This window comes from Kitasatospora papulosa (assembly GCF_000717245.1).
Taxonomy (GTDB): Bacteria; Actinomycetota; Actinomycetes; order Streptomycetales; family Streptomycetaceae; genus Streptomyces; species Streptomyces papulosus.
Genome location: NZ_JNYQ01000007.1, coordinates 1 through 57,671 on the forward strand (window position 1 = coordinate 1; position 57,671 = coordinate 57,671).

Annotated in this window: 51 protein-coding genes and 1 pseudogene (1 of these 52 running past the window's edge); 36 read left to right on the top strand and 16 right to left on the bottom strand. The window is 72.7% G+C overall.

What is annotated here, in order from left to right:
* The 18 genes from IA22_RS0120095 to hydA all read left to right on the top strand — a co-directional run.
* Positions 1–2,647 (top strand): alpha/beta fold hydrolase (locus IA22_RS0120095; protein ID WP_030124354.1); only part of this gene is annotated, 2,647 nt, incomplete at its 5' end.
* A gap of 914 nt (positions 2,648–3,561) precedes the next feature.
* Positions 3,562–4,365, top strand: a complete 804-nt coding sequence (locus IA22_RS0120100; protein ID WP_014153107.1) for an ABC transporter ATP-binding protein — start codon at positions 3,562–3,564, stop codon at positions 4,363–4,365.
* Positions 4,365–6,875 carry an FtsX-like permease family protein gene (locus IA22_RS0120105; RefSeq protein ID WP_030124355.1) on the top strand — a complete coding sequence of 837 codons (2,511 nt, stop codon included), beginning with the start codon at positions 4,365–4,367 and terminating at the stop codon, positions 6,873–6,875. The genes IA22_RS0120100 and IA22_RS0120105 overlap by 1 nt, the downstream gene beginning before the upstream one ends.
* 86 nt (positions 6,876–6,961) lie before the next feature.
* Positions 6,962–8,236, top strand: a complete 1,275-nt coding sequence (locus IA22_RS0120110) for a sensor histidine kinase (RefSeq protein ID WP_030124356.1) — start codon at positions 6,962–6,964, stop codon at positions 8,234–8,236.
* Positions 8,200–8,844 carry a response regulator transcription factor gene (locus tag IA22_RS0120115; protein ID WP_015579429.1) on the top strand — a complete coding sequence of 215 codons (645 nt, stop codon included), beginning with the start codon at positions 8,200–8,202 and terminating at the stop codon, positions 8,842–8,844. Before IA22_RS0120110 ends, IA22_RS0120115 begins: the two co-directional genes overlap by 37 nt.
* 126 nt (positions 8,845–8,970) lie before the next feature.
* Entirely contained in the window at positions 8,971–9,738 is a 768-nt protein-coding gene (locus tag IA22_RS0120120; protein WP_030124357.1) for a thioesterase II family protein, read from the top strand.
* Positions 9,739–9,828: 90 nt separating this feature from the next.
* Complete coding sequence (gene ggt, locus IA22_RS0120125) at positions 9,829–11,634, top strand: gamma-glutamyltransferase (RefSeq protein ID WP_030124358.1); 1,806 nt, start codon at positions 9,829–9,831, stop codon at positions 11,632–11,634.
* Positions 11,635–11,807: 173 nt separating this feature from the next.
* Complete coding sequence (locus IA22_RS0120130) at positions 11,808–12,470, top strand: glycoside hydrolase family 75 protein (protein WP_014153101.1); 663 nt, start codon at positions 11,808–11,810, stop codon at positions 12,468–12,470.
* Positions 12,471–12,627: 157 nt separating this feature from the next.
* Positions 12,628–12,927: a helix-turn-helix domain-containing protein gene (locus IA22_RS0120135; protein ID WP_014153100.1), complete on the top strand. Its 300-nt coding sequence runs from the start codon at positions 12,628–12,630 to the stop codon at positions 12,925–12,927.
* A gap of 19 nt (positions 12,928–12,946) precedes the next feature.
* Complete coding sequence (locus tag IA22_RS0120140) at positions 12,947–13,327, top strand: PPOX class F420-dependent oxidoreductase (RefSeq protein ID WP_014153099.1); 381 nt, start codon at positions 12,947–12,949, stop codon at positions 13,325–13,327.
* Between the two features lie 135 nt (positions 13,328–13,462).
* Complete coding sequence (locus IA22_RS0120145; RefSeq protein WP_030124359.1) at positions 13,463–14,728, top strand: hypothetical protein; 1,266 nt, start codon at positions 13,463–13,465, stop codon at positions 14,726–14,728.
* A 180-nt stretch (positions 14,729–14,908) separates the two neighbouring features.
* On the top strand, positions 14,909–15,091 hold the full coding sequence (locus tag IA22_RS0120150; protein WP_014153097.1) for a hypothetical protein: 183 nt from the start codon (positions 14,909–14,911) through the stop codon (positions 15,089–15,091).
* Complete coding sequence (locus IA22_RS0120155) at positions 15,088–15,819, top strand: hypothetical protein (RefSeq protein WP_030124360.1); 732 nt, start codon at positions 15,088–15,090, stop codon at positions 15,817–15,819. The genes IA22_RS0120150 and IA22_RS0120155 overlap by 4 nt, the downstream gene beginning before the upstream one ends.
* On the top strand, positions 15,816–16,733 hold the full coding sequence (locus IA22_RS0120160) for a DUF6895 family protein (protein WP_030124361.1): 918 nt from the start codon (positions 15,816–15,818) through the stop codon (positions 16,731–16,733). Before IA22_RS0120155 ends, IA22_RS0120160 begins: the two co-directional genes overlap by 4 nt.
* Positions 16,734–16,737: 4 nt before the next feature.
* Entirely contained in the window at positions 16,738–17,727 is a 990-nt protein-coding gene (locus tag IA22_RS0120165) for a serine hydrolase domain-containing protein (protein ID WP_030124362.1), read from the top strand.
* A gap of 176 nt (positions 17,728–17,903) precedes the next feature.
* Positions 17,904–18,746 (top strand): nitrilase-related carbon-nitrogen hydrolase, encoded by an 843-nt coding sequence (locus IA22_RS0120170; RefSeq protein WP_014153093.1) that lies wholly within the window; start codon positions 17,904–17,906, stop codon positions 18,744–18,746.
* Positions 18,743–20,026 (top strand): aspartate aminotransferase family protein, encoded by a 1,284-nt coding sequence (locus IA22_RS0120175; protein ID WP_030124363.1) that lies wholly within the window; start codon positions 18,743–18,745, stop codon positions 20,024–20,026. The genes IA22_RS0120170 and IA22_RS0120175 overlap by 4 nt, the downstream gene beginning before the upstream one ends.
* A gap of 114 nt (positions 20,027–20,140) precedes the next feature.
* The gene (gene hydA, locus IA22_RS0120180; RefSeq protein ID WP_015579437.1) at positions 20,141–21,538 is read left to right on the top strand and encodes a dihydropyrimidinase; all 1,398 of its coding nucleotides are present in this window, start codon (positions 20,141–20,143) and stop codon (positions 21,536–21,538) included.
* Between the two features lie 67 nt (positions 21,539–21,605).
* Here the strand turns inward: hydA and IA22_RS0120185 are convergent, their stop codons facing one another.
* Positions 21,606–22,436 carry an alpha/beta fold hydrolase gene (locus IA22_RS0120185; RefSeq protein WP_014153090.1) on the bottom strand — a complete coding sequence of 277 codons (831 nt, stop codon included), beginning with the start codon at positions 22,434–22,436 and terminating at the stop codon, positions 21,606–21,608.
* Between the two features lie 368 nt (positions 22,437–22,804).
* Between IA22_RS0120185 and IA22_RS0120190 the strand changes: the two genes are divergently transcribed.
* From IA22_RS0120190 to IA22_RS0120200, 3 genes are all read left to right on the top strand, one after another.
* Positions 22,805–23,806 (top strand): TIGR03842 family LLM class F420-dependent oxidoreductase, encoded by a 1,002-nt coding sequence (locus IA22_RS0120190; RefSeq protein WP_015579438.1) that lies wholly within the window; start codon positions 22,805–22,807, stop codon positions 23,804–23,806.
* A 209-nt stretch (positions 23,807–24,015) separates the two neighbouring features.
* A complete protein-coding gene (locus IA22_RS0120195) occupies positions 24,016–24,243 on the top strand; it encodes a hypervirulence associated TUDOR domain-containing protein (protein ID WP_014153088.1) in 228 nt (75 codons plus the stop codon).
* A 257-nt stretch (positions 24,244–24,500) separates the two neighbouring features.
* Complete coding sequence (locus IA22_RS0120200) at positions 24,501–24,713, top strand: cold-shock protein (protein ID WP_014153087.1); 213 nt, start codon at positions 24,501–24,503, stop codon at positions 24,711–24,713.
* Between the two features lie 74 nt (positions 24,714–24,787).
* On the opposite strand, the gene IA22_RS0120205 is transcribed toward IA22_RS0120200, so the two are convergent.
* Entirely contained in the window at positions 24,788–26,407 is a 1,620-nt protein-coding gene (locus IA22_RS0120205) for a phytoene desaturase family protein (protein ID WP_014153086.1), read from the bottom strand.
* Between the two features lie 62 nt (positions 26,408–26,469).
* Complete coding sequence (locus IA22_RS0120210; RefSeq protein ID WP_014153085.1) at positions 26,470–26,943, bottom strand: SRPBCC family protein; 474 nt, start codon at positions 26,941–26,943, stop codon at positions 26,470–26,472.
* 347 nt (positions 26,944–27,290) lie between these two features.
* On the opposite strand from IA22_RS0120210, the gene IA22_RS34175 reads away from it, so the two are divergent.
* A complete protein-coding gene (locus tag IA22_RS34175) occupies positions 27,291–28,481 on the top strand; it encodes an FUSC family protein (RefSeq protein WP_245229590.1) in 1,191 nt (396 codons plus the stop codon).
* A gap of 52 nt (positions 28,482–28,533) precedes the next feature.
* On the opposite strand, the gene IA22_RS0120220 is transcribed toward IA22_RS34175, so the two are convergent.
* The 3 genes from IA22_RS0120220 to IA22_RS0120230 form a co-directional block, all read right to left on the bottom strand.
* Entirely contained in the window at positions 28,534–30,366 is a 1,833-nt protein-coding gene (locus IA22_RS0120220; RefSeq protein ID WP_030124365.1) for an ABC transporter ATP-binding protein, read from the bottom strand.
* The gene (locus IA22_RS0120225) at positions 30,363–32,294 is read right to left on the bottom strand and encodes an ABC transporter ATP-binding protein (RefSeq protein WP_030124366.1); all 1,932 of its coding nucleotides are present in this window, start codon (positions 32,292–32,294) and stop codon (positions 30,363–30,365) included. Before IA22_RS0120225 ends, IA22_RS0120220 begins: the two co-directional genes overlap by 4 nt.
* Positions 32,295–32,357: 63 nt before the next feature.
* Positions 32,358–33,128 carry a hypothetical protein gene (locus IA22_RS0120230; RefSeq protein WP_014153081.1) on the bottom strand — a complete coding sequence of 257 codons (771 nt, stop codon included), beginning with the start codon at positions 33,126–33,128 and terminating at the stop codon, positions 32,358–32,360.
* A 197-nt stretch (positions 33,129–33,325) separates the two neighbouring features.
* On the opposite strand from IA22_RS0120230, the gene IA22_RS0120235 reads away from it, so the two are divergent.
* Entirely contained in the window at positions 33,326–33,685 is a 360-nt protein-coding gene (locus IA22_RS0120235; protein ID WP_014153080.1) for a hypothetical protein, read from the top strand.
* Positions 33,686–33,920: 235 nt separating this feature from the next.
* Complete coding sequence (locus IA22_RS0120240; protein ID WP_015579444.1) at positions 33,921–35,402, top strand: amidase; 1,482 nt, start codon at positions 33,921–33,923, stop codon at positions 35,400–35,402.
* On the opposite strand, the gene IA22_RS0120245 is transcribed toward IA22_RS0120240, so the two are convergent.
* Together IA22_RS0120245 and IA22_RS0120250 are read right to left on the bottom strand one after the other, a co-directional pair.
* The gene (locus tag IA22_RS0120245) at positions 35,380–36,189 is read right to left on the bottom strand and encodes a class I SAM-dependent methyltransferase (protein ID WP_030124367.1); all 810 of its coding nucleotides are present in this window, start codon (positions 36,187–36,189) and stop codon (positions 35,380–35,382) included. The two genes, IA22_RS0120240 and IA22_RS0120245, sit on opposite strands and share 23 nt — an antisense overlap.
* Positions 36,186–37,166, bottom strand: coding sequence for a carboxymuconolactone decarboxylase family protein (locus tag IA22_RS0120250; RefSeq protein ID WP_030124368.1), 981 nt, complete (start codon positions 37,164–37,166; stop codon positions 36,186–36,188). The genes IA22_RS0120245 and IA22_RS0120250 overlap by 4 nt, the downstream gene beginning before the upstream one ends.
* 168 nt (positions 37,167–37,334) lie before the next feature.
* Between IA22_RS0120250 and IA22_RS0120255 the strand changes: the two genes are divergently transcribed.
* From IA22_RS0120255 to IA22_RS0120265, 3 genes are all read left to right on the top strand, one after another.
* A complete protein-coding gene (locus IA22_RS0120255) occupies positions 37,335–38,474 on the top strand; it encodes a sensor histidine kinase (protein ID WP_030124369.1) in 1,140 nt (379 codons plus the stop codon).
* Positions 38,471–39,163, top strand: coding sequence for a response regulator (locus IA22_RS0120260; RefSeq protein ID WP_015579448.1), 693 nt, complete (start codon positions 38,471–38,473; stop codon positions 39,161–39,163). The genes IA22_RS0120255 and IA22_RS0120260 overlap by 4 nt, the downstream gene beginning before the upstream one ends.
* Positions 39,164–39,262: 99 nt before the next feature.
* Positions 39,263–41,482, top strand: a complete 2,220-nt coding sequence (locus tag IA22_RS0120265) for an NADP-dependent isocitrate dehydrogenase (RefSeq protein WP_015579449.1) — start codon at positions 39,263–39,265, stop codon at positions 41,480–41,482.
* Positions 41,483–41,617: 135 nt separating this feature from the next.
* Here the strand turns inward: IA22_RS0120265 and IA22_RS0120270 are convergent, their stop codons facing one another.
* Positions 41,618–42,682: a lipoate-protein ligase LplAB gene (locus IA22_RS0120270; RefSeq protein ID WP_030124371.1), complete on the bottom strand. Its 1,065-nt coding sequence runs from the start codon at positions 42,680–42,682 to the stop codon at positions 41,618–41,620.
* A gap of 278 nt (positions 42,683–42,960) precedes the next feature.
* Between IA22_RS0120270 and IA22_RS0120275 the strand changes: the two genes are divergently transcribed.
* The 5 genes from IA22_RS0120275 to IA22_RS0120295 all read left to right on the top strand — a co-directional run bounded on the left by IA22_RS0120275 (position 42,961) and on the right by IA22_RS0120295 (position 48,787).
* Positions 42,961–43,800: a maleylpyruvate isomerase family mycothiol-dependent enzyme gene (locus IA22_RS0120275; RefSeq protein ID WP_014153072.1), complete on the top strand. Its 840-nt coding sequence runs from the start codon at positions 42,961–42,963 to the stop codon at positions 43,798–43,800.
* Between the two features lie 80 nt (positions 43,801–43,880).
* The gene (locus tag IA22_RS0120280; RefSeq protein ID WP_030124372.1) at positions 43,881–45,686 is read left to right on the top strand and encodes a gamma-glutamyltransferase family protein; all 1,806 of its coding nucleotides are present in this window, start codon (positions 43,881–43,883) and stop codon (positions 45,684–45,686) included.
* Between the two features lie 45 nt (positions 45,687–45,731).
* A complete protein-coding gene (locus IA22_RS0120285; protein ID WP_015579453.1) occupies positions 45,732–46,583 on the top strand; it encodes an inositol monophosphatase family protein in 852 nt (283 codons plus the stop codon).
* Positions 46,584–46,636: 53 nt separating this feature from the next.
* Positions 46,637–47,293 (top strand): trimeric intracellular cation channel family protein, encoded by a 657-nt coding sequence (locus IA22_RS0120290; protein ID WP_030124373.1) that lies wholly within the window; start codon positions 46,637–46,639, stop codon positions 47,291–47,293.
* 237 nt (positions 47,294–47,530) lie between these two features.
* The gene (locus IA22_RS0120295; RefSeq protein WP_015579455.1) at positions 47,531–48,787 is read left to right on the top strand and encodes a M20 family metallopeptidase; all 1,257 of its coding nucleotides are present in this window, start codon (positions 47,531–47,533) and stop codon (positions 48,785–48,787) included.
* A gap of 49 nt (positions 48,788–48,836) precedes the next feature.
* On the opposite strand, the gene IA22_RS0120300 is transcribed toward IA22_RS0120295, so the two are convergent.
* Positions 48,837–49,682: a nitroreductase family protein gene (locus IA22_RS0120300; RefSeq protein WP_030124374.1), complete on the bottom strand. Its 846-nt coding sequence runs from the start codon at positions 49,680–49,682 to the stop codon at positions 48,837–48,839.
* Between the two features lie 165 nt (positions 49,683–49,847).
* On the opposite strand from IA22_RS0120300, the gene IA22_RS34765 reads away from it, so the two are divergent.
* On the top strand, positions 49,848–50,441 hold the full coding sequence (locus IA22_RS34765; protein WP_051694820.1) for a TetR/AcrR family transcriptional regulator: 594 nt from the start codon (positions 49,848–49,850) through the stop codon (positions 50,439–50,441).
* Positions 50,442–50,504: 63 nt separating this feature from the next.
* Here IA22_RS34765 and IA22_RS0120310 read toward each other — a convergent pair whose 3' ends face one another.
* Entirely contained in the window at positions 50,505–51,326 is an 822-nt protein-coding gene (locus IA22_RS0120310; RefSeq protein WP_015579458.1) for a nucleotidyltransferase domain-containing protein, read from the bottom strand.
* Positions 51,327–51,412: 86 nt separating this feature from the next.
* Between IA22_RS0120310 and IA22_RS0120315 the strand changes: the two genes are divergently transcribed.
* On the top strand, positions 51,413–52,828 hold the full coding sequence (locus tag IA22_RS0120315) for a phytoene desaturase family protein (RefSeq protein ID WP_030124376.1): 1,416 nt from the start codon (positions 51,413–51,415) through the stop codon (positions 52,826–52,828).
* A gap of 4 nt (positions 52,829–52,832) precedes the next feature.
* Here the strand turns inward: IA22_RS0120315 and ssuE are convergent, their stop codons facing one another.
* Entirely contained in the window at positions 52,833–53,390 is a 558-nt protein-coding gene (gene ssuE / locus IA22_RS0120320; protein WP_030124377.1) for an NADPH-dependent FMN reductase, read from the bottom strand.
* 175 nt (positions 53,391–53,565) lie between these two features.
* On the opposite strand from ssuE, the pseudogene IA22_RS38280 reads away from it, so the two are divergent.
* Both IA22_RS38280 and IA22_RS0120330 read left to right on the top strand, forming a co-directional pair.
* A pseudogene (locus tag IA22_RS38280) lies at positions 53,566–53,781 on the top strand (cupin domain-containing protein); the annotation flags it as partial.
* Between the two features lie 246 nt (positions 53,782–54,027).
* Entirely contained in the window at positions 54,028–54,396 is a 369-nt protein-coding gene (locus IA22_RS0120330; RefSeq protein WP_014153066.1) for a nuclear transport factor 2 family protein, read from the top strand.
* Positions 54,397–54,405: 9 nt separating this feature from the next.
* Here the strand turns inward: IA22_RS0120330 and IA22_RS0120335 are convergent, their stop codons facing one another.
* From IA22_RS0120335 to IA22_RS0120350, 4 genes are all read right to left on the bottom strand, one after another.
* On the bottom strand, positions 54,406–55,236 hold the full coding sequence (locus IA22_RS0120335) for a helix-turn-helix domain-containing protein (RefSeq protein WP_030124379.1): 831 nt from the start codon (positions 55,234–55,236) through the stop codon (positions 54,406–54,408).
* A 205-nt stretch (positions 55,237–55,441) separates the two neighbouring features.
* Positions 55,442–56,065: an SUKH-4 family immunity protein gene (locus IA22_RS0120340; protein ID WP_030124380.1), complete on the bottom strand. Its 624-nt coding sequence runs from the start codon at positions 56,063–56,065 to the stop codon at positions 55,442–55,444.
* Positions 56,066–56,192: 127 nt separating this feature from the next.
* Positions 56,193–56,531: a P-II family nitrogen regulator gene (locus tag IA22_RS0120345; protein ID WP_014153063.1), complete on the bottom strand. Its 339-nt coding sequence runs from the start codon at positions 56,529–56,531 to the stop codon at positions 56,193–56,195.
* A protein-coding gene (locus IA22_RS0120350) for an ammonium transporter (RefSeq protein WP_015579465.1) crosses the window boundary here: on the bottom strand, positions 56,528–57,671 show its 3' portion. 179 nt of this gene lie beyond the right edge of the window; 1,144 of the gene's 1,323 nt are visible here — the last part of the coding sequence; its start codon lies off the right edge, out of view — the gene reads right to left on this strand; its stop codon occupies positions 56,528–56,530. Before IA22_RS0120350 ends, IA22_RS0120345 begins: the two co-directional genes overlap by 4 nt.

Sequence of the window (57,671 nt, forward strand, 5' to 3'; positions counted from 1 at the left end):
CCGGTTGCTGGATGTGGAGCGGGAGTGGGTGCGGGGTGAGCGGGTGCGTCGTGCGGGGGTGTCGTCGTTCGGGATCAGCGGGACCAACGCGCACGTGATTCTCGAGGAGGCACCCGACGACGACACCTCCCCGCGCCCGGAGCCCGAACCACACGCACCGGCCGTCATGCTCCCCCTTTCCGCCCGCTCCGCTCACGCCCTCCCCGCACAGGCGGAGCGGCTGCGCGACTTCCTCGACGTCCGTCCCGGACTGCCGCTGTCCGCCGTCGCGCGGGGCCTGGGCACCCGGCGTGCCGCCTTCGCCCACCGGGCCGTCGTCGTCGGCGGGGACCGTGAGCAGATCCGGGCCGGTCTGGACGCCCTCGCCACCGGAAGCCCGTCGGCCACCGCCGTCACCGGCCGGGCCCGCACCGGCGGACGCACGGCGTTCCTGTTCACCGGCCAGGGCGCCCAGCGCCCCGGCATGGGGCTCGAACTGCGCGCACACTACCCGGTGTTCGCCGAGACGTTCGACGCGATCGACGCCCACCTAGGCCTGGACCTGGTGGGCGTGCTGAGCGGCGAGGACACCGAGGCGGTCCACCGCACGCAGTACGCACAGACGGCCTTGTTCGCCTACGAGGTGGCCCTGTTCCGGCTGCTGGAGTCCTGGGGAGTGCGGCCGGACGTGCTGTCGGGGCACTCCGTCGGCGAGATCGCCGCCGCGCACGTCGCCGGAGTGCTGGACCTCGCCGATGCCTGCACCCTGGTCGCCGCACGCGGACGGCTCATGCAGGCCCTGCCCGAGGGCGGCGCGATGGTCGCCGTGCGCGCCGCTGAGGACGAGGTCCGTCCTCTGCTGGACGAACGGGTGGGCCTGGCCGCCGTCAACGGGCCGTCGGCAGTCGTCCTGTCCGGCGAGCGGGAGGCGGTCCTCTCCGCCGCCGCGGGGTTCGCGAAGACCAAGCGGCTCAGCGTCTCGCACGCCTTCCACTCGCCTCTGATGGACGCCATGCTCGACGCATTCCACGCGGTCGTCGAGCAGCTCACCTTCCACGAACCCCGCGTCGACGTGGTCTCGGCGCTCACCGGACTCCCGGCCACCGGGCAGCAGCTGCGCGACCCGCGGTACTGGGTACGGCACGTGCGCGGCACCGTCCGCTTCTCCGACGCCGTCGCCGCCCTCGCCGGGTCGGGCGTCACCCGCTACGTCGAGGTCGGTCCCGACGCCGTCCTGACCGGACTCGTCCGGGAGTGCGTCGGCGAGGACGCCGCCGCCTTCGTGGCCCTCGGCCGGCGTCACGGCGCCGAAACCGCGGCCCTGCTGTCCGGGCTCGCCCGGCTGCACGTCGACGGCGCGCCCCTGGACTGGGCGGCGGTCTTCCCCGGGACGGCCCGCGCCGAACTGCCCACGTACGCCTTCCGGCACGAACGGTACTGGCTGGACGCCGACGTCCCCCTGACCATGGACCGGCCCGCCGCGCAGCCGGCCGCCGGCCCGGCCGTCTCCGTCGCCCCCGCCGCGGTCCCGCAGGCACACGGGTTGCGGGAGCGGCTGGCGACGGCGCCGGAGGCCGAGCAGGAGGCTCTGCTCGCCGGTCTGGTGCGGGCACAGACGGCCGCGATCCTCGGACACGCGGGACCGGAGGCCGTCGAACCCGACGACGCCTTCCTGGAGATCGGTATGGACTCGGTCTCCGCCGCGGAACTGCGCGCAGCCCTCGCCGACGCGCTCGGCGTCACCGTCGCGGCCGGGGTCGTCTTCGACCACCGCACTCCCGCCGCGCTCGCCGCGCACCTGCGCGGACACCTCGCCGGGGGTGGCCCCGGACCGGCCGACGACGACATCGAGTCGGTCAGCGGGCTGGTGCGGCGCGCGGCGGGCGACGGCAACTGGGAACGGGCCCTGACGCTGCTGCACAGCGCCGCGGACATCCTGCCGGCCTTCTCCTCGGCGGCCGAGTTCGGCGAAGTACGCGACCCCGTGCGCCTGGCGACGGGGGACGAGGGGCCCCGTCTGCTCTGCCTGCCCTCACCGATGGCGCTGGGCGGCGCGCACCAGTACGCCCGCTTCGCCCGGCACTTCCACGGCCGCCGCGACGTACTCGTCCCGGACGTCCCCGGTTTCGCCCCCGGGGAGCCGCTGCCGCGCTCCGCCGAGGCGGTCGTGGAGGTGGTGGTCGAAGGCATCCGGCGTGCCTGTGCCGACGGACGCCCCTACGTGCTCCTCGGCTACTCCTCCGGCGGGCAGTTCGCCCACGCGGCCGCCGAGGCGATGGAGAAGGCAGGCCGCCCGGCATCCGGTGTGGTCCTGCTGGACACCTACCTGCTGGCCGACGACGGCACCGAACAGCTCCGGCGCGAGATGTTCAACGGCATGCTGGACCGCGAGTCGTCCGTGGGCGGTTTCGGCACCGCCCGCCTCGCGGCGATGAGCCGCTACAGCGAACTGATCGCGCACTGCCTTCCGGGCCCGCTGACCGCTCCGGTGCTGTTCGTCCGGCCCGAGGACCCCTTCGCGCCCGGAATCGACGGCTGGCAGGCGGTCTGGGAGGGCGCGCACGAACTCGCCGAGGTGCCCGGCACGCATTTCACGGTCATGGAGGACAAGGCCGAATCCACCGCGGGAGCGGTGGAGAAGTGGCTGTCCGACATCGCGCCGGCCTGAGGCCGGAAGGGCACCGGCGGCCGTGCGTCACGCACCGGCCGCCGGACCCGCAACGGGACGCGGCGGTCGCGAGACCGCCGCTCCCCGTTTCGTCACCGACTCGCCTCACGGAAATGCGACATCCATGCCTGGATATCACATCGAATACTGTCCGGATGTACACCCAGTCGCACAGCGACATCTTCCGCGGCGAGTTCCGTCTGCCAGTCACAGCGCTGCAGCGCGAGCCACATCGCCGTACCACGAGGACCGCAGCTGTGGCGTTTCCCGGTGAGCGGCACGAACAGATCCAGGTGCCCGTCGGGCCGCACGCTGGCGATGAGCCCATGGTCACGCCCCATGCCGCACCGGCCTCGCGTGCGCGGTGCCCTCTTGCCTCTCGGCCGTGGAGAGGCCGGCTGTCCTGGACACAGGGAATCCCATCTCTTGACGGTTCTTCGGATACTGCGACGTTACCCGTTGATTCACAGTGTGGCACTGGCAGTGACCGCACTTTTACGGTGGGGTAAACGATTCGGACAGAAGGGTGGGAGGTGCACTGTCCTACGGGTATTTCTGCCCCCTTGACAAGAAATCGGTATTTCTTTCGGGGAAATGGTGCCCCGGTCCCGGCCCGACCGAGAGGCGTCGCGCACCGGTTCGAAGGCCCGGCGCCTTCGCGTAAAGCCTCCGGAGGCGCCACCAGGGTCACCCGGAATCGCGAGACCCGGCGCCCGTCTTCACGACGTCTCGGCGTGAACTCGCGAATAGCTCCGAGGTGTGGAACTGATGCACGACTCCACATACATGCCTATGGAGGTAGAGAAACCTCTACCTCGAATCGGCGGTATAAGGCCAATGTGCGACGGCCCAGCCGCTCCTAATCTGATCCACAGACACCGCGTGGGAAGCGCGTCATTTCATTGGGGAGCACGATGCACACATCACACGACCTCCGTCGGACGGAGGCGGTACGACTGGACACCGTGTCGAAGATCTATGGACGGGCGGACAGCCAGGTGGCCGCGCTCCGGGAACTCTCCATGAGCTTCGCCGACGCCACCTTCACCGCGGTGATGGGACCGTCCGGTTCCGGCAAGAGCACCTTCCTGCACTGCGCCGCGGGACTGGTCAGGCCCACGTCCGGAAGCGTGACCGTCGGTGGCACCGACCTCGCCGGCCTGGACGACACCCAGCTGACCATGCTCCGCCGCGACCGGATCGGCTTCATCTTCCAGTCGTTCAACCTGCTGCCCGCCCTGACGGTGATGCAGAACATCACCCTGCCGCTGCAACTCGCCGGAAAGCGTCCCGACAAGAACCTCATCCGCTCCGTCGTCCAGCGCGTGGGCCTCGCCGACCGCCTCGGCCACCTCCCGTCCGAGCTGTCCGGAGGCCAGCAGCAGCGCGTCGCCATCGCGCGCGCCCTGGTCACCCAGCCCGCCGTCGTCTTCGCCGACGAGCCCACCGGAGCGCTGGACACCCGAACCGCGTCGGCGGTGCTCTCCCTGCTGCGCGAGTCCGTCGACAACGCCCGCCAGACCCTGGTCATGGTCACCCACGACCCGGTGGCCGCCTCGTACGCCGACCGGGTCGTCTTCCTCGCGGACGGCGCCCTCGCCGGTGAGCTGCACCGGCCGACGGCCGACGCGGTCGCGGCGCGGATGACACGACTCGGCGCCTGGGAGGACGAGAACCGCCAGCAGGCCGCACCGATGACGTCCGGAGGGCTGTACTGATGTGGCGGCTCGCCCTGCGCACCCTGAAGTTCCGGCGGACCAGCTTCGTCGCGACCTTCCTCGCCATGTTCCTCGGCGCCGCGATCGTCATCGGCTGCGGCGGCCTGATGGAGACCGGCGTACGGATGGCCGCCGACCCGCTGCGCCTGGACGGCGCCCCGGTCGTGGTCACCGGCGAACAGACCTACGACGGCGCCGCCCTGACCGAGCGGCACCGTATCGACCCACAGCTGGTCGGTGAGGTGGCCCGTGCGGACGGCGTCCGCGACGCCGTCGGCGACGTGTCCTTCCCCGCCACCGTCCTCAAGGACGGCAAGGCGCTGACCGGCGAGGACACCTCGTACGGTCACGGCTGGGCCGGCGCCCGTCTCACCCCCTATACCCTCGCCGCCGGCGCCTCCCCCGTCGCCGGCGGCGAGGTCGTACTCGACTCCGGGCTCGCCGAGCGCGCCGGTGCCGCACCGGGCTCCGTCGTCGAGATCGCCGTCAACGGCGAGACCCGGCGGTTCACGGTCAGCGGTGTCGCCGGCCAGCGGGGCGACAGCAACCCGGACGCCGCACTGTTCTTCAGCGACGAGCAGGCCCGCACCCTCGCCGGCGGCCGGATCGACTCGATCGGCGTGCTGCCGGAGAACGGCGCCGACACGGCGGCGGTCGCCGCCACGGTGCGGTCCGTCGTCGGCGACCGGGCCGAGGTGCTCACCGGCGAACGGCGCGGCCTCGCGGAACTGCCCGGCACCCTCTCCAGCCAGCGCACCGTCGTGATCCTGGCGGCCATCTTCGGCTCGTCCGTGGTGCTGATCGTGATGTTCGGCGTCGCCTCCACCCTCGGGCTGTCGCTCCAGCAGCGCACCCGGGAGATGGCCCTGCTGCGTGCCGTGGGCTCCACCCCGCAGCAACTGCGCCGGATGATCCTCATCGAGACCGCGGTGCTCTCGGTCGCCTCGGTACTGCTCGCGCTCTACCCGGGGTATCTGCTCGGCCGGCTCCTCTTCGGCGTGCTCACCTCCAGCGGCGTCGTGTCGTCGGCGATCGTCTACCACGCCGGCTGGATGCCGATGGCCGTCGGTGCCGTCGTCACGGTTCTCGCCGCGGCCGGGGCCACCCGCTTCGCGGGCCGTCGAGCCGCCCGCACCGAACCCGTCGCCGCCCTGGCCGAATCCGCCGCCGGCACCCGCTGGTTCAGCGTGCCGAGGCTGCTGATCGCGCTGTTCTTCCTCGCCAACGGCATCGGCCTCGCCGTCGCCACCGCCACGGTGATGGAGGACGGCCCCACCCTCGCCAGCACCGCCGGACCCGCCTCCGTACTGTTCTGCATCGGCCTGGCGCTGCTCGCCCCCGGTATCACCAAGGCCATGGTCGCCCTGCTCCGCCTGCCGGTGCGCGCCTTCTCCGGCATCCCCGGGATGCTCGCCCTGCGCAACGCCACCACGGCGAACGTCCGGATGGCGGGCGCCGTCGCGCCCATCGTCCTGCTCATCGGCATCGCCACCGGCACCCTCTACATGCAGGCCACCGAGGACCACGTCTCCCAGAGCTCCTACGACCAGAACGTCCTGGCCGACTACGTACTCGACTCCACCACGGGCGGATTCGCGCCCGCCGTCGTCGACAAGGTCCGGGCGACCCCGGGCGTGGCCGCCGCCTCGGAGTTCGTCACCAGCCGCGGATTCGTCGATGCCCCCGACGGACGGGCCGACACCGAACTGCGCGGCGTGTCGGCCGAGGGCGTGCGGCAGAGCCTCGACCTGCGGCCCGTCGCCGGATCCCTGTCCGGCCTCCGCGGCGACACGGTCGCCCTCTCCGACAAGAAGGCCGAGGAGTACGGCGTGGGGGTCGGGGACCGGCTTCCGCTGCGCCTCGGCGACGGCACCGCCGTACGCCCCACCGTGGTCGCCCTCTACGCCGACAACCCCAAGCAGCAGTACGTGACCCTGCCCGCGGCGACCCTGGCACCGCACACCAGTGACGGACTTCCGCACCAGATCCTGGTCCGCTCCGGGGAGGACGGCCCCGCCGAGCTCCGTGAGGCGCTGGCCGGCCTGGCCGCGAGCGTGCCCGGCACCGAACTGGACGACGGGGACTCGCTGGCCGGCCGGAACAACCAGATCCAGCAGATCCTGGTCGCCGCGAACTATACGATCGTCGCCATGATCGTCGGATACGCGGCCATCACCGTCGTCAACACCCTCGTGGCGGTGACCCGCAAGCGCCGTGCCGAGTTCGGCCTCCAGCAGCTGACCGGGGCGACGCGCCGTCAGGTGCTCGGCATGCTGACCGTCGAGGGCGTCCTCATCGGCGTCATCGCCACCGTCCTCGGCACGATCGCCGCGGCGACCACCATCGTCCCGTACAGCATGGTGAAGTCCGACTCCTACCTGCCCTCCGGATCCATCGGGATCTACCTCGCCATCGTCGGAGGGTCCCTGGTGCTGGTCTTCGGCGCCACGCTCCTGCCCTCGTGGCGCGGCATGCGCACGCCCGCCGTCGACTCGGTGAAGGCCGCGTGAGCCGTCTCCGGACCGGACCGTCCCCGGCACCCCCGTCCGGGGACGGTCCTTTTCCCGTCCGTCCCCGCGAATGGGAGGATGGGCGCATGCGACTGAGCCGTGCCGTCCGGGACACCCTGGTCGGCGCACTGATCGCCGCCGGAGCCCTGGCCTCCGTCGTCCTCTTCGTCACCACCACGTACTTCACCGTCCTGTGCCTCATCGGGATCGGCTTCCTGGCGCTGCCCCACCTGACCACCGCGGTGCGCTGGGTCTGCGACCTGAACCGGCGCGCCGCCGCCCGCTCCGGGGTCCCGGTGGAACGGCCCTACCGGCCCGAACCGGAGGAGATCGAACGGGACATCGTCGGCTGGGTGCGCCGCTGCAAGTGGATCCTGGCGGACCCGGCGAGCTGGCGGGACCTGCTGTGGCTGCTCCTGAACAGCGTCGTCGGCCTGCTGCTCGGCAGCGCCCCCGCCGCGCTCCTCTACTACGCGGGGGAGGGACTGGTGCTGGCCGCGGGCCTGTGGCGGCCCGTCGCCGCCGACGGTACGGGCCGCTGGTACGCGTTCATCACCGTCGACAGCTGGCCCGCCGCCCTCGCCGCGGCCCTGGCGGCCCTCGCCGTGTTCGCCGGCTGGCTCCACCTCAGCTCCTGGATCCTGAAGGGCCACGCCTACTTCGTCCTGTTCCTGCTGGGCCCGACCCAGGGCGCCCGTCTGGCCTCCCGGGTCCGGCACCTCGCGGAGACACGCTCCGGCGCTCTGGACATCCAGGCCGCCGAAGTGCGCCGCATCGAACGCGATCTGCACGACGGCGCCCAGGCCAGGCTGGTCAGCCTCGGCCTCACCCTCGGCGCCGTCGACCGGCAGCTGGACCGGAACACCGAGGAGGCACGCCGACTGCTGAACGACGCCCGCAGCTCCTCCGTGCAGGCTCTGCGCGAGCTGCGCGGTCTGGTCCGGGGCATCCACCCCCCGGTGCTCGCCGAACGCGGACTCGCCGACGCCGTACGGGCCTTGGGCATCGCCAGTCCGCTGCCCGTCACCGTCGTCGCGGACCTGCCCGGAAAACTGCCCGACCCGGTGGAGTCGGCCATCTACTTCTCGGTGTCGGAACTGCTCACCAACGCCCTCAAGCACGCCGACGCCGGACAGGTCGAGGTGTCTCTCCACTACGCGGACGGCGTCCTGCACGGGCAGGTCACCGACGACGGCCGGGGCGGCGCCGCGATGTCGGCCGGGAGCGGCCTGGAGGGGATCCGGCGGCGGCTGGCATCCTTTGACGGCGTCCTGGAGATCGACAGTCCCCGGGGCGGACCGACCGTCATGAAAATGGAGTTGCCGTGCGCGTTGTCCTCGCCGAAGACCTCTTCCTCCTGAGGCAGGGGATCATCCAACTGCTCGAGGCCTACGACTGCGAGGTGGTCGCCGCCGTCGACAACGGTGCGGACCTGGGACGGGCGATCGCCGAGCACCGTCCCGACGTGGCCGTGGTGGACGTCCGCTTACCCCCGACGTTCACCACCGAGGGCCTGCAGGCCGCCCTGCTCGCCCGCCGCGAACGACCCGGCCTGCCGATCCTCGTCCTGTCCCAGCACGTCGAGCAGATGTACGCCCGGGAACTGCTGGCCGACGGCACCGGCGGTATCGGCTACCTGCTCAAGGACAGCGTCCTCGACGACCGGCAGTTCATCGACGCGGTCCGCCGGGTCGCCGCCGGCGGCATGGCCATGGACCCCACCGTCGTGGCCCAGCTGATGACGTCCCACTCCCGCGACGAGCCGCTGGCCGCGCTCACCGCGCGGGAGCGCACCGTGCTGGAACTCATGGCGGAGGGATGCTCCAACACCGCCATCGCCCAACGGCTGACCGTCACCGAGGGCGCGGCGGCCAAGCACATCTCGAACATCTTCGCCAAGCTGATGCTTCCGCCGTCGAGCGACAACAACCGGCGCGTCCTGGCGGTGCTGGCCTACCTGAACGCGTGAGCTCCGCCCGCCGGTCCCTGACCTGGGGGTGATAGGGGTGTGGTTCCCGCGTACGGGCGGTGAGACTTCTCGGGCACGCCCGGTGCGGCCCTTCCGCGCCGCCGCCACGAAGGGAACCCGCACCCCATGACCACGCCGGCCGAGTACAACCGCCTGTGGATACGCCGCTACCACCCCCGTCCGGACGCGGCGGTCAGGGTGGTGTGTCTGCCGCACGCGGGCGGCTCGGCGAGTTTCTACCAGCCGGTGTCGGCCGGCCTGCCCGCCCACGTCGACGTACTCGCCGTGCAGTACCCGGGGCGCCAGGACCGGCGGGCCGAGCCCTGCGTCCCCACGATCGCCGAACTCGCCGACCAGGTGACCGCCGTGCTCCTGGAGTGGACGGACCGCCCGCTGGTCCTGTTCGGCCACAGCATGGGCGCGACCCTCGGCTTCGAGGTCGCGCGCCGTCTCGAGCGCGACCACGGCGTCGTGCCGCACGCCCTGTTCGCCTCCGCGCGCCGGGCGCCGTCCGCACCCCGTACGGAGGTCGTCCACCTGCGGGACGACGACGGCATCGTCGAGGAGATGAAGCTGCTCAGCGGTACGGACTCGGCCATCCTCGACGATCCGGAACTGATCCGCATGGCCCTGCCGGCGATCCGCGCCGACTACCGCGCCGCCGAGACCTACGTCTACGAGCCGGGGCCCGCGCTGCACTGCCCCGTGTGGAGCCTCGTGGGGGACGACGACCCCAAGGTGAGCGTCGAGGAGGCGCGGGCCTGGTCGAGGCACACGGAACGGGCCTTTGAGTTCCGCGTCTTCAAGGGCGGCCACTTCTACCTGGCCGCACACCAGCAGGAGATCCTCCGGCTGATCGCCGACCGGGCGGCCGTACCCGCGGGCACGGCCTGACGGACCGTCCGTACAGATGGCCGAGGCGGTCCTGACGGTACGGGTGGTGCGGCGTTACCCTGCGCGGACGATCCTTCACAGGAGGTACGGATGCGTCGTTCCGTCGGCCGGAATGTGTCGTTGTCAGTCGTGATCGCCGTCATCGGCTCGCTCGGTGCCGCCGCCCCCGCGGCCTCTGCGCCACCGGTCCCGCCTCCCAAGTCCCCTGTGGCGGTGGGATACGGAGGAGCGGTGTCGAGTGTCGACGCGGACGCGTCGGCGGCCGGCATCGAGGTTCTCCGCAAGGGGGGCAACGCCGTCGACGCGGCCGTCGCCACCGCCGCCGCGCTGGGTGTCACCGAGCCCTACTCGGCGGGCATCGGCGGCGGCGGGTACTTCGTCCACTACGACGCCAGGACCGGCAGCGTGGGGACCATCGACGGCCGTGAGACCGCGCCGCGCAGCGCGGACCCCTCGCTCTTCCTGGAGGACGGGAAGCCGATCCCCTTCAACGACGCCGTCACCAGCGGGCTCGGGGTCGGCACCCCCGGCACACCCGCCACCTGGGAGAAGGCGCTCGACGCGTGGGGCAGCAAGCCGCTCGGGCGGCTGCTCGAACCGGCGGAGCGGCTGGCCCGCGACGGATTCGTCGTGGACGACACCTTCCGCTCGCAGACCGCGGCGAACCAGGCGCGGTTCGCCGACTTCCCCGCGTCCGCCGAACTCTTCCTGCCCGGCGGCCGGCTGCCGGTGACCGGATCGGTGTTCAGGAACCCCGACCTCGCCCGTACCTACCGCACGATCGGCCGTGAGGGCGTCGAGGAGCTGTACCGGGGCGACCTGGCCCGTGACATCGTGTCGACCGTGCGGAAGCCTCCCGTGGACCCGGCGGCGACGCGGGTGGTGCGGCCGGGGGACCTGACCACCGGGGACCTGAAGGCGTACCGCGCCCTGCGCCAGGCCCCGACGAGGACCGCCTACCGCGGCCTCGACGTGTACGGCATCGCGCCGTCCTCGTCCGGGGGCACGAGCGTGGGTGAGGCCCTCAACATCCTGGAGTCGACGGACCTTTCGAAGGTCAGCCGTACGCAATACCTGCACCGCCTCATCGAGGCCAGCCGGATCGCGTTCGCCGACCGTGGCCGGTGGGTCGGCGACCCCGCGTTCGAGGACGTGCCGACGCGGGAGCTTCTCAGCCAGCGGTTCGCGGACTCGCGCGAGTGCCTCATCAAGGACGACGCGGTGCTCACCAGCCCGCTCCCTCCGGGCGATCCGCGCGACCCCGCCCGGTGCGCGTCCACGGGCGAGGCCGCCCCGACGACGTTCGAGGGGGAGAACACGACGCATCTGACGACCGCCGACAAGTGGGGCAACGTGGTCGCGTACACCCTGACGATCGAGTCGACGGGAGGCAGCGGCATCACGGTGCCGGGACGGGGGTTCCTGCTCAACAACGAGCTGACCGACTTCTCGTTCGCGCCGGCGAATCCCGCGGTCCACGACCCGAACCTGCCCGGTCCGGCCAAGCGCCCGCGCTCCTCGATCTCACCGACCATCGTGCTGGAACACGGAAAGCCCGTCCTGGCCCTGGGATCGCCGGGCGGCGCCACGATCATCACCACGGTCCTGCAGTCCCTGACCGGTCACCTGGACAGGGGACTGCCGCTCGTCGACGCGATCGCCGCCCCGCGCGCCAGCCAGCGCAACTCGGCCACGACCGAGATCGAGCCGGGGCTGTGGGACAGCCCGGTGCGCGGGGAGTTGGAGGCCCTCGGGCACGTGTTCAAGGCGAACCCGGAGATCGGGGCCGCCACGGGCATCCAGCGCCTCCCCGGAGGGCGCTGGCTCGCGGCAGCCGAAAAGGTGCGGCGTGGGGGAGGGTCGGCCATGGTGGTATCGCCGAGCGGCCGTCCCTGACCGATCGGCTTCAGCAGGGGCCTCGGGGCCGGAAGGGCGTGGTTCGTCGCGCCCTTCCGGCCCCGAGGCCTTGACGCGGCCGGTCGCCCACCCGCCGGGCCGTGTCGGCAAGGAAGAGCCCGTCAGGGTTCTTCGTGTCCAGTGAAAGGGCAACTACGACGGTGCGTACACGCATGCTCGTCCTCGCCGCGCTCTCCGGCGCCGCACTCCTGGCGTCGGCACTCCCGGCCACGGCGGCCGCGGACGGCGAAGAACCGGTCGGGGCCGCCGAACTGCTGGCCAAGGTGAAGAACTGCACCCCGGTCTCCAAGGGGAAGTACCGGACCGACCGGAGTGCGGCCGCCACGATCCCGGTCTGCGGGACCGACGAGGTCGTCTTCTGGGAGGCCGACATGGACATCGACTGCGACGGCCAGGTCAGCACCGTCTGCAACACCGGGACGGACCCCTCGTTCCAGCCGCAGACGGCCTTCCAGGGGTCGGACGGCAGGTACCTGGACTCCTCCGAGGTGCCCTACGTCGTCGTCCCCGGTCCCGGCCCGCTCTGGAACTACTCCGCGTCGGGGATCAAGGGGGGCGGCGTGGCCGCCGTCATCCACGACGGCAAGGTCCGCTACGCCGTCGTGGGGGACACCGGTCCCGCCGCGATCATCGGCGAGGGCTCGTACGCCCTGGCCCGGTCGCTCGGCATCGATCCGGACCCCAGGACCGGCGGTACGGCGTCCGGGGTCACCTACATCCTCTTCAGGAACTCCCAGGCATCCCCGATCGAGAGTCCTGCCGCGGCCGTCGCCGCCGGTGAGGCGCTCGCCCGGAAGTTCGCCGACGGAGCCTGAGGGCCCGGCGAGGGTCCGGCACGGCACGGTGGCCGTCGCCGTGACGGTCACCGCGTGTGCGGCGGGGGAGGCCGGCTGCCGTCACACGCACGGAGCGGCCCGCCGCGGGACCACTAGCCAATTACTATACCGGTCCAACCGGTATTAGAATGACGGCATGGTTCGGAACCCCCTGACTCCCGAAGAGCGCCGCCGCGGCGAGCGGCTCGGCGAACTGCTGCGTGAGGCCCGCGGTGAGCGCAGCATGGTCGCCGTCGCCGCGAGCGCCGGCATCTCGGCCGAGACGCTCCGCAAGATCGAGACCGGAAGGGCCCCCACGCCCGCGTTCTTCACGGTGGCGGCGCTCGCGGGAGTCCTCGGCGTCTCCATGGACGAGCTGCTCGCGCTGACCGTCCCGGCGCCCGCGCGGGTCCCGGAGCCGCTGCCCGAACCGGGGCGGCTGCCGCTCACCGCGTGAGCCGAGTAGGGTCGCAGCCGTGACTCTCCAGGACTTCGCCCGCAGCGAGTACGTCAGCCTCACCACGTACCGGAAGGACGGCACGCCGGTGGCCACGCCCGTCTGGGCGGCGGCGGACGGCGACGTCCTCTACGTCTGGACCCGCTCCGACTCGTGGAAGGTCAAGCGGCTGCGCAACGACAGCCGGGTGCGCGTCACGGTCTGCGACGCCCGCGGCCGGATCGCCGACGGTGCGCCGAGCGCCGAGGGGACGGCTCGTCTCGTCGAGGGCGACGCGGTGGCGGGGGTGCGCAAGGTGCTCACCCGCAAGTACACCTGGAAGTTCTGGCTCGTGGACGTGCCCGCCACGCTCGCACGGCTCGGCAAGCGGCCCCACACGGGGATCGCCGTCACCTTCTGACGGGGGCGCGCCGGGCAGGGCCGCGCTCCGGGCGTCCCGCGCCGGAAAAGCGCGCGTAGTCCGCCCGTAACACGCCTGCGGTCGAATGCCCGCGGACTGGAGTGCTCCAGTCCCGGGCGACCGACGAGGGCGACGGTGACAGTGCATCAGCACGCGGTGGAAGTAAGGGCGTTCGCACGGTACCTGCGAGACCTGGCTGCCCTGCTCGATCCCGGCCGGGGATGGTACGGCGTCTTCTGCGCGCGGGATCCCGCGGGGATGCGCGCCTGCTTCGAGGGCTCCGAGGTGCCGCCCTGGGACGTGGTCGAGTCGCTGCTCCAGGACCTCGCCGCGGTGCGGGGCGCCGGGCAGGCCGCGGAGGAGTCCGTACGGGCCGCCGCCCTGTTCGCCGCCTCGGCCGCCGCGCACGACGGGCGCCCGGGAGGCCGGCAGGCCCTCGCCGACCGGCTCGACATGATGCTTCGCGAACAGTCGGACGCCGTACGGCGGTTGGGCGACGCGGACGGGGAGTCGGACGCCCTGGCCTGGGCACGGGACGACCACGCCCGTGCCACGGCGCGCTGCGTGGAACTCCGTGACCGGCTCGCCGCGGTGGAGCGGACCGTGCCCGTGCCGGACCCCTGGTTCCGCGGGCAGGACGGCGCGGATGTGCCGACCGTGTCCGCGCCCCGGCGCGGGAAGCCCCGCGGGGCGCGCTTCGCGGGGCTCGACACCGGGGACGAGGCGGAGGCGGACCCGGAGCCGTCGCCCGGACCCGGCCTGCCCGCCGCCCCGGCACCCGCCGCGGCCCCGCGCGGTGCCCGGTTCCGTGGCGCTCCGGCCGAGGAGCGCGTGGCCCCGGCCCCGAGCGCACCGGAGCCCGACGACCCCGCCGCCCACCGGGCCGCCGAGGACGTCGTCGCGCAGCTCGTACAGCTGCGCGCGGAGGGCCGGAGCGGCGAGGCGCACGTGGTGCTCTGCGAAGCGGCCGCGTGGCCCGCCGGGCGCCTGCCGGTCCTCGCCGCCGCTCTGCGCGGGGCGGGCCTGGAGGCCGACCGGGCGACCCTGCTGTGGGAGATGTCCTCGCTCACCCCCGCCGAACTCGCCGCGGCGGCGGGCGCGCTGGCCGCCGCGGGCCTCGCCGACGACTGCGGCCAACTGCTGCGGCAGGGGGTGGCGCGGCCCGCCGCCGAGGTCGCCGACGCCGTCGTCGCCCTCGACCGGGCGGGCCTGGAAGCGGAGGCGCGGGCGCTGCTGGAGGCCTTCGTCCGCGCACGTACCCCGCAGGAGGCGGCGCGTATCGCCGAGGGCGGCCCCCGCCACCTGGTGCCCCGGCTGCTCGCAGCCGCACGCGAGGTGTCGGCGGCGCGGGAGTGGGACCTGGTGCACGCGCTACGGGTGGCGGGCGTCGCGGCGCCGTAGGCCGAACCGCCAGGCGCCAGGGGCGGAGCCGGAACGAGTTCTGCCGCACCGGACGGGCTGTGGTGGGTGCACGTCACCAGTGCGGACGGGGTTGGGGAGATAAATCGGAACAAACCCCCTATCGTCGTTCGAGGCATACCACACAAGTGGTACATGTCCCCCCAGTGATGTGGAGGCACCATGCTTACCAAGGAGTTCACTCTCACCGCGACACCCGCGCAGACCACCACGCTGAGCGCGCTGATGGCGGAGCCCGAGGCGGCCGTCAGCGACGCCCCGCTCTACACCCCCGAGGCCGCGGGCTTCCTGCTCGCCCTCCTCCTCCTGTCTCCCAAGGAGCCGAAGGAGCCCCGGGGCAAGTGAGTTCCCACTCCGCATTCGCCGAGGCGGCCGACGCCCTGGCAGTCAGTGTCCTCGGTGCCCTCAGCGGCACCGGGGGCGCTGTGCAGCTGGCGCGGTACGTCGACGACGCCCCCGACACCCTCGCGGCCCTGGCCGCCGTCCGGGTGCTGGGTGCCGACGTCTTCAGCCCCCACCTCCTCAAGGGCGACCCCTTCCAGGCGCAGGACGCGGCCGTCGTGGCCAAGGCGTTCGACGCGTTCCCCGCGTCCGGCGCCCCCGACGAGCCGGCGGTCGCCCACCGCGACCACGCCACCGCGGTCCTGCTCGCCCGGCTCTCCGGCGACGACACCCTGCGGACGGTCGCGCCGGCACCGCCGGAGGACGCCGCCCTCGCACCCCGCGACGACTGGAGCGGCTGGTGCGTCCGGATGGCCCAGCTCGCCCCGCTCGCGACCCTCGGGCTCGACGGCCCGGTCCACGAGGCGGCCCGCGACGGGGTGCTGTCCCTGAGCCGCGGGGTCAGCCGTTCGATCCTGCGCCGCGACTTCCCCACCGCCCTGCGCCTCGTCCGGTGGCTGGCCTGGCTGCGGCACGAGGGTGCCGAACTGCCCCTGGACCCGGATGTCGCGGCCGAACACGCCTGGCTGGTGGGCGGCACGGGCCCGCGCACCGCCCTGGACCTGGCGATCGCCCGGCACTTCCTCGAACAGCGGCCCGGCACGCCCCCCAAGGAGACCGCACGCCCATGACGACGATCCCCGAGCCGGTCACCCGGGCGGCCCGCAGCATGGCGGACCGCGCGCTGTCGTGGCTGCACGCCAACCGGAACCTCGGCGGCCTGCCGCCCGACACGACCGAGACGATGGCCGACCCCGACAGCGTCTACAAGCCTCTGGGGGAGACCACCCTCGCCGCCTCCCTGATCCTGCGCGACGGAGTCGCGGGCCCCGGCCGGCTGGCCGCCGCCCAGAGCCTGATGGACTTCACCTGGGAGCAGTTCAGGCACGGCGACATGATCTACGAACGCCAGCTCCGCCACACCCTGATGACCGACCCCCTGGAGATGTACGCCCCCTTCGTCCGCTGCGGCTACCGGCACGAAGGGCTCGACCGCCTCCTCGCCCACCGTTCCCGGATGCGGTCGGCCGGCAGCGTGGAGGTCCTGCCCAACCGCAGGCTCGCCGTCGCCAACGCCGCCCGCATCGTGGGGCTGCCGGCCACGGAGGACATGGGCGCCCTCGCCGCGGCGACCTGGCTCGGCGCCCGGCCCGAGCCCTGGGCCGTCAACTGGATCACGGCCTACGCCGTGACCCACACCGTCTTCCACCTCACCGACTGGGGCGCCGATCCCGGCGGGCTGCCGCCCGAACTCACCGACTACGTACGCACCTGGCTCCCCGTCTGGATCGACGTCTGGCGCGAGGTCGGGCAGTGGGACCTGGTCACGGAGCTGCTCGTCGTCGGCGCCTCGCTCGAGGACCCGTACGTCCGGCCGGAGGACTGGGAGGCGGTCGCCGCGCTCCAGCACGAGGACGGACTCGTGCCCCGCGACAGCGACCCCGTGGACGACGACCCGCAGCAGCGGTTCACCGACCACCAGCACACCGTCGTCGTCGCGGCCGTCGCCGGATCCATCGCCCTCGCCAGGGCGGGGCAGCGGTGAGGGAATGAGCTCCACGCCGCTGGCCGCCGCACTCCGTCCCCTGCTGGAGGCCGCCCGCGGCCCGGCGGCGGCGGTCGCGGCGGTGCGGGGCACCGAGCGCGCGGTCCTCGGCAGCGGACGGGCGGGGGAGGCGGCCCGGTTCGAGACGGGCTCGCTGACCAAGACCTTCACCGCCCTGCTGCTGGCGGAACTCGCCGCCCGGGGAGAGGTCCGCTACGGCGACCGGGCCGACCGTTACCTCCCGTTCCGGCTGCCCGGGCCGCCCCTCACCCTCCTGCACCTGGCCACCCACACCTCCGGCCTGCCGCGCCTGCCCCCGGGGCTCCTCACCCGGGCGGTCCGCAGCGGATGGCTCAGCAATCCCTACGCCGGCTTCGGTGAGGACGACCTGCTCGACGCGCTGCGCCGCACCCCGCTGAGACACCGACCCGGAAGCAGGGTGCACTACTCCAACTTCGGCGGAGGGCTGCTGGGTCACGTGCTCGCCAGGGCGGCCGGCGGCACTGGCGGGGACTACGCCGCCCTGCTGGCCGAGCGCGTCACCGGGCCGCTCGGTCTGCCCGACACGGACTGCGACCCCAACCGCCCCCAGCTGACCGGACATTGGCACGGCCGCCCACGCCCCGCCCTGTTGATGCCCGGACTGACCGCGGCCGGGGCGGTGCGGTCCAGCGCCCGCGACCTGCTGCGCGTCCTGACCTTGCTGCTCCACCCGGACACCGCCCCGCACCCCGTGCTGCGCACCGCGCTGGCCGAGGTCCAGCGGCCGCGGCTGCGGGTGCCGAGGACCGGATCACGGCTCTGCCTCATCTGGAACCTCCGTCCCCGCCCGGACGGCGCGCTGCTCCACCACTCCGGAGGGACCCGCGGGTTCACGGCCTTCGCGGGCTTCCTCCCCGCGTCGGGCACGGCACTGGTGGCCCTCACGAACACGGCTCCCACGCCGCTCGCGCCGTTCGTCCAGTCCGCCTACGGCACCCTGCGCGGACTGTGATCCACGCCCTCCGGGCAGGTATGGACCGCTCGGGTACGAAACATGATCGACTCAGCCGGTTCACGGCGATGGTCTTGCCCCGTTGTGTGACGGGGCTTACGTTCTCCTCCTACGCACCGTGTCTACGGGCGTAGAGAACACAGAGGCTCTCTGACGCCGCGTCGAAGGAGCAGCTCATGTCCCACGTCGTACGCGCCGCACTCGTCCAGGCGACCTGGACCGGCGACACCGAATCCATGATCGCCAAACACGAGGAACACGCTCGCGAGGCCGCCCGGCAGGGCGCGCGGATCATCGGCTTCCAGGAGGTGTTCAACGCCCCCTACTTCTGCCAGGTCCAGGAGCCCGAGCACTACCGCTGGGCGGAACCCGTCCCGGACGGGCCGACGGTCCGGCGCATGAGGGACCTGGCCCGCGAGACGGGCATGGTCGTCGTCGTGCCGGTCTTCGAGGTCGAGCAGTCCGGCTTCTACTACAACACCGCGGCGGTGATCGACGCCGACGGCTCCTACCTCGGCAAGTACCGCAAGCACCACATCCCGCAGGTCAAGGGCTTCTGGGAGAAGTACTACTTCAAGCCGGGCAACGCCGGCTGGCCGGTCTTCGACACCGCCGTGGGCAAGGTCGGCGTGTACATCTGCTACGACCGGCACTTCCCCGAAGGGTGGCGTCAACTCGGACTCAACGGGGCTCAGTTGGTGTACAACCCGTCCGCCACCTCACGCGGCCTCTCCAGCTACCTGTGGCAGCTGGAGCAGCCCGCCTCCGCCGTCGCCAACGAGTACTTCGTCGCCGCGATCAACCGCGTCGGACAGGAGGAGTACGGCGACAACGACTTCTACGGGACGAGCTACTTCGTCGATCCGCGGGGGCAGTTCGTCGGTGACGTCGCGAGCGACAAGGAGGAGGAACTCGTCGTGCGCGACCTCGACTTCGGGCTGATCGAGGAGGTCCGCCGGCAGTGGGCGTTCTACCGCGACCGCAGGCCGGACGCGTACGACGGGCTGGTGCAGCCGTGACGGGACTGTACGAACGGCACCTGGCCGTCAGCCCGGAGTGGCTGGCGCTCTACTACCGCGACCCCCTCGAACTCACCCATGGCGAGGGGCGCCACGTCTGGGACGCGGACGGCAACCGCTACCTCGACTTCTTCGGCGGCATCCTCACCACGATGACCGCGCACGCCCTGCCCGAGGTGACCAAGGCCGTCTCGGAGCAGGCAGGCCGTCTCATCCACTCCTCGACGCTCTACCTCAACCGCCCCATGGTCGAGCTCGCCGAGCGGATCGCCGCCCTCTCCGGAATCCCCGACGCCCGGGTCTTCTTCACCACCTCGGGCACCGAGGCCAACGACGCGGCCCTGCTGCTGGCCACCGCCCACCGCGCGTCCAACCAGATCCTGGCGATGCGCAACAGCTACCACGGCAGGTCGTTCTCGGCGGTGTCCATCACGGGCAACAGGTCCTGGTCGACCACCAGCCTGTCGCCCCTGCAGACGCTCTACGTCCACGGCGGGGTCCGCACCCGAGGACCGTACGCCGAGCTGAGCGACGAACGGTTCATCAGGGCCTGTGTGGCCGATCTGGAGGACCTGCTCGGCCACACCAGGGGTGTCGCGGCGCTGATCGCCGAACCCGTGCAGGGGGTCGGCGGGTTCACCGCACCACCCGACGGGCTGTACGCGGCGTTCCGCGAGGTCCTCGACCGGCACGGCATCCTGTGGATCTCCGACGAGGTGCAGACGGGGTGGGGACGCACCGGCGACCACTTCTGGGGCTGGCAGGCCCACGCGGCGAGCGGGCCGCCCGACATCCTCACCTTCGCCAAGGGCATCGGCAACGGCATGTCCATCGGCGGAGTCGTCGCCCGGGCGGACGTCATGAACTGCCTCGACGCCAACTCCATCTCGACGTTCGGCGGATCCCCGGTCACCATGGCGGCGGGCCTCGCCAACCTCTCCTACCTGCTGGAGCACGACCTCCAGGGCAACGCCCGGCGGGTCGGCGGCCTGCTCATCGAGCGCCTGCGGGCGGTCGGCGCGGGTTCGCCCGCCGTACGGGAGGTACGCGGCCGGGGTCTCATGATCGGCATCGAGCTCGTGAAGCCCGGCACCGACGAGGCCGACCCGGAGGCCGCCGCCGCGGTCCTCGAGGCGGCCCGCGCCGGGGGTCTGCTCATCGGCAAGGGCGGCGGCCACAACACCAGTGTGCTGCGGATCGCGCCGCCGCTGTCGCTGACCGTCGCCGAGGCCGAGGAGGGCGCCGAGATCCTGGGAGAGGCGCTGCACGCGGCAGCCTGACAACAGCTGCCCCGAGGCGGCGCCCCCGCCCCGGGGCGGGCCCGAGGCACCGTACGCCACCACGCACCCGGTCCACGTGCACAGGCCGGCTGTGCCATCGCGAGGGAGGGACACATGAGCCGCACCGTCATCCACGGCGGCCTCGTCGTCACCGCGTCCGACGAGATCCACGCCGACGTCCTCATCGAGGGCGGGCGCATCGCCGCCCTGGCCGCCCACGGCACCGACGCCGCGACGAGCTGGAGCGCGGACCGCAGGATCGACGCCACCGGGATGTACGTCCTGCCGGGCGGTGTCGACGCGCACACGCACATGGAGATGCCGTTCGGCGGGACCTACGCCGCCGACACCTTCGAGACGGGCACCCGGGCCGCGGCGTGGGGCGGTACCACCACGATCGTCGACTTCGCCATCCAGACCATGGGGCGCTCCCTGCGGGAGGGCCTCGACACCTGGCACGCGAAGGCCGACGGCAGGTGTGCCGTCGACTACGGCTTCCACATGATCCTCTCGGACGTGAACGAGTCCTCGCTCAAGGAGATGGACCGCCTGGTCGCCGAGGGCGTCACCTCGTTCAAACTCTTCATGGCCTACCCGGGCGTGTTCTACAGCGACGACGGCCGGATCCTCCGCGCCATGCAACGGGCCTCCGGCAACGGCGGCCTGGTCATGATGCACGCCGAGAACGGCATCGCCATCGACGTCCTGGTCGAACAGGCGCTCGCCGAGGGGCGTACCGATCCGCGCTACCACGGCGACGTGCGCAAGGTGGCGCTGGAGGCGGAGGCCACGCACCGCGCGGTTCAGCTCGCACGGGTCGCCGGTGCGCCGCTGTACGTCGTCCACGTATCGGCCGACGAAGCCGTCGACGAGATCGCCGCCGCCCGCCACAAGGGGCTCCCGGTCTTCGGCGAGACCTGCCCGCAGTACCTCTTCCTCTCGACGGACAACCTGGCCGAGCCCGGCTTCGAAGGCGCGAAGTACGTCTGCTCGACCCCGCTGCGCCCCCGCGAGCACCAGGAGGTGCTCTGGCGCGGTCTGCGGAACAACGAGCTGCAGGTCGTCTCGACCGACCACTGCCCCTTCTGTTTCTCGGGCCAGAAGGAGATGGGCAGGGGGGACTTCTCGAAGATCCCCAACGGCATGCCGGGCGTGGAGCACCGCATGGACCTGCTCCACCAGGCCGTCGTGGACGGCCACCTCTCACGCCGCCGCTGGGTCGAGATCGCCTGCGCGTCCCCCGCCCGGATGTTCGGTCTCTATCCGAAGAAGGGGACCATCGCACCGGGTGCCGACGCGGACGTCGTCATCTATGACCCCGGCGCGGAGCAGACCATCTCCGCGGAGACCCACCACATGGCCGTCGACTACTCCGCCTACGAGGGAAGGCGGGTGACGGGCCAGGTCAGGACGGTGCTGTCACGGGGTGTGCCGGTCATCGAGGACCGCGCGTACGTGGGTCACGCGGGCCACGGGACGTATCTGCCGCGGGGCACCTGCCAGTACCTGTGAGCCCGGCGCGGGCGCTGTGCCGCCGCCGGCCCCCGGAGCCGGCGGCGGATGGGCGACGGTGCTGCCCCTACTCCTTCACGAAGGCCAGGAGGTCGGGATTGATGACGTCCGGATGCGTCGAGAGCATGCCGTGGGGATAGCCCTCGTAGCTCTTCAGCCTGCCGTTCGGCAGGAGCTTCGCCGAGAGCGGGCCCGCGTCCTCGTAGGGGACGATCTGGTCGTCGGTGCCGTGGGCGACCAGGACCGGCACCTCGATGCTCTTCAGGTCCTCGGTGAAGTCGGTCTCCGAGAAGGCCTTGATGCACTCGTAGTGGGCGTTGGCCGCGCCCCGCATGCCCTGCCGCCACCAGTTGTCGATCAGCCCCTGCGACACCTCGGCGCCGGGGCGGTTGAAGCCGTAGAACGGCCCCGAGGGCACCTCGATGTAGAACTGGGCGCGGTTGGCCGCCAGGGAGGCGCGGAACCCGTCGAAGACCTCGATCGGCAGACCACCGGGGTTCGACTCGGACTTCACCATGACCGGGGGCACGGCGCTGACGAGGACCGCCTTCGCGACCCGGCCCGGCTCGGCCCGTGCGACGTAACGGGCCACCTCGCCGCCGCCGGTGGAATGGCCGATGTGCACGGCATGCCGCAGGTCGAGCGCCTCGGCCAGCACCGACACGTCCGCCGCGTAGGTGTCCATGTCGTGCCCCGCCGCGCTCTGCGAGGAACGCCCGTGGCCCCGCCGGTCGTGGGCGATCACGCGATAGCCCTGGGCGAGGAAGTACAGCATCTGGCTGTCCCAGTCGTCCGCGCTGAGCGGCCAGCCGTGGTGGAACACGATCGGCTGGGCGTCGCGCGGCCCCCAGTCCTTGTAGTAGATCTCCGTGCCGTCAACCGTGGCGACCGTGCCCATGGCCGATCCTTCCGCTCGAAGTGCTCGTGCGTGGAGTGGGCGGAAACCGTCACCGCCCAGGAGGCCGTGACCTCACTCAAACGACATAAACGATACCTTTTGCCCCCAAAAAGCTCATTCTGTGGAGGTCCCGCGGTCCGTCCGCCGGACACGAGCACCCGCACCCGGGCGATGCCCGCGACGCGCCCGCACGGCGGTCGACGTACGGGGTCGGGCGGGGCCCGATGTGGAAAGCTCGGTCGCGGCACGGCGCCGACGCGCGCCCGAGCCGTCCGGCGTGCCCCGGAGCGTCCGAGGGCCGCTGCCCGCGCCGGTCCCGGCATCCGCAGACCCACGTCCCCCGCCAGCAACGGACCAGGAGCATCTGTATGGATTTCGGACTCGTCCTCCAGACCGACCCGCCCGCCTCGGCCGTCGTCGGACTCATGCGCCGCGCGGAACGCAACGGCTTCCGCTACGGCTGGACCTTCGACTCGACCGTGCTGTGGCAGGAGCCTTTCGTCATCTACAGCCGGATCCTGGAGCACACCGACCGGATGATCGTCGGGCCCATGGTGACGAACCCGGGCACCCGCACCTGGGAGGTCACGGCCTCCACGTTCGCCACGCTCAACGAGATGTACGGGAACCGCACCGTCTGCGGCATCGGGCGCGGCGACTCCGCGATGAGGGTGGCGGGCCGCAGACCGAACACCCTGGCCAGACTGGGCGAGGCGATCGAGGTGATCAGGGACCTCGCCGAGGGGCGCGAGGCCGTCGTCGACGGACAGCCGGTCCGGATCCCGTGGGTGAAGGACGGCAAGCTGCCCGTCTGGATGGGCGCGTACGGGCCCAAGGCCCTCGCCCTGGCCGGGGAGAAGGCCGACGGCTTCATCCTTCAGCTGGCCGACCCCTACCTCACCGAGTGGATGGTCAAGGCGGTGCGCGACGCGGCGGCCGCGGCCGGGCGTGACCCGGACTCCGTCACCATCTGTGTGGCGGCGCCCGCCTACGTGAGCGACGACCTGGACCACGCGCGCGAGCAGTGCCGCTGGTTCGGCGGCATGGTCGGCAACCACGTCGCCGACCTCGTCTCCCGTTACGGCGAGCACTCCGGTCTCGTGCCCGAGGCGCTCACGGCGTACATCGCCGGACGCTCCGGATACGACTACAGCCATCACGGCCGCACCGGGAACCCGGACACGGCCTTCGTCCCCGACGAGATCGTGGACCGCTTCTGCCTGCTGGGGCCCGCCGACGCGCACATCGAGAAGCTCCAGGTGCTGCGCGACCTGGGCGTCGACCAGTTCGCCGTCTACGACATGCACGACGCGAGGGAGGCGACCATCGACGCCTACGGCTCCACGATCATTCCCGCACTGTCCGCCTGAAAGGCGCGGACGAGAGCGGGTGCCCGTGCCCTTTCCGACGAACTCCTTCGCGTGCCGAACGGATTGTGCGCCGCGATCGCACAGTTCCGCGGCGCGCGGCATCCCGGAATTGCGCCGCCCCGCACGGCGCAGGTGCGGGGCGTACGGATGAACGAGACAGTGGGACGTGGCGTCGTGACACCGGCCGACCGGGAAGGAGCGTGCGCGTCATGACCAAGAGGAAGAACCTGAAGAAGGGCGAAAGCGTCTCCTGGCAGAGCCACGGGCACTCCGTGCAGGGGAAGGTGAAGCGGAAGATCACGGAGCGAACCGAGGCCGCCGGCCGCACTGTTGACGCCTCGAAGGACGAGCCCCAGTACGAGGTCGAGAGTGACAGGACCGGTCGCCGGGCGGTGCACGAACCGGATTCGCTCCGCAGGAAGGGCTCCTCGTCGTGAGCGGGGAGCGCGCCACGAAAGAGAGGTGACGGGCACTCGGGGGCGGTATTCACCCATGAGCCGTGGGCACGGCCCGCAGGGCATTGGGGTGACGCCCGGCGCCGGGTGGCGGCGGCGACCGCGAACCGTGTGCCGCGTACCGCGTAACTGCTCGTGCAGGGGCCTTAATATGCCGTCAGCGAATTGTCGGTGACCCGGCGGCCGGCCGACCGCGGATACACACGCGCCGGAGAGAAGTCTCTGAAGGGCAGATGCATATGGCCGAAGGAACAGTGCAGGTATTCAGCGCCGAGAAGGGTTACGGATACATCCGCCCCAGTACGGGCGGGCCCGAAATCATCGTTCACTTCTCGGCGATCGTCGAGGCATGTCCCGTGGGGCTCGTGGCGGGGCAGACGGTGAGCTTCGACATCGTCCAGCGCAGACGCGGGCCCGAGGCCGAGCGGGTACAGATCTCGGCACCTCGCTGAGCCTGGGAGCGTGGGCCGGGACCGGCGCCGAGCAGGCCGGCACCACCGCCGGTGCGGCCGGCCGAGCGCGTGCGTCAGGGACGCCGCCCGGTGCGGTCGCGGTGGGTGAGCCGGTTCTGGAGATGGGACAGGGGGCGGGTGTGCCGTCCACGCAGGGCCGCCCTCGCCGCGTTGGCTCCGGGGGCCCCGTGGACTCCTCCACCGGGGTGCGCGGAGGCTGAGGCGAGGTAGAGGCCGGGGACAGGGGTCTCCGGCCGGCCGGTGCCCGGGGAGGGGCGGAAGACCAACTGCTGGTGCATCGCCGTGGTGCCGCCGTTGATGGCGCCGCCGTGGAGGTTCGCGTCCATGCTCTCCATCGTCGGCGGGGAGAGGACGCGACGTGCCCTGATGAGGCCGCGGAACCCGGGAGCGTACCGCTCGACCTGCGCCTCGACACGGTCGGCCATGACCTCCTGCTCCCGGCCGTCCCAGGAACCGGACAGCCCCTCGTCCCCGGCGTCCCCCCGCACGCGGTGCGGTACATGCGTGTAGGCCCACGCGGACTCGGTTCCCCCGGGTGAGCGGCCGGGGTCGGTCGTGGTCATCTGGCCGAAGAGGGCGAAGGGCCGGTCGGGGACGCGGCCCATGGCGATCTGCGCCGCGAACCGGGTGAGGCCGTCGACGCCCTCCGCCAGATGGACGGTTCCGGCGTGCGCCGCCTCCGGGCAGGCCCAGGGCACCGGGCCGTTCAGCGCCCAGTCGACCTTGAACGTGGCGAAGTCCCACTGGAAACGCTTCAGGTCGCCGAGCAGCCGCCCGGGCAGGTGCCGCTCGGGGACCAGGGAGCCGTACAGGGCCGGCGCGGACACATCGGCCAGGACCGCCCGGCGGGCAGCCACCTCCTCGCCGCTCCCCGTGCGGACGCCGACGGCCCGTCCACCGCGTACGACGACCTCGGTGACCTGTTCCCCGCAGCGGACGCTGCCGCCACGGCGTGCCAGGCGGCGGACCAGCGCGCCGGTGAGCGCCCCGGAGCCGCCCGTGGGCACGGGAAAGCCGTAGGTCTGGGCGAGCATGGACATGAGCCAGCCGAAGCCCCCGCTGCCCGCCGATTCCGGGGCGAGGTCCGCGTGCAGGGCGTTGCCCGCGAGCAGGAGCCTGCCGCCCTCGCCCCGGAACTCCTCCTCGCCCAGTCGCCGCACCGGCAGCACCATCGTCCTGGCCAGCCGGAGCCCGCCGGCCGCGCGCAGCCGTAGCGCGAGGCGTGCCCCGGCGCGAAGTGGAGGGAAGGGAGTGAACAGGGCGTCGAGGATGTCGGGCCGCAGCCTCTCCCAGACCTCCCGCAGCTCCTGCCACGCCGCTCCGTCCCCTGGGGCGAACGCCTCCAGGCTCGCGGCGGTCTCCTCCGGATCGCGGCTGAGGACCGCGCAGCGGCCGTCCAGCAGCGGGTGGGCCAGAACCTTCGGCGCGTGGCTCCACTCCAGGCCCTCGCGTTCCAGACGCAGGCCGGCCAGCACGGGGGAGGCGGCGGCGAGGGGGTAGAAGGAGCTGAAGAGGTCGCTGGTGAAGTCCGGGTCGACCCCACGGTCGTGCCTGACCGCGCCTCCGGGCTCGTCCTGGGCCTCCAGGACCTCCACGCTCCAGCCCGCGTCGGCCAGCAGGTTGGCGGCGACCAGCCCGTTGGGGCCCGCCCCGATCACTACAGCGTCCGGCATGACTCGCTCCTGGCTCGGTGCGCGGTTCCGCACGGGTGTGGCAGCTGGTCCCGGTGCCGGGTTCAGGTCGCGCGCGGCAGCGGACGCCCCGTGTCCGTGCCTACGTCCGCGTCCTCGCAGACGTGGGCGAGGCGCCCGAGCATCGCGCGGTGCCGCACCTGCTGCGCCACCTCCAGCAGGCCGTTGTGCAGAGCGCCCCCGGCTCCGCGCAGCGGGTGTTCGTCGAAGATGAGCAGGGTGTTCCCTCCCCAGGGCCGCAGCTCCATGGCGATCCTCGCCGTACCCAGCCGTCCGCTGTCCGCCTCCAGTTCGAGGACGGACGCCGGCTCGCTGCGCCGCACGACGGTCCGGTTGTGCAGGGTCAGGGGCCCGAGCCTGATCTCGTAGCGGAGGGCCGCCCCCACGTCCGGCCACCGTCCCTCGTCGGGCTCGGCGCGTGCCGTGCCGACGACCCAGTCCCCGTAGCGTTCCGCGTCGGAGAGGACCCGCCACACGTCCTCGGGTGTCCTCCTGATGAGGCGGTGCCGTACGGCCATGTCGTCCCTCCGCTGTTCGAAGTGCCGCGTCGCTCGCCGCGCGTTCCCACGCTAGGTCCCCTTACGCACTGCCGCACGGGGAGGAACGACCGCCGCCTCTTCGGCCGCTGCCTGACGGCACCGGGCTGTGGACGTTCGTACAGTGCCGCGTCCCGGCAGACGATGCCGCCTCGTACGTCCTCGGACCAGCGGCGACCCGCTACACGCGTCGTACACACTCCTCGAAGCCGCGGTCCGGTGCCCCCACGCCCTCACGCTGCGGGGGACTCGGGGCGAAGGCATGAAGGGTGCCTGACGGGCAACCAGGTGAGCTGTCGGTGACGATACGGCAGACAAAGGGGTCGGCGGTGCCCGAGCTCATGGGGAAGATCCGGCGGCAGTCCGGATACGAGTTCGCGGCAGTGCGAAGAAGTACGGGCAGGGCCCTGCGGCATTCCGGCCCCGAACGTGCGACCGCTGTCCAGGCACTCAAGGCGGCCGGCGCGGCCATGGCGGCCTGGGCGCTGGCGGCCTTCTGGATCGAGAGCCCCATGGCTCTGATGGCCCCGTGGACGGCCCTGGTCCTTGTCGACACGACGGTCTACCGGTCACTGCGTGCCTGCGTGCAGCAGATGGTGATCATCTCCGTCGGCGCCGTGTGGGCCTCGGCGGCGATGTACCTCACGCGCGGCAGCACCTTACCGGCGATGGCCGTCTCGCTGCCTCCGCTCATGCTCATAGCGGGCTACCGAAGACTGGGTGCGCAGGGTGTCTACGGCGCGACGACGGCGTTGTTCGTGATCGCCTACGGCTCCTACCAGCCGGGGCAGATCGGTCATCGCCTTCTGGAGACGCTGATCGGCGCCGTCATCGGCCTCTCGGTCAATGCGTTCGTCCTGCCGCCCGTGCGTCTCAACGACGTCTGCGCCAACCTCCACTCCCTGGCCATGGAATGCGCAGGTCTGCTGCGAGCGATCGCGGACGGCCTGGAGGAACCGTGGGGCCCGAGTCAGGCGGAGGCGTGGGAGGACCGTGCGACCAGGCTTCACCGCGGCGTCCGAGCCGTCTCCGAGGCGCGGCACAAGACCGTCGAGAGCGTGCGTCTCAATCCGGGACGGCGTCTGCGCCGCCCCCACCGCACGCCTCCTCCGACACCGGACACCGACCGCCGGTGGCAGAGCGTCGTCCACCACCTCACGGCACTCACCCGCACGCTGTCCGGCGTGGCCGCCCGGTCCCATGGCCTCTCCGCACCGCCCGACCGGTTCACCAACGATTACGCCGCGCTGACCCACGCCGTGTCACGACTGTGCCAGGAACAGGCCGAAGCGCTCGCGTGCCCCGGAAGCGGCAACGCGGAACCCGGCCACGGGCAGGCGGCCGAGGCATGGCGGCAGTACGAGCAGATGCTCGGCAGGCTGCAGACGCAGGCGGACCCCGCACGCACGGTGGTCAGCGGAGGGCTGCTCGTCGAGATCCGTCAGCTGCTGCTGTCCCTCACCCCGGCACAGGCACGTGACGTCTCATCGGGTCCCCGGGGCGCCCGCCCGGCTGCCTGACCGGGTGACGCGTGCGGACCTGCCGATGAGGAGACCCCGCGTCGCCCCGCGGCTAGGTGCGGGGAAACATGCCTCCTGGCGTATGACCGTCGTCGTCGGCGGAGGGATGGACGGCCGTCACTTCCCGTTCTCGGCCGTTCCACGAACGCCAGAGAGCCGCGTACGCGCCGTTCGCGGAGATGAGTTCGTCATGGGAACCGAGCTCGACGATCCGGCCGGCCTCCATGACGGCGATCCGGTCGGCATCGTGTGCCGTCTGGAGACGGTGCGCAATGGAGATCACCGTGCGGTCGGCGCGTACGGCGGCCATGGCACGCTCGGCCTGCCGTGCCGTCATGGGGTCGAGCAGCGCCGTCGCCTCGTCGAGGATCAGTGTGTGCGGATCGGCGAGATCGACCCGGGCCAGGGTGAGCTGCTGAGCCTGTGCGGCGTCCAGTCGCACTCCGCCCGGCCCGAGACGGGTCTCCAGTCCTTCCGCCAGTTCCCCCGCCCAGTCGGCCTCGACCCGGGCGAGCGCCGCGAGCATGGCGTGGTCGTCCGCCTCCGGCGCCGCGATCGCGAGGTTCTCCCGCAGGGTTCCCAGGAACACGTGGTGCTCCTGGGTGATCAGCACGATGCGGTTGCCGAGGGCACCCGCGGCGGAGAGGGCAGCCACCGGGACACCGCCCACGGTGACCGTCCCCGTACGGGGTGCTCCCACGCCGGACAGCAGCTTGCCCAGGGTCGACTTGCCCGCACCCGAGGCGCCGACCAGGGCCAGCCGCTCACCGGGACGCACCGTCAGGTCGATGCCGTCCAGCACGTCGTGCGTCCCCGAGTAGGCGAAGTGCACCCGGGAGACCTCGATGCGGTCGTCGGCCGGCCGGCGGGTGTCGGGGGCGGTCTCGCCGGTGACCAGGCCGACGCCCTCGATCCGGGCGAGGGACGCCCCACTGCGCTGGAGCTGCTCCACCCAGGTGAGTGCGCGGTCGAGGGGATCGACCAGCTGCCACATGTAGAGGCCGCCCGCCACCACCACGCCCAGGTCGACCGCACCGTCGAGGTAGGCCAGCCCTCCGGCCAGGAGCACCAGCGTCAGGGGCAGAGTGTGCGCGAAACCGGTCACCGGGAACAGCACCGTACGCAGGAACAGGGTGCGCCGGCCCGCTCGGTACGCCGCGTCGACGGCCTGGTCCGTGTGGAGCACCCGGTCCGCGCCCAGGCCGAACGCCTCCACGGTGTGGGCACCCTGGGCCGTGGCGTTCAGGGCCTCGGCGACGTCCGCACCGGCCGCGCCCTCCGTGAGATAGGCGTCCCTGGCCCTGGCGAGGTACCAGCGGGCGGCCCACCACACGAGGGGCATGCCGACGAGTGCGCACAACCCCAGCAGCGGATGCAGCAGGAACACCGCTGCGAAGATGAAGAGGGCCTGCACGGCTGCGAGGAACACGTCCGGTGCCGCGTTCCGCAGGGCGGAGGCCACCGTGGCGACGTCCACGGACGAACGGGTCACGAGATCGCCGGTGCCGACCTGTTCGACCACACGGGCCGGCAGGGCGAGGGTCCGGTCGAGCACCTCCTCCCGCAGCCGTGCCAGGGCCCGTTCGCCGAACCGGTGGGAGTGGAAGCGGGCGTACCGGGTCAGCACCAGCTGGGTCACGGCGAAGCCGAGTACGCCGAGGGACAGCAGGTCGACCTCGGACGCGGTGATGTCACCCTGTTCGACCCCGGTGACGATGTCGCCCAGCAGCCATGGGCTCGCGAGGCCCGCGAGCGAGGCGAGGCAGGTCAGGAGGACGATGCCGGCCATCGCGCGCCCGTCGTCCTCGATCAGGGCCCGCACCGCCCGGCGGCCGGTCGCGCCGTCGGCGACGGGAAGGCGCGGTGTCTCCGGTGACGCGCTCATCGGCCCGTTCCCTCCTGGGCGTCGGACACCGGGACGGACGGCAGGTCCGCGCCGGCGTCGCGGAAGACCAGCTCGCGGTAACGGGGCTGCCGTGCGAGCAGTTCACCGTGGGTCCCCACCGCCACCACCCGGCCGTCCACCAGCAGCGACACCCCGCTCGCGTGGCCCAGGACCAGCGGGGACGTGGTGACGACGAGGGTGGTGCGCCCCCGCCGCGCGGCCTCGACACGGGCGGCGACGGTGGCCTCGGTGTGCGCGTCCAGGGCCGAGGTCGGCTCGGCCAGCACCAGGATCTCGGGGTCGGCGAGAAGCGCCCGTACGAGCCGCAGCCGCTGCCGCTGACCACCGGACACGTCGGCGCCGCGGTCGCTCAGACGGGAGCCGAGGCCCCCGGGCCGTGACTCGACGATGTCCTCGGCCACGGCGGTGCGCAGCGCCCGCTCGACCTCGTCGTCGGAGTGCTCGCCCACGGAGACCGCCGCGCGCACCGGACCGCTGAAGAGGTAGGCGTCGTTGCCGGCGAGGAGGATGCGACGGCGCACCTCCGCGAGATCCACGCCGGAGAGCGGGACGCCGCCCCAGGTGACGTCGGAGTCCGTGTAGCGGACCAGCCGGTCGACCACGGCGCGCGCCTCGTCGGACCGGGCGCTCACCAGGGCCGTCATCCTGCCGGCGGGAACGACCAGCCCGGAGGCCGGATCATGCAGGTCGGCGGGACCGCTCGGCGGGGGCACCGGGGTCTCCCGGCTCTCCACGTCGGGCGTCAGCGCGAGGACGTCCGTCACCCGTCGCGCGGAGACGAGTCCGCGGGGGAGGTCGTCCGCGCCCTCGACGAAGAACGTCACCGGGGCCAGGAGAGCGGCGACGTAACCGTAGACGGCCACCAGGTCGCCGACCGTGATGGCGCCGTCGGCCGCCATCCGTGCGGCGATCCAGGTGACGAGGGCCAGGAAGAGGACCGGCAGACAGGCGCCCAGGGCCTGCACCCAGCTGGTGAGCGAGGCGACGCGGTACCCGTCGGCGAGCAGGGCCTGGGACCGTTCGCGGTAGCGGCGGGCGAGCACCGGCTTCCCTCCGACGCCGTTCAGCACGTGCAGGCCGGTGACGACGTCCACCGCCTGGGCGGTGAGGTCCCCCTGCTTCTGCCGGTAGGTCCCTTCGGCGCCGTGCAGCCTCTGCATCAGCGGGCCGACGGTCACGGCCAGCAGGGGGACGCCGAGCAGTACCACGAGCGCCAGCGGTGCGGAGATGCGGAACAGCAGCACGGCGGCCGCGGAGTAGGCGATCACCGCGCCCACACCCGGCCCGGTGACGGTCAGGGTCTGTGCGATCCGGCTCGTGTCCCCGGCCTGCAGATGCGTCAATTCACCAGCGGACACCTTGCCCGGCAGAGCCGCGCCGAGCCGGGTGACCTGCCTGACGACGACCTGCACCGTGCGGTACGCGGCGTCGACCCGGATCAGGGTCATCGTGCGGTGGCGCAGGATGCCGAGGACGGCGATGAGCGCGCCGACCGTGAGGAGGGCCGACACCCACAGGACCAGTTGCCCCTTGTCTCCTGCCCTGAGGCCGCGGTCGACCGCCTGTGCCATGAGGTACGGCGGCAGCATCAGCGCGCACATCCAGGAGCTGCCCCACAGGGCTCCCAGAAGGACCCGGCCGCGCTGCCTCGTCACCAGCCACCACAGGAAACGCGCCGGGCCGCGGTGATCCGGTTCCCCGGGATCGGTGTCGGGGACCCGGTGCGCGTACGTACGCGGGTCCGGCCCTTCGCTCACCTCGCACCATCGGGTGTGCGGGGAGCCGGTGTTCCACGCCCACCGGCCGTCGGTCGTGCGCCGCGGTGCCTGCGAGTGGAGATCATCGGTGTCATGCTTTTCGCTCGCCGTGGACTTGTCAAGGCCGCGTGGCGGCGGGGGCGAACGCATCGTGCCGACCCGGCCCGGGCCGGCCGCCGTGCCCGGACACGGGGCCGGCCCGACAGAACTCCGTCAGGACTGCGCCGGGCCCCGGCCGAGCACGGCGCTGACGTCCACGGTGTCGTCCGCGGACGGCGTGGCCGTGGGGACCGGCTTGTCGAAGGCGGAGAAGTCGACGACCGCGTCCGCGCCGTCACCGCGCACGGTGATCCGCACCGGGCGGTTCTCGCCTCCGGTGTCCACGTACGCCGTCAGCTCCTGCCCGTGCAGTGTTCTGGTGACGGGGACGGTGCGGACGCCGTCGACCGTCGTCACCTTCCCCTTGGTGAAGGTCCCCGCGTTCGAGTCGGCGTTGTCGGAGACCAGTTTCTGAAAGGTGTCCAGGTCGCACGCGTCCACCACGGGCCGCAGCCTCGAGTCCGACGCCGAACCCTTCAGGTAGCGCCCGGCGAGGACGGACTCGAAGGTGGAGCCGCCGACCGGGACCTGGTTCTCCCAGAAGTCCGCGTCCGGTTTCACCCAGACCGAGTCGCCGTGCTTGATGATCTCCACCTTGCCCTTGCCCTCGCCCAGGTCGACTCCGCCCGCGCAGTTGCCGCTCCGGTCCAGGCCGAGGTCGACGGTCATCGGGGACCGGTCCTTCCCCAGGTCGCCCCGCGCACGCAGATGCAGGGACCCGACGTCCAGCAGGGCGTCACGTGAACGGTCGGCGATCTGCTGGGCGGGGAGCGATTCGATGTCGTCGTCCGCCTGCGCCACCGTGCCGACAGTGCCGCCGGTGACGGCGAGCAGGGCGACCGCCGCGCAGGCGGCGGCCCGTGTGGCGATGCGCTGTCCTGTCACCGCGCCTCCTCGGAACGTCCCTGTTCAGCGCCTTCTGGGGAGGAATTCACCCCTCCTGGCGAGCGTACGCCCGCGCGGGGTTGCCTGCCCGGCGGACCTGGAGTACGGAGGGTGAGGTTCGGCGCTGTTTTCGGCTACGGACGGTGGGGGAGAGCAGCCCTGAAGATCACCGGAACTCACCGGAACCAAGGGGAGACATGAAGAAGCTGTCCATGGGGAACGCCGTCCGCGCACTGGTCAGGGGGACGGCCGTCACCGGTCTGACCGTCGCGCTCGCCGTTCCGGCCACCGCGGCGGTGGCCGTCGCACCCGCCGCCGCGATTCCGCCCGGCCTGTCGTGCGACACCGGCAAGCACGCGATCGACGACTACACCGGGTACGCGCTCTGCAGGAACGACGGATCCGCCACCCGGACCTTCTGGGTGCACCTGGTCTGCGGCTGGTCACCCGACGTGGACGGTGAGCACGTCACGCTGAGGCCGGGCGAGTCCGGTCAGTCGACCGCCCACTGTGCGGGCCTCGGTACGGGGATCGGCGAGATCCACGTGCGCCCGTAGTCCCGGAGGCCGGGCACCTCGCTCGTGCGGGACGTCGCCGTGGTCCCGCCCGTCGGGTGCCCGGCTCCCCGGTCCCCCTCGTCCCCCCCTCGCGGGCGGGGGAGACGGAAGCCGATCCGCGCGGGGTGCTTGAGCGGGCCCCGACGCCTCGTTACTCTCCAGTAGAACCGCTCGGGCGGACCCCCGTGGCGGACCCCGGGGCCGGTGTTCCGGCGGACGCGAGGAGGCGGTGGCGATGTCCTCAGCAGACCCCACGGAGCGGCCCGGACCGGCGCGGCCCACGGAACCCGCGGTTCCGGCCGGGCTGGTGGACTGCGCCCGGGAGCTGGCCGAGGGCGGGACGACCTCGTCCCGCACGGTCGCCGATGCGCTCGCACGCATCGAGGCGAGCGGGGGCACCCTCAACGCCTTCCGGCACCTGCGCACGGAGGCCGCACTCGCCGAGGCCGCGGAGGCCGACCGCCGGCTCGACGCGGGGGAGCGGCTCCCCCTGCTCGGGGTACCGGTCGCGGTCAAGGACGACACCGACGTCGCGGGCATGCCCACCTACTTCGGCTGCGACGGCGTACTGCCGCCCGCGACGGCCGACAGCGAGGCCGTCCGCAGGCTCAGGGCCGCCGGGGCCGTCGTCGTCGGCAAGACCAACTCCTGCGAGCTGGGGCAGTGGGCGTTCACCGAGGGGCCGGCGTTCGGCGCCACCCGCAACCCCTGGAGCACCGCTCACACCCCGGGCGGCTCGTCCGGCGGTTCAGCGGCGGCCGTGGCCGCCGGACTCGTCCCTGCCGCACTGGGTTCGGACGGTGCGGGCTCCATCCGTATCCCCGCCGCCTGGACCCACCTCGTCGGCATCAAGCCGCAGCGGGGCCGGATCTCCGTCCACCCCCACAGCGACGCCTTCCAGGGCCTCACGGTCAACGGCCCGCTCGCCCGTACCGTCGCCGACGCCGCACTCCTCCTGGACGCCGCGGCGGGACCGCACCCCGGTGACCCGCACCGCCCGCCTGCCGTCGACGCCTCCGCCGCGGCCCGCCGCGACCCGGGCAGGCTGCGCATCGGCCTGTCCCTGCGGCCACCGCTCACCCTCACGCGCAACGCCCCCCATCCGGAGGTCGTGCGGGCTGTCACCGAGCTCGCCGAAGCCCTCGCCCGGCTCGGCCACCACGTCGAGGAGGCACGACCCCGCTACGGGCTGATCGGCCTTTCCTTCGTGCCCCGGGCCACGGCGGGCATCGCCGAGCTCGCCGCGCTGCACCCCGAACCCGGGCTCCTGGATCCGCGCACCCGCAGCGCCCTGCGCACCGGGACCCGTCTCGGCGGCCGCGTCGTGCGGGCCGCCCGCGCGCGGGAGGTGCGTCAGCACGCCAGGATCGGCGCCTTCTTCGACACCGCCCGCGGCGGCCCCGGATACGACGTGCTGCTTACCCCGACCACGGCGGCCCCGCCCCCGCGGGTCGGGGCCTTCGACCACCTCAGTGCCTGGCGCACCGACCTCGCGATGACCTCGGCCTGCCCCTACGCCTGGCCCTGGAACGTCCTCGGTTGGCCGGGCGTCAACGTCCCGGCAGGCTTCACCCGCGACGGCCTGCCCCTGGGCGCCCAGCTCCTCGGCCCGTCCCGCAGCGAGGCCCTGCTCGTCTCGCTCGCCGCCCAACTGGAGGCCGACCGCCGCTGGTACGAGCACCGCCCGCCGGAGCTCAGTACGGACGGCGGGCGGTGACCACCCAGGTGCCGGCCTCCAGCAGGACGCCCTCCGGAGTCTCGTAGGGCCGGAAGACGTCCGCCGCCGCGGCGCGGATCCCGTCCGTGACCGGGGGCCCCTGCTTGCGTGACAGGAAGAAGTCCGCCGCGTCCGCAGCGTCCGCGCCCCAGCGGGTCGCGGCGGACACCGGGCGTACGGACACGCCCTCGAAACCCGCCGCCTCCAGTACCACCCCGGTCCGCTCCGGATCCGACAGGGACGCCATGGCCGCCGCCACCGAGGTGTCCACCGCATGGTCCCCGCCCACCAGGGAGGCCAGGCGCGTCAGCGCCTCACGTTCACCGCCGCCCGGCGGGGCGGGACGGGGGCAGACGAACGCCAGACGGCCCCCGGGGCGCAGGGCCTCACCGATGTGCGTGAACGCGGCCACCGGGTCGGCGAAGAACATCACCCCTCCCCGGCTGATCGCGACGTCGAAGCCGCCCGGTCCGAAGGGATGCGCCTGGGCGTCCCCCACTTCGAAGGTCACCGCGCCGTCCCGCAGGTGAGCGCTCAGGGCGCGGGCGCGGGCGACGAGGGGCTCCGAGACGTCGACGCCCGTCACCCGGCCCCGTGCGGCGAGCCGCGCGGCCGCCCGGCTCGTCCCGCCCGTGCCGCACCCGATGTCCAGGACCCGGTCGAGGACGCCGATGGCCGCGGCGTCGAAGAGGGCCGCGTCGAAGGGCGCCAGCATCGCGTCGTACCGGTCGGCGTGAGCGGCCCAGTGGCGGCCGAGAGACCCGTTCCACGCCTCGGCCGCCTTCACGACAGCTCCCCGGCGGGAGTCCGCAGGAGCGCCTCCACGCGCTCGACGGCGAGGATCGCACCGAAAGCGACCAGATGGACCAGGCAGTGATCCGTGGACGGCGGAACACGCCAGGCCGCTACGTCCTCGTCGGTGATCCGGTAGGGGGCCCGTGCCGCGAGCAGCGCGAGCCGGGCCCCCGGCCGGTCCGCCCTCTCCGGCAGCGGCGCGGACAGGGGCAGCGGGGTGACACCGTCCCAGCCCGCCACCGACTCCCGTACGAACGCGGCGTCCCGCGTGCTCAGCAGGCCCGCTCCCTGGTGCGCGGCCGTGCGCAGCGCACCGTAGGCCGTGCCCACCGGGCCCTCCGCCGCCCACGCGGGCGGCTCGCCGGCCGTGCCGAGCAGCGGCAGGGAGGTGCCGGGTGTCAGGTCGCGGCGCACGGTGGCGGCCAGCGAGCGGCCCGCGGTGCTCCGCACCAGCCGGTACTTCTCCACACCGCCGGGCAGCATCTGTTCGGACAGCAGCGAGGAGACCACCCGGTTGATGAAGTGGAAGGCGAGGGCCGTCCCCACGTACTCGTCCGTCTCGTGCGCCGGGAACGGCGGCGGCCCGCTCATGTCCTTGCCCCAGGCGAGCAGCCCGCGCTCGCCGGGGTCCTCCGGTTCGTCGCCCCGCAGCACGGTCTCGGCGAGCCGGTGATCGCCGGTGGCGTGCAGCAGGACCGCGTGCGCGGTCGCGCAGAACGGGCACCGGTTGGCCAGCGAGACCCCGGCGGCCACCAGCTCCTTCCCGGTGCGGGAGGCGCGGCCGGCGAGCAGGGACTCCCGCATCAGCGCCCAGGTGGCGGTGAGAAGGGGAGGGGAGGCGGACAGGACGACGAACGTCGAGGCGTTCCTGATACCGAAGTCGGCGGCCAGCTGCGTGTAGACGTCCGCCACCTCTCCGGTGGCGGACTGGGGCGGTTCGGGCGAGGTGTAACGGAAAGGTCCGGTCATGGCGACGATGCTGCCCCGCGCCGTCCGTCCGGGGCTTCGTACGGCGGGCGACAGCCGTGGCTGCCCCCGGAGGAGCGCTGCCCGCCCGCACTACTTCCCCGGGAGCAGCCGGCACCCCGTCCTCCAGGACGACGCGCCCACCGGCGCGGGGGAGTTACCGTGCCGCTCATGCGGGGGGACATCGACCGGCGGACAGTGCTGGACACAGCGGGCGCGGCGGCGGTGGGGGCCGCCGTCGTCACGGCGGCCTGCCTGGCGTCCTCACCCGGCGCTCTCGACGTGCTGCTCGTCGCGGTGGGTTCCCTCGCGCTCGCCGCGCACCGCCGGGCCCCGCGCCTCGTGCTCGGCGTCACCACGCTCTGCATGTTCGGGTACGCCGTCCACGCCCAGCCGGGGAGCTGGGTGGCGCTGCCCGTGGTGGTGGCCGTCCACGCGGCCGCCCGCAACGGGTACCGCGCCCAGGCGGCCGGGGTGGGAGCGGTGTTCCTCGTCGCCTACTCCGTGGTGCTGCTCGTCTCCGTGCCGGGCCTCCAGGACACCGTGGAGCGCGTGCTGCTCCTCGCGGGCTGGTTCCTGTGCGCCGGTGTCACCGGCCTGATCGACAAGAACTGGCAGGCCTATCTGCGCCAGACCGAGCAACGCGCCCTGGACGCCGAACGGACCCGGGAGGAGGCCGCCCTGCGTCGCGCCGGTGAGGAGAGGCTGCGCATCGCCCGCGAGCTCCACGACTCGCTCACCCACTCCATCTCGATCGTGAAGCTCCAGGCCGGTGTCGCCGTCCACCTCGCCCGCAAGCGGGGCGCCGAGGTGGAACCGGCGCTCCTGGCCATCCAGGAGGCGAGCGGCGAGGCGATGCGGGAACTCCGGTCCACGCTGGAGGTGCTCCGCACGGACGTGGTGGACCCCCGGACCGGCCTCGCCCGGATGGACGAGCTCGCCGGGCGGGCCAGGGCCGCGGGCATCGAGCTGACCGTCCACGTGGAGGGTGACGTCCGGCGCCTCCCGGCCGAGGTCGACGGCGCCGCCTACCGCATCGTGCAGGAGGCCCTCACCAACGTCGCTCGGCACGCGGACCGGGCGGGGACGTCCGTGCGGCTCACCTACGCGGACACGGCGCTCGTCGTGCTGGTCGACGACGACGGCCCCTGCCTCCCCGGTGACCGGGTCACCCCCGGCACCGGCCTGACCGGCATGCGCGAGCGCGTCACCGCCCTCGGCGGCACCCTCGCCGCGGCGCCCGCCGCCCGAGGAGGGTTCTCGGTCCGCGCGGAGCTGCCGCTGGCGCCCCGGACGGCGGCCTCAGGATGATCCGCGTCGGGATCGTCGACGACCAGGCGCTCATGCGGGCCGGATTCCGTGCCCTGCTGGACGCCGAGGAGGGCATCGAGGTGGTCGGGGAGGCCGCCGACGGACGGGCGGCCGTGGAACTGGTCCGCGCGTACGTCCCGGACGTGGTGCTCATGGACGTGCAGATGCCCGTCATGACGGGCATCGACGCCACCCGCGCGATCGCGGCCGATCCCGCCCTCGCCCGGGTCCACGTGGTCATCCTCACCAACTACGGACTCGACGAGTACGTCTTCGACGCCCTGCGGGCCGGGGCCGCCGGGTTCCTGCTCAAGGACACCGAACCGGCCGAGCTGCTCCGCGCCGTCGAGGTGGCGGCCGGCGGTGAGGCCCTGCTCTCGCCCGCCGTCACCCGCCGGCTCATCGGCGCTTTCGTCTCCCGGCCGCCGGACCGTGCCACCGCCCCGGGCCTGGAGACACTCACCCGGCGTGAGCGCGAGGCCACGGCGCTGGCCGCCCGGGGACTGACCAACGACGAGATCGCCGTCCACATGGTGGTCAGCCCCCTCACGGCGAAGACCCACATCAGCCGTGCCATGACCAAGCTGCGCGCCCGTGACCGCGCCCAGCTGGTCGTCTTCGCGTACGAGTCCGGGCTGGTCGAGGCGAGCAGACCCCCCGGCGCTCCGGGGCCCGCCGGACAGGAGTGACCGGTTCCGCCGCGATGAGCGCGGGCCACTGTGGAGAGGGGACCGGTCAGGAGATATCTTGATGTCAAGCAATGTTGCAGACGTGGAGCGGAGCACCCGGTGACTGACTCGACCATCATCTATACGCACACCGACGAGGCCCCTGCCCTGGCGACGTACTCGTTCCTGCCCGTCATCGAGGCCTACGCCTCGACCGCGGGTGTCACGGTGGAACGCCGCGACATCTCCCTGGCGGGACGGATCATCGCCGGCTTCCCGGAGCGTCTCGAGGCCGGCCAGCGTATCGATGACGCGCTCGCCGAGCTCGGCGAGCTGGCCAGGACTCCCGGCGCGAACATCATCAAGCTGCCCAACATCTCTGCCTCGATCCCGCAGCTGAAGGCCGCGATCGCAGAGCTCCAGGCGCAGGGCTACGCGCTTCCGGACTACCCGGACGACCCGCGGACCGACGAGGACAAGGACGTCCGCGCGCGGTACGACAAGGTCAAGGGCAGTGCGGTCAACCCCGTCCTGCGTGAGGGCAACTCCGACCGCCGCGCCCCCGCCTCGGTCAAGAACTACGCCAAGGCCCACCCGCACCGCATGGGTGCCTGGAGCGCCGACTCGAAGACGAACGTCGCCACCATGGGCGTCGACGACTTCCGCTCGACGGAGAAGTCCGTCGTGATCGGTGAGGCCGGTTCGCTGCGCATCGAGCTCGCGGGCGACGACGGCACCACCACCGTGCTGCGCGAGTCCGTACCCGTCCTCGCGGGCGAGGTCGTGGACGCCGCCGTCATGCGGGTCGCCGCGCTGCGTGAGTTCTTCACCGCCCAGGTCGCGCGCGCCAAGGCCGAGGACGTCCTGTTCTCCGTGCACCTGAAGGCCACGATGATGAAGGTCTCCGACCCGATCATCTTCGGCCACGTCGTCCGCGCCTTCTTCCCGAACACGTTCGCCAAGTACGGCGACGTGCTCGCGGCGGCCGGCCTGACCCCGAACGACGGCCTCGGCGGCATCCTCAAGGGCCTCGACTCCGTGGACGCCGGCGCCGAGATCAAGGCGTCCTTCGAGGCCGAGCTCGCCGAGGGCCCCGCCCTGGCGATGGTCGACTCCGACAAGGGCATCACCAACCTGCACGTGCCGAGCGACGTCATCGTCGACGCGTCCATGCCGGCCATGATCCGCACCTCCGGCCACATGTGGGGCCCGGACGGCAACGAGGCCGACACCATCGCGGTCCTCCCCGACAGCAGCTACGCCGGTGTCTACCAGGTCGTCATCGACGACTGCCGCGCCAACGGCGCCTTCGACCCGTCGACCATGGGCTCCGTGCCCAACGTCGGTCTGATGGCGCAGAAGGCCGAGGAGTACGGCAGCCACGACAAGACCTTCGAGGTCCCCACCACCGGCACGGTGCGGGTCGTCGACGGCAAGGGCGACGTCCTCCTGGAGCAGGCCGTCGGTGCCGGTGACATCTTCCGCATGTGCCAGACCAAGGACCTGCCGATCCAGGACTGGGTCAAGCTCGCCGTCACGCGCGCCCGCGCGACCGGCAACCCGGCCGTGTTCTGGCTCGACGAGGGCCGTGCCCACGACGCCAACCTCATCGCCAAGGTCAACACCTACCTGGCCGAGCACGACACCGACGGCCTGGACATCTCCATCCGCACGCCGGAGGAGGCCACGGCGTTCTCCCTGGAGCGCATCCGCCGCGGTGAGGACACCATCTCGGTCACCGGCAACGTGCTGCGTGACTACCTCACCGACCTGTTCCCGATCCTCGAGCTGGGCACCAGCGCGAAGATGCTCTCCGTCGTCCCGCTGATGAACGGCGGCGGACTGTTCGAGACCGGCGCCGGCGGCTCCGCGCCCAAGCACGTCCAGCAGCTGGTCAAGGAGGACTACCTGCGCTGGGACAGCCTGGGCGAGTTCCTCGCGCTCGCGGTCAGCTTCGAGCACCTCGCGACCACCACGGGCAACGCGCGCGCCCGGGTGCTCGGTGACACCCTGGACCGGGCGACCGGCACCTTCCTCAACGAGGACAAGTCCCCGAGCCGCAAGCTCGGCGGCATCGACAACCGCGGCAGCCACTTCTACCTGGCGCTCTACTGGGCCCAGGAGCTGGCGCGGCAGACCGACGACGCCGCGCTCGCCGAGGCGTTCGGGCCGCTCGCCAAGACGCTGGCCGAGCAGGAGCGGACCATCGTCGACGAGCTGATCGCCGTCCAGGGCAAGCCGGCCGACATCGGCGGCTACTACCAGCCCGACCCGGCGAAGGCGGAGGCCGTCATGCGTCCGTCGGCCACCTTCAACAAGGCCATCGCGACCCTGGGCTGATCCCCGGGCCGCACCCCGCACGTACGACCGCCCCGGCAGGCACCCCGCCCGCCGGGGCGGTCGCACGTCCGGACGCGCCCGGACCCCGCCGACGACGCGCGGGGACGGAATCCCGCTCGCCCCGCGGCCGGTCGGCTACGGCACCCGCGCGGTCCACTCCTCCGTGGCGAACTTCGTCTGCACCAGTTCCTCCGCCCGGGCCAGTTCGTCCGTGGTGACCTGGCCGGTGGTCAGCCCGTAGCGGCCGCGGAAGGAGGCGATCATGTGCTCGATCACCTGTTCGCGGGCGAGGCCGGTCTGGCGGCGGAGCGGGTCGACGCGCTTCTTGGCGCTCCTGGTGCCCTTGTCGGACATCTTCTCCTTGCCGATGCGCAGGACCTCCAGCATCTTGTCGGCGTCGATGTCGTACGACATGGTCACGTGGTGCAGCACGGCTCCCGGGCCGCCGTCGGGTCCCACCATCCGCTTCTGGGCTGCGCCGGCGATCTTGCCCGCGTCGGTGGCGATGTCGTTGAGGGGCTGGTACCAGGCCTTGATTCCCATGTCGCCGAGCGCGCCCAGGACCCAGTCGTCGAGGTAGGCGTAACTGTCGGCGAAGGTGAGGCCGGACACCAGCGACTCCGGCACGGACAGCGAGTAGGTGATGGTGCTCATGGGTTCCACGAACATCGCCCCGCCGCCGGAGATCCTGCGCACCACGGTCATCCCGTGCCTGGCCGCGCCGTCGGGGTCCACCTCGTTGCGCAGTGACTGGAAGCTGCCGATGACCACGGCGGGCGAGGCCCACTCCCACACCCGCAGGGTGGGCGCCCGTCGTCCGGCCGCCACCTCGGCGGTGAGGACCTCGTCCAGTGCCATGTGCAGGGCCGGGGCCTGCGGCCCCACGTGCACCAACTGCCAGTCGAAGTCGCTCCATTCGGTCGCGTGGGCCAGCGCCCGCCGAACGGCGACGCCGACTCCCTCGGCGGTGAGCCCCAGCATGACGGCCGACTCCGGCAGCGCCGCCGTGATCCGGGCCGCCAGGCCCGCGGCGTCCGTCGAGGAAGGGGCGCCCTCCAGCGCCCCGTTGATCGAGTGGATCGCCTCGTCGGGCTCCAGGAAGAAGTCCCCGGCGACGCGTACGTCACGCAGCACGCCTTCCCGTACGTCCAGATCCACGACGACGAGCTTGCCGCCGGGCACCTTGTACTCGCCATGCACGGCTTCGGTCCCCTTCCCGTGCGCGCGCAGGGATCCGAGCCTGTTGCTCGCGATCCGGAAATACGCGCACATACATCGCCTCGCACCTTAACGCTCGCTCATGACCGGCGGCCACGCGGCGCCGTGGGTGAGCCCGGTGGCCGGGACGAGGCCCGGGCGCGCTTCCGCACACCCGCCCCTTGCCGGGGAGCTGTTCGAACTGTTCTTGTGTACCCGCAGGACACAGGCGCGGGCGGCGGGCCCGGGTGACGGGCCGCGTGCGAGGAAGCGGTGGCGAGATGGGCCCGGAGACGGACCAGGAGCGGGACGACCGGAGCGTGTGCCCCGGGCGACTGCCCGAAGGGCTGGCCGACGCGCTGCGCGCCACGGCCGAGGAGATCGCGCAGCTGTTGCGTCGTGCCCCGGACACCGGTGCGGCCGTGCCGGGTCTGGTGTGGACGGTGGGGGAGCTGGCCGCGCACCTCGCACAGGCCAACGAGCTGATGGCGGACGTGGCGGCGGGGCGGCCGCGGCGCCACGGCGACGGAACCCCCGAAGGCATCGCCGCAGCCAACGAGCAGGCCCTCGACGCGTTCGCCGAGCGGCGGGCGGACCCCCTGGCCGCGATGATCGTGACCCGGACCGAGGCGTACCTGGAGGCGGTGGCCTCGCACCCCGCGGAGGAGACGCTGCTGACGCCGATGGGCCCGATGAACCGGGTCGTCCTCGGCTCCTACCTCCTGACGCACATGCTGGGACACGGCGTCGACCTGGCCCGCGCGCTGAAGCGTCCGCACATGGTCGACCGGGCCCGGGCCAGGCTGACGCTGCCGTTCCTTCTCGAGGCCATGCCGCGGGTGACCGACGCCGCCGCCACGGCAGGGCTCAACGCCCGTTACGCGGTCCGGCTGTGGGGCGGCGGCCGGTTCGGGGTGACGTTCACCGACGGTACGGCGACCGTGGGCCACGCGTTCCCGGACCGGCCGGACTGCACGATCTCCATCGAGCCCGTGACGTTCCTGCTGATGGCGCTCGGCCGTTGCTCACCGGCGGGGGCCATGGCCCGCGGGCGGGTCCTCGCGTGGGGACGCAGGCCGTGGCTGGGGCCGCGTTTCCCGGAGTACTTCACGGCTCCGTGAGAACGGCGGATCTCCTCTCCCGCCCCGGTCCGCACGATCCGCAAGGCCCCACCGGAACGCCGCAGCAAGGAGCAGTACCCGTGTTCACCACCCGTCCCACGCTTCAGGGCACCTTCGGCATGGTGTCCTCCACCCACTGGCTCGCCTCGCAGTCCGCGATGGCGGTCCTGGAGACCGGCGGCAACGCCTACGACGCGGCCGTCGCCGCCGGCTTCGTCCTGCACGTCGTCGAACCCCACCTCAACGGTCCGGCCGGCGAGGTCCCTATGATCCTCGCGCCCAAGGACGGCGACGTGCGGGTGCTGTGCGGCCAGGGCCCCGCCCCCGCCGGAGCGTCCGCCGCGCACTACCGCTCGCTCGGCCTCGACCTGGTCCCCGGCACCGGTCCGCTCGCCGCCGCCGTGCCGGGCGCCTTCGACGCCTGGATGCTGCTGCTGCGCGACCACGGGACCAAGTCCCTCGCCGAGGTCCTGCGGTACGCCGTCGGATACGCCGAGGACGGCCACGCCCCGGTGGAACGTGTCGGCCGCACCGTGGAGACGGTCCGCGAGCTGTTCGAGAGCGAGTGGCCCACCTCCGCCGAGGTCTACCTCCCCGGCGGGAAGGCGCCCGAGCCCGGCACCCTGTTCCGCAACCCGGCCCTCGCCGCGACCTGGCGCCGTCTGACGGCCGAGGCGGAGGAGAAGGGCGGCGAGGACCGTGTCGCCCAGATCGAGGCCGCCCGCGAGATCTGGCGCACCGGCTTCATAGCCGAGGCGCTCGTCCGCCAGGCCGCCGTCCCCACCATGGACACCAGCGGGACCCGCCACACCGGCACCCTCACCGCCGCAGACCTGGCGGGCTGGTCCGCGACGTACGAGGCTCCCGCCACCTACGACTGGAACGGCTGGACGCTGGCCAAGGCGGGCGGCTGGAGCCGGGGCCCCGTCCTCCTCCAGCAACTCGCGCTGCTCCCGGCGCAACTCCCGGCGTACGGCTCGGCCGAGTACGTCCACCTGCTCGTCGAAGGCTGCAAGCTCGCCATGGCCGACCGCGAGGCGTGGTACGGCGACGCCGCCGAGGTACCCGTCGGCGTCCTGCTCTCCGACGCCTACAACGACGAGCGCCGCGCCCTGGTCGGGGACACCGCCTCCCTGGAGCTGCGCCCGGGCAGCCCCGGAGGGCGCGCCCCGGTCCTCGCCGCGCACGTCCGGGCCGTCGCCACCGGCGCGTCCGGCTTCGACGCCACGGGAATCCCGGTGGCGGGAGCGGGCGAGCCGACCGTCGCCGAGAACGGCGCGACCCGCGGCGACACCTGCCACCTCGACGTCGTCGACCGCTGGGGGAACATGGTCGCCGCCACACCGAGCGGCGGCTGGCTCCAGTCCAACCCCGTGGTACCCGAGCTGGGCTTCCCGCTCGGCACCCGGCTGCAGATGGCCTGGCTCGACGAGGGCCTGCCGAACACACTGACCCCCGGCCGGCGCCCGCGCACCACGCTGACCCCGTCCCTCGCCCTGCGCGACGGCGTCCCCGTCATGGCGTTCGGCACTCCCGGCGGCGACCAGCAGGACCAGTGGCAGCTGCACTTCTTCCTCGCCGTGGCGCTGCGGGAGCGGGTCCGAGGCGGCCTCGACCTCCAGGGCGCCATCGACGCCCCGAACTGGCACAACGACAGCTTCCCCGGCTCCTTCTTCCCGCGCGGGATGCGTCCGGGGAGCGTCACCGTCGAGGAGGGGATGGCCCCCGGAGTCGTCGAGGAGCTGCGCCGGCGCGGCCATGACGTCACGGTGGGCGCCCCGTGGTCCGAGGGCCGTATGTGCGTGGTCGCCCGGGACCCCGGGACCGGTGTCCTGTCCGCCGCCGCGAACCCCCGGGGGATGCAGGGGTACGCCGTCGGCCGCTGACCACCTGCCCGTGGCGGCCCCGGCGGACCGTGCTTAGCTGGAGCCATGATCGATGACTTCCTGTACGGGACCGCCGGGCACGCCGGGGCGACTGCCGAGGTCGAGAGGGCGGTCCGGGCGGCGGCCGCCGCCGAGATCCTCCCGCGCTACCGCCAGCTGGCCGCGCACGAGATCGTCGAGAAGAGCGGCCCCCACGACCTGGTCACCGCCGCCGACCGGCTCGCCGAGGAGCACCTCACCGCGTCGCTGACCCGGCTGCTTCCCGGCTCGGTCGTCGTCGGCGAGGAGGCCGTGCACGCCGACCCCGCCGTCTACGACGCCCTCGGCGGCGACGCACCCGTGTGGATCGTCGACCCGGTCGACGGCACCCGCCAGTTCGTCCGCGGCGAACCCGGCTTCTGCACCCTGGTGGCCCTCGCCCGGCACGGCGAGGTGTACGCCTCGTGGACGTACGCACCCGTCCTCGACGAGATCGCCGTCGCCGTGCGGGGCCGGGGTGCCACGCTCAACGGCACGGCCCTGCACAGCGGTTCGCCCGCCCCCGGCGCCGCGCTCAAGGTGGCCATGTCCCACCCCGACTACACCTCCGACGCCCAGAAGCGTGCCCTGCTCGGCCTGCGCACCGAGGGCATCGACGCCCGGGCCTGCGGATCGGCCGGCCTGGAGTACCTCGCCGTCGCCTGCGGGGCGCAGGACGCTGTGGCCTTCAACTGGGAGTTCGCCTGGGACCACGCGGCGGGGCTGCTCCTCGTCACCGAGGCGGGCGGGACCCAGTCGACGCTCTCCGGCGCCCCGTTCCGTATCACCGGCGGGAACGACCTGCCCTTCACCGCCGCCAGGGACGAGGCGACCGCCGGGCGGATCCTCGACGCGCTGCGGGCCGGCCGTCAGGGCTGAGCCGGAGCCTTCCCGCCGCGACGGCCGCGGCCGCGCGCGGTATGCAGGCAGGTATGAGTTCCGAACCCGCTCCGTTGCTCGCCCTGGATCTCGCCGGTACGTTCGCGTTCGGGCTGAACGGGGCGCTGACAGCGGTGCGTGCCGCACGGCTGGACGTGGTCGGTGTGGTCGTCCTCGGAATGATCACCGCGCTGGGCGGCGGCTTCATCCGTGACGTCCTGATCGATTCGCTGCCACCGGCGACGCTCCTGGACTGGCGCTACTACACCCTGGCCGCCGTCGGCGGACTGCTCGCTTTCACCCTCAGCAGGCACCTGCGCCGGATCGAGACGCCGATCATCGTGCTCGACGCCGTCGGTCTGAGTGCCTTCGCGGTCATCGGTGCGAGCACGGCCCTGGACTCCGGGCTCGGATTCGCGCCCGCGGTCCTGCTGGGAGTCATCACCGCCGTGGGCGGGGGAACGATCCGGGACGTGCTCGTCCGCCGGATTCCGACGGTGCTGAGCACCGGTCTGTACGCCATCCCGGCGCTGGTGGGCGCCGCGGTGACCGTCGCCGCGGTCGAGACGGGGGTGTACGGCCTGCCGGCCGCCCTGGGAGCGGCAACCCTGTGCTTCCTGATCCGCGTGCTCGGCCTGCGTTACGGTCTCAACGCGCCGGAACCTCCCGAGACCCGCGGGCGCGGAGGGCCGGACGAAGCCGGCGGGTGAGCCGGTCCCACGGGTTCGTCCGCCCGGCCCATCGGGAGCGGTCCGTCGCGCACCGGTGAGGTGGCCCTTCCGCCGCACGGGCGACGTGACTCCGCTGCACCCCCTCCCAGGGCCTCCCGGCTCCGGCCGGGTGGCCGGGTGCGGGGCCGTGACTAGGCTCGGACCTCGGGTGCCCGGAGCTCCGGCGTGGCTCGGACCCCGACGGACCGTCCCCACCACGCCTGCGAGGAGAGTGCCGTGGCCGACCCCGCGCGGACCGTACTGGACGGCCTCGGCAGCATCCGCTCCAGCCTCGAGGACCTCTACCGGGACCTGCACCGGCACCCCGAACTCGGCCTCGGCGAGGACCGCACGGCGAAGAAGGCCGCCGACGCCCTGCGGGACGCCGGTTACGACGTCACCGAAGGGATCGGCGGCACCGGCGTCCTCGGCGTGCTGGTGAACGGGACCGGCCCGGTCGTCATGGCCCGGGCGGACATGGACGCCTTGCCGGTGCGCGAACGGACCGGCCTTCCCTATGCCTCCACCGCGACGGCCACCGACCGCAACGGCGACGAACAACCGGTCATGCACGCCTGCGGACACGACGTGCACGTGACCTGTCTGATCGGCTGCGCCCAGCTACTGGCTGACCACCGGGACGCCTGGCACGGCACCTTCGTGGCGCTCTTCCAGCCGTCGGAGGAGAACGGCGACGGTGCCGAGGCCATGATCGGGGACGGCCTCACCGACAAGGCGCCACGCCCCGACGTCGTGCTCGCGCAGCACGTCCTGCCCTATCCCGCGGGCTACGTCGGCACACGTCCGGGATCCTTCCTCTCCGCCGCGGACAGCCTGCGGATCACCGTCCACGGTCGCGGTGCGCACGGGTCCATGCCCCAGTCCGCGGTCGACCCCGTGGTGCTGGCCGCGACGATCGTCGTGCGCCTGCAGACCGTCGTATCCCGGGAACTGGCCGCCACCACCCCCGCGGTCCTGACGGTGGGCAGCATCCACGCGGGCAGCGGCCCCAACGTGATCCCCGACCGGGCCGTCATCGAGCTCAACGTCCGCACCTACGACGACGTCACGCGCACCCAGGTCCTGGACGCGATCGAGCGGATCGTCGAAGCCGAGTGCCAGGCGTCGCGCTCACCCGAGGAGCCCGAGATCGAGCGGATCTCGTCCTTCCCTCCCACCGTCAACGACGAGGAACCGACCCGGCGCGTCGGGGAGGCGTTCACCGCGTACTTCGGCGACGACGCGCACACCGTCGAACTGCAGACCGCCAGCGAGGACATGAGCGAGATCCCGCAGGCGTTCGGAGTGCCGTTCACCTACTGGGCGATCGGCGGGATCGATCCGGAACGCTACGCCGAAGCCGAAAGGAAGGGGACCGTCTCCCAGGACATCCCCGTCAACCACAGCGCCACCTTCGCCCCCGTCGTGCAGCCGACCCTCGACACCGGCGTCAGCGCCCTGGTGGTGGCCTCCCTGGCCTGGCTCGAGAGCTGAGCCGGGCCAGGGGCCGCCGCCGCACGTCCGCGAGGACGACGGCCGCCTGCTACCTGAGCTCGAAGCCGCGTTCCTGGACGGTCGCCCGCAGGTTCTCCCGGCCGTCCATGACGGCCACGTCGCCGGAGGAGAAGGCGACCGCGTCCTTCCAGGTCTTCTCCCTCATCCCGGAGTCCTCGCGCCACTGCTGGAACACGGTCTCGTAGACCTCGGCCGCGCTCTTCCACGCGCCCGTCCCGTAGCGGTCGTGGTGCAGCACCATGTCCTGGGAGGGGCGCGGCCGCACCAGGGTGGGGCGCTCGGGGTCGGGCCGGCCCACGACGAGGCCGAACGCGACGAAGCTGAACGGCGGCAGGTCGATCAGCTCGGCGAGCTCCTCGGCCCGGTTGCGGCTGGCGCCGATGTACACCGTCCCCAGGCCGAGCGACTCCGCGGCGACCGCGGCGTTCTGGGCGGCGAGTGCCGCGTCCAGGGACGACGTGAGGAAGGCGTCGAGGTGTTCGAGGACCTCCGCCCTGCCGCCGGCCTCGGTGGTGATCGCGTGGCTGCGTGAGAGATCCGCTATCCAGAGCAGGAAGACCGGCGCCTCGTTGATGTACGGGTTGCCCATGCCGATCGAGTGCATCCGTGTCGTCTCGGCGATCCGTGCCTTCAGCTCGGGATCGCTGACCGCCACCACGCTCCACTGGTGGAGGTTCGAGGACGTCGACGCCGACTGGGCCGCCGCGACCAGCGTCTCGACCGCACCCTCGGGCAGCGGGTCGGGCAGGTAGGCGCGTACGGACCGGTGCCGGAGGAGCCCTTCGATCTGTTCGTTCCACAGGATCTTGTCCGGGCCGTTGCCCTTGCCGTACCGCAGGTCCAGCAGTTCCTGTCGCTGTTCGTCCGTCGTCACAGCACGCCTCTTTCGCTTCGGTTCGCATGAATCGGGTTCAGGTCTCGCCAGGTCGGGCAAGGGTGAGCGGCCTCACCCGGGCATCAATGGCACAGCGATGACCATATGGCAGTACCCAGCATAATGGCAGTCGACTGCCAGAATGGCGGCGGTAGAATACTTCGTGTGTCCACACTTCGAGACAGGCGACGACAGGCCACCGAGGCGGAGATCGAGGCAGCGGCGATCGACCTCTTCGAGGAAGCCGGCTATGAGGCGACGACCTGCGACGACATCGCCGCAGGGGCGGACGTCTCGGCCCGGACCTTCTACCGCTACGGGGTGAACAAGGAGGAAGCGGCCTTCAGGAGCGCGAAGCGGTTCGACGAACTCATCGGCGACGCGCTCTGCGAGCGCGCCTCGGGCGGGCCCCTCACACCCGTCGCCGTCGAGGACGCCATCGCCCACCTGCTGGCCGAGTCGTGCGGGGAGGCGTGGATGGTGCGGATGCTGCGTGTGCGACGCCTCACTTCCCACGACCCGGCCCTGCGCCGCATCGCGCAGCACTACGACGCCGAGTGCGTGGACCTGGTCGTGCGGCGCCTCTCCGAGCACGACGGTGCCCGTCCCGAGGACCTGCTGCGGACCCGTGTGACGGTCGCGACCGCCCTCACCGTCTTCCGGGCCGCGCTGGACGAGTGGATCGCACGGGGCGCCGGCGACGGTGCCGCCCTGATCGCCCTGTACCGAAAGGCGTCCGCCTTCATGGCGGTGCGGTGACGCCGTGCGGTGGCGGCGTGCGGTGACGTCCGCCCCGGACGGGCGTACGCCCCCGTCGTACCGTCAGGAGGCGTCGTCCAGTACGGCCCGCACCTCGCGTACGACATCCGCCGCCGCCTCCACCGCCTCGGCGTCCAGGCCGCGCAGGGCCGCCGACACCCGGTCCGCGAAGTCCGACGGGGCGTCCGGCAGGGCTGCGGCGGCAGCGAGCGCGCCCTTCTCGTTCAGGCACCAGACGCGGTGGTGGGCGTGCAGGACCTGGGCGAGGATCCCGAAGGCCTTCGACAGGCAGAGCGCCACATGGAGCGTGTCCCCGGACGGCGCCGACTTGCGCGCGGAGGCCACGGAGAAGTCCGCCTCCCACACCGCCCCGGTCAGAGCGCGGCGCAGCGGTTCGGGATAGGTGCGCACCGCCTCCTGAAGGGCGGTCAGCTCTCCCCGCGGGTCGTCGAGCACCTGGCCCAGCGCGACCTCTCCCACGTAGCAGGGCGACCAGAAGCCCAACGGGTGGCCGGGCTGCGTCCCCACCTCGAAGCGGCCGGCCCGGCAGTCCGACCACACCGACTCCACCCGGTCCAGGTCGCGCAGGATCCAGTCGACGGCGACACCGTCCACGGTCAGCCACGCCCCGCCGTTCACCCAGGGGCCCCAGCCCCCCGGCCCCGCGACCTCGGCCGGCGCCCCCTGGGCCTCGGACGCCAGGGCGGTGAGGGCGGCCAGGTCCGGGGTGCCCCGGTAGTAGACGCCCAGATCCCAGTCGGAGTCGGGGCGGTGCGTGCCGCGGGCCCTGCTCCCGCCCAGGACGACGGCCTCGACCGAGGGCGACCGGGCCAGTCGGGAAGCCATCGCGCGGACGAGGGGAGAGGGTGCGCACGCGTCGTTCATCGTGCGAGAGGCTACCCGGGGGTCCGTCGTCCCCGCCCCCGAATATCCTGGGTCCCCCGGCCACCGGCTGACAAAGGAGTCCGAAGGTGCCATCGATGCTGGATGCAGTCGTCGTGGGTGCGGGCCCCAACGGGCTGACCGCCGCGGTCGAACTGGCCCGCCGCGGCTTCGCCGTGGAGTTGTTCGAGGCGGGGGAGACCGTCGGCGGCGGCGCGCGCACCGAGGAACTGACCCTGCCGGGCTTCCGCCACGACCCGTGTTCCGCCGTGCACCCACTGGCCGTCGGATCCCCCGCCTTCAGGGCGATGCCGCTCGCGCGGTACGGCCTCGAATGGCTCCAGCCGCAGCTGTCCCTCGCCCACCCCTTCCCGGACGGCACCGCCGCCGTGCTCACCCGGTCCGTCGGGGAGAGCGCCATGTCGCTGGGCCCCCAGGACGCGGGCGCCTACCGCAGACTGGTCTCGCCCTTCACCGGCCACTGGGACACCCTCGCCGAGGACTTCCTGCGCACTCCGTGGGACGGCCTGCCCCGGGACCCCTACCGCTGGGCCCGTTTCGGGCTGGACGCGATACAGCCCGCCGCGCTGCTCTCCCGTCGTTTCCGGGGGGAGAAGGCGCGCGGCTTGATCGCCGGCCTCGCCGCCCACGCCATCGCGCCCACCAGCGGCTTCGCCACCGGAGGGATCGCCCTCCTCTTCGCGCTCGCCGCGCACGAGAACGGCTGGCCGGTGCCGCGTGGCGGCTCACAGGCGATCTCCGACGCCCTCGCGTCGTTCCTGCGCGAGCAGGGCGGCACCATCCGCACGGGCATCGAGGTCAAGCGCCTCGACGAACTCCCGCCCGCCCGCGCCTACGTCTTCGACACCTCGCCCACGGCGCTCGCCCGGATCGCGGGTCTCGGCGGCGCGTACGACCACTACCGCTACGGTCCCTCCTGCTTCAAGATCGATTACGCCCTCTCGGGCCCCGTGCCCTGGACCTCCGAGGAGGCCCGGCGGGCCGGGACCGTCCACGTCGGCCCCTCGGCCACCGAGATCGACGCGGCCCTGCGCGCGGCCGTGGCCGGGCGCGACCCGAGTGTCCCGTTCCTGATCACCGCGCAGCCCAGCCTCGTCGACCCGGGACGCGCCCCCGAAGGACGCCACGTCTTCTGGGCGTACGGGCACGTCCCGGCCGGCTGGGAGGGCGACGCCACCGAGGTCGTCGAGCGCCAGCTGGAGCGCTTCGCGCCCGGGTTCCGCGACCTGGTCCTGGCACGGGCGGTCGCCGGACCGCCCCGGCTCGCGGTGCGCAACGCCAACTACGTCGGCGGTGACATCGCCACCGGCGCGTTCGCCGGGCTCCAGACCGTGATCCGGCCCCGGCTCGCCCGCGTGCCCTACGCCACCGCGCACCCCGCGGTCTTCCTCTGCTCGTCGGCCACCCCGCCCGGCCCCGGTGTGCACGGCATGTCCGGGCACCACGCGGCCAAGGCGGTGTGGCGGCGCCTGCGGGGGGCGTGAGCGCTCAGCCCGTCGCGGCCAGCACCGCCGTACGCCCGCCCAGCACCCGGGAGAAGGTGTCCGTGACATGGGCGAGGGCCTCGGCCGTGCCGGGGGCGACGGCCAGCGTGCCGTCGTCGCCGGTGGTGATGTCCTTGTCGAGCGTGAACCAGCCCGGCACGATGTGCGCCGCGCCCATGGAGCTCAGAACCGGACGCAGCGCGTAGTCGATCGCCAGCACGTGCGCGGTGCTGCCCCCGGGGGCCAGCGGGAGCACGGTCTTGCCGGTCAGCGCGTACTGCGGGAGGAGATCCAGCAGTGTCTTCAGCAGCCCCGAGTACGCGGCCTTGTAGACGGGCGTGCCGATGACCACGCCGTCCGCGTCGCCGAAGAGCGCCGTGGCCTCGACGACGGCCGGATGCCCGAAGTCGGCGCCGAACAGCGCGTCTGCGGGAAGGGTGCGCACGTCCAGGGGCGTCACGTCGTGACCGTGCTGCCGGAGCCGGTCGTCCAGGTGGCGCAGGAGACGTGCGGTGCGGGAGGTGGCGGAGGGGCTGCCGGAGACGGACAGGATCTTTGCCATGGTGGACCTCTCTCTACGGGTCTCTGCGGTCAGGAAGGGCGGCGGTGCCGGAGGCCGCCGGCGCCGGGAGTGCTCACCACGCGCTCGGACCGGCCGTGACCACCGGCACCAGTCCGTCGCGCAGGGTCTCCAGGAAGGTGACGATCTCCGCGGCCACGGAGGGGACGTACCGGGCCTCTTCGTCGACGACTCGGGGGACGAGCCGCAGGAGGTGCGGCTGCGGACCTCACCGGGCGACTACGTCTTCGTGCCGCCGTTCGTCCCGCACCGCGAGGAGAACCCGGACCCGGACGAGGAGGCCGTGGTCGTCATCGCCCGCAGCACCCAGGAGGCGATCGTGGTCAACCTGCCGCGCCTGTACGCCCTGGACCCGGGCGCGGCGAGCGACTGACCGGGCGGGCGCCCGGCTTCCGCCGCTGCGGCGGACCCGGGCGTGGCTCGGTGCGAAGCGCGGGATTACCTCAGTGGTAATCGACCCCCTGGGAGCCGTGCGGCACGCTGCCGGTGTGCAGGGCAGGGCGACGAGCGGCCGACGGACCGCCGTCGTCCGGCCGGGCCTCGCGCCGAGGAGGCGCGGAGCGCCGCCCTGCGGGGACGCCCCGCCCGGGTGCGCCCGTACCGACGAAAGGACACCGCCGTGACTCTCCACCAGGACGCGGTCGAGCGCTACTTCGCCGCCTGGAACGCCGCCACCCCCGAGGATCTCGTCAAGGCGGTCGCCTCGGCGTTCAGCGAGGACGGCACCTACACCGACCCGCTGGTCGAGGCCAGGGGCCACGACGGGATCACGGCGGCGATCACCGGCGCCCACCAGCAGTTCCCCGGATTCAGGTTCCAGCTCACCGGCACGCCGGACGCGCACCACGACCTCGTGCGCTTCACCTGGGACCTGGTATCCACCGCCGACGGATCCTCTCCCGCGGCCGGCTTCGACGTGATCACGCTCGCCGAGGACGGCCGTATCAGCAGCGTCGCGGGCTTCCTGGACCGCCTGCCGGAGGCGTGAGCCCTCCCCTCAGTGCGCCGCCCGGAGCGCGGCGGCCGTCTCCGGGTCGGCGGGCAGGAACGTCTCGACGGCCAGCTCGGAGACGGTCACGTCCATCGGGGTGTTGAACGTCGTGGCCGTCGAGACGAACGACAGCACCCGCCCCCCTGCCTCGATGCGGAGCGGTAGGGCGAAGGGGTGAACAGCCGCTTCCTGCAAGTGCGTTCGGGCTTCCGGTCGCCCGTCCGGGCCGGTGCGGGGGTCGTCGGCGGGCGCCGGATAGGCGGCTACCTCCTTGTACAGGCCGCGCAGCGCGTCCGAGGAGCGCAACGTGGCCTGCCGGTCCATCCGTTCCAGCAGATGGGCGCGCCACTCGCCCAGATTGCGGATCCGCGGGGCCAGGCCCTCCGGGTGCAGGGTCAGGCGCATGGCGTTCAAGGGGGGCCGCAGCAGGTGACCGGCCACCCCGTCGAGCAGCATTCCGACGCCCTTGTTGGCGGCCACCACGTCGTACATCCCGTTCATCACCAGGGCGGGGAAGGGCTCGTAGGCCGTCAGCAGCTGATCCAGGCCGGCGCGGAGCGTCGTCATCTCCGGGGCGGTCAGGGACGTCTCCGGGTACGAGGGGGCGTGACCCGCCGCCATGAGGAGCGCGTTGCGCTCGCGCACGGGGACGTCGAGGTGCTCGGCCAGGTGCAGCACCATGGAACGGCTCGGCGTGGACCTGCCGGTCTCGATGAAGCTGATGTGGCGTGCGGAACTGTCGGCCCGCAGGGCCAGTTCGAGCTGGCTCAGCCCGCGCAGCTTGCGCCAGCCCCGCAGCAGGCTCCCCGCCTTCGGGTCATCGACCGTCCTGGTCATGGCAGTCGTCATGTTCAGGACGGTAGCCGATCCGGACGGCGGTACCCGTGGAATGCCGGGAGAGTGGTGCCCCGGTGGTCTCGCGACGGTCCCCCGGACACGACTGCGACGGATCCGCCGCCGGTGATGTGCGCCCCTGCCCACGGTCAGGGAACGCCGGGCAACCGTGCGCGCACCGGGGGTGCCACGTAGACCCGGTCGGCGGTCATCCCCGGAGCGAACGCGCTCGGAGCGAACGCGCTCCCGGGCTGTCGCCCCTGAAGTGCTGCCCCGCGGCGATCTCGTCGCCGATCACCGACCAGACGGTCTCGTCGTCCTGGAAGGGGAGCGGGTCGACGGCGCTCGTCTCCCGACGGACACGCTCGACCTCGCGGTCCAGGCGTTCGAAGCCGGCCTCCTCGTCGCTGTCGTCGTCGAAGCTGAACTCCTCCAGCAGGCGCTGGAACAGGAGACCGACCTGGACGAGGGAGGACACGTCCGCGTGGAGCTGCTGGACGGCCTCCTCGTCGGGGTCGAAGGCGTGGACCGCGCCGGAACCGGGGTCGAGGGCCAGATGGGCGTTGAGCAGCCAGCCGATGACGGGCCATGCGCCCGCACCCTCGGGGGCGTCCTCGACGTCCTCGACATGGATGACGTCCCCGACGAGCGGCAGCCCTCCGGTGTCGTGCTCACGCAGCCAGAGCGTCCCTGCGGGGACCCCGACGGCCTGCAGGAGACGGGCGCCCTCGGTGCCGGCGGCGGCGGGCGGAAAGGCGGTCGCCGGCAGGGTCACCAGCCGGTCCTCGCCGAAGACGCCGGCGAGTCCGCCGCGAGTGATGTCGAAAAGCACGGCGGGGCCTCCGAACCCGGCGGTGCCACGCCCGCCGTGGGACTCGTGGTGGACGGGACCGGCCACCGCGACAGCCTCGCAGACCGCGGAGCCCGCGGAGAACCCGGGCTCCGTCGTGCGGGCGGTCCTACAGGGCGTCCGGCCCCCGCTCGCCCGTCCGGACCCGGACAACGGTCTCCACCGGCACCGCCCACACCTTGCCGTCGCCGATCTTGCCGGTGCGGGCGGCGCGGACCACCGCGTCCAGGACCGCCTCCGCGTCCGCGTCCTCGACCAGCACCTCCATACGGATCTTGGGGACCAGGTCCACCCGGTACTCGGCGCCCCGGTAAACCTCGGTGTGGCCGTGCTGGCGCCCGTACCCGCTGGCCTCCGTGACGGTCATCCCGTTCACGCCGAGTTCCTGCAGCGCGGTCTTCACCTCGTCGAGGCGGTGCGGCTTCACGACCGCGGTGATGAGCTTCATGGGGCGGTGCTCCTGTCCTGGAGGCGAAGTACGGAATGACCCGGCGTCTGCGCGGTGGCATGACCCAGGCCGCCGTGATCGTAGGCGCTCTCCGCGTGGACCGTCTGGTCGAGGCCCGTGAGCTCCTCCTCCTCGGAGGCCCGCACGCCCATCATCCGGTCGATCACCTTGCCGATCCCGTAGGTCATCAGGAAGGTGTACGCGGCCACGGCGAGCACCGCGCCGGTCTGCCGGGCGAGTTGGCCCGCTCCGCCGCCGTAGAACAGACCGTCCGTGCCGCCGGTCATCGTGGACGTCGCGAACAGCCCGATGAGCAGGGTGCCCACGACGCCTCCCACGAAGTGCACACCGACGACGTCCAGGGAGTCGTCGTAGTCGAAGCGGAACTTCCAGGCGACCGCGTACGAGCACACGACACCTGCCGCGAGTCCGACGACCGCGGCGCCGAGCACGCCCACGGTCCCGCAGGCGGGGGTGATCGCCACCAGGCCTGCGACGACGCCGGACGCCGCGCCGAAGGTGGTCGGGTGCCCGTCGCGCCGCTGCTCGACGAAGAGCCAGCCGAGCAGCCCGGTGCAGCCCGCGACGAGGGTGTTGAGGACGGAAGCGGCGGCCAGACCGTTGGCGCCGAGCGCCGAACCGCCGTTGAACCCGAGCCAGCCGAACCACAGCAGACCCGCGCCGAGCATCACCATCGGCAGGTTGTGCGGACGCATCGCGTCCTTCTTGAAGCCGATCCGGGGCCCGATCACGAGGGCGAGGGCCAGGCCCGAGGCTCCGCAGGTGATCTCCACGACGAGTCCGCCGGCGAAGTCCAGGGCGCCGAGCGAATCCTTGATCCACCCGCCGGGGCCCCAGACCCAGTGGGCGACGGGAACGTATACGAGAAGGGTCCACACCGGTACGAGGACCAGCCACGCCGCGAACTTCATGCGGTCCGCGATCGCCCCACTGATCAGCGCGGCCGTGAGGATCGCGAACGTGAGCTGGAACGTGGTGAACAGCAGCGTGGGTACGCTGCCGGTGAGATCGTCGGGACCGATGCCGACCATGCCGGCATGGCCGAGTCCGCCGATCAGCCCCGCGAACGCGTCGTCGCCGAACGCCAGCGAGTAGCCGGCGACCAGCCAGACGACCGTG

Bases quoted from the DNA above. Each gene is read 5' to 3' on its own strand.
- IA22_RS0120100 (WP_014153107.1), top strand. From the start codon at position 3,562: ATGCACACATCACACGACCTCCGTCGGACGGAGGCGGTACGACTGGAC.
- IA22_RS0120105 (WP_030124355.1), top strand. From the start codon at position 4,365: ATGTGGCGGCTCGCCCTGCGCACCCTGAAGTTCCGGCGGACCAGCTTC.
- IA22_RS0120110 (WP_030124356.1), top strand. From the start codon at position 6,962: ATGCGACTGAGCCGTGCCGTCCGGGACACCCTGGTCGGCGCACTGATC.
- IA22_RS0120120 (WP_030124357.1), top strand. From the start codon at position 8,971: ATGACCACGCCGGCCGAGTACAACCGCCTGTGGATACGCCGCTACCAC.
- ggt (WP_030124358.1), top strand. From the start codon at position 9,829: ATGCGTCGTTCCGTCGGCCGGAATGTGTCGTTGTCAGTCGTGATCGCC.
- IA22_RS0120130 (WP_014153101.1), top strand. From the start codon at position 11,808: ATGCTCGTCCTCGCCGCGCTCTCCGGCGCCGCACTCCTGGCGTCGGCA.
- IA22_RS0120135 (WP_014153100.1), top strand. From the start codon at position 12,628: ATGGTTCGGAACCCCCTGACTCCCGAAGAGCGCCGCCGCGGCGAGCGG.
- IA22_RS0120150 (WP_014153097.1), top strand. From the start codon at position 14,909: ATGCTTACCAAGGAGTTCACTCTCACCGCGACACCCGCGCAGACCACC.
- IA22_RS0120160 (WP_030124361.1), top strand. From the start codon at position 15,816: ATGACGACGATCCCCGAGCCGGTCACCCGGGCGGCCCGCAGCATGGCG.
- IA22_RS0120165 (WP_030124362.1), top strand. From the start codon at position 16,738: ATGAGCTCCACGCCGCTGGCCGCCGCACTCCGTCCCCTGCTGGAGGCC.
- IA22_RS0120170 (WP_014153093.1), top strand. From the start codon at position 17,904: ATGTCCCACGTCGTACGCGCCGCACTCGTCCAGGCGACCTGGACCGGC.
- hydA (WP_015579437.1), top strand. From the start codon at position 20,141: ATGAGCCGCACCGTCATCCACGGCGGCCTCGTCGTCACCGCGTCCGAC.
- IA22_RS0120185 (WP_014153090.1), bottom strand. From the start codon at position 22,436: ATGGGCACGGTCGCCACGGTTGACGGCACGGAGATCTACTACAAGGAC.
- IA22_RS0120190 (WP_015579438.1), top strand. From the start codon at position 22,805: ATGGATTTCGGACTCGTCCTCCAGACCGACCCGCCCGCCTCGGCCGTC.
- IA22_RS0120195 (WP_014153088.1), top strand. From the start codon at position 24,016: ATGACCAAGAGGAAGAACCTGAAGAAGGGCGAAAGCGTCTCCTGGCAG.
- IA22_RS0120200 (WP_014153087.1), top strand. From the start codon at position 24,501: ATGGCCGAAGGAACAGTGCAGGTATTCAGCGCCGAGAAGGGTTACGGA.
- IA22_RS0120205 (WP_014153086.1), bottom strand. From the start codon at position 26,407: ATGCCGGACGCTGTAGTGATCGGGGCGGGCCCCAACGGGCTGGTCGCC.
- IA22_RS0120210 (WP_014153085.1), bottom strand. From the start codon at position 26,943: ATGGCCGTACGGCACCGCCTCATCAGGAGGACACCCGAGGACGTGTGG.
- IA22_RS0120220 (WP_030124365.1), bottom strand. From the start codon at position 30,366: ATGAGCGCGTCACCGGAGACACCGCGCCTTCCCGTCGCCGACGGCGCG.
- IA22_RS0120225 (WP_030124366.1), bottom strand. From the start codon at position 32,294: ATGCGTTCGCCCCCGCCGCCACGCGGCCTTGACAAGTCCACGGCGAGC.
- IA22_RS0120235 (WP_014153080.1), top strand. From the start codon at position 33,326: ATGAAGAAGCTGTCCATGGGGAACGCCGTCCGCGCACTGGTCAGGGGG.
- IA22_RS0120240 (WP_015579444.1), top strand. From the start codon at position 33,921: ATGTCCTCAGCAGACCCCACGGAGCGGCCCGGACCGGCGCGGCCCACG.
- IA22_RS0120250 (WP_030124368.1), bottom strand. From the start codon at position 37,166: ATGACCGGACCTTTCCGTTACACCTCGCCCGAACCGCCCCAGTCCGCC.
- IA22_RS0120255 (WP_030124369.1), top strand. From the start codon at position 37,335: ATGCGGGGGGACATCGACCGGCGGACAGTGCTGGACACAGCGGGCGCG.
- IA22_RS0120260 (WP_015579448.1), top strand. From the start codon at position 38,471: ATGATCCGCGTCGGGATCGTCGACGACCAGGCGCTCATGCGGGCCGGA.
- IA22_RS0120275 (WP_014153072.1), top strand. From the start codon at position 42,961: ATGGGCCCGGAGACGGACCAGGAGCGGGACGACCGGAGCGTGTGCCCC.
- IA22_RS0120285 (WP_015579453.1), top strand. From the start codon at position 45,732: ATGATCGATGACTTCCTGTACGGGACCGCCGGGCACGCCGGGGCGACT.
- IA22_RS0120290 (WP_030124373.1), top strand. From the start codon at position 46,637: ATGAGTTCCGAACCCGCTCCGTTGCTCGCCCTGGATCTCGCCGGTACG.
- IA22_RS0120310 (WP_015579458.1), bottom strand. From the start codon at position 51,326: ATGAACGACGCGTGCGCACCCTCTCCCCTCGTCCGCGCGATGGCTTCC.
- ssuE (WP_030124377.1), bottom strand. From the start codon at position 53,390: ATGGCAAAGATCCTGTCCGTCTCCGGCAGCCCCTCCGCCACCTCCCGC.
- IA22_RS0120335 (WP_030124379.1), bottom strand. From the start codon at position 55,236: ATGACCAGGACGGTCGATGACCCGAAGGCGGGGAGCCTGCTGCGGGGC.
- IA22_RS0120345 (WP_014153063.1), bottom strand. From the start codon at position 56,531: ATGAAGCTCATCACCGCGGTCGTGAAGCCGCACCGCCTCGACGAGGTG.